At 36.6% G+C, this 57,671-nt stretch carries 61 protein-coding genes and 1 riboswitch (2 of these 62 running past the window's edge); of the genes, 46 read left to right on the forward strand and 15 right to left on the reverse strand.

Annotation, left to right across the window (positions count from 1 at the left end):
• The 7 genes from thiE to BUC25_RS16115 all read left to right on the forward strand — a co-directional run.
• Positions 1-365, forward strand: partial view of a thiamine phosphate synthase gene (gene thiE, locus BUC25_RS16085; protein ID WP_073202910.1) — the 3' portion only. 277 nt of this gene lie to the left of the window's left edge; 365 of the gene's 642 nt are visible here — the last part of the coding sequence; the start codon falls outside the window, past its left edge; it ends in the stop codon at positions 363-365.
• Positions 366-437: 72 nt separating this feature from the next.
• Positions 438-962 carry a type 1 glutamine amidotransferase domain-containing protein gene (locus BUC25_RS16090; RefSeq protein WP_073202911.1) on the forward strand — a complete coding sequence of 175 codons (525 nt, stop codon included), beginning with the start codon at positions 438-440 and terminating at the stop codon, positions 960-962.
• A 111-nt stretch (positions 963-1,073) separates the two neighbouring features.
• Positions 1,074-1,550: a DUF456 domain-containing protein gene (locus BUC25_RS16095; protein WP_073202912.1), complete on the forward strand. Its 477-nt coding sequence runs from the start codon at positions 1,074-1,076 to the stop codon at positions 1,548-1,550.
• A gap of 15 nt (positions 1,551-1,565) precedes the next feature.
• Complete coding sequence (gene thiD, locus BUC25_RS16100; protein ID WP_073202913.1) at positions 1,566-2,372, forward strand: bifunctional hydroxymethylpyrimidine kinase/phosphomethylpyrimidine kinase; 807 nt, start codon at positions 1,566-1,568, stop codon at positions 2,370-2,372.
• 191 nt (positions 2,373-2,563) lie between these two features.
• Positions 2,564-3,481, forward strand: a complete 918-nt coding sequence (locus BUC25_RS16105; RefSeq protein ID WP_073202914.1) for an ABC transporter ATP-binding protein — start codon at positions 2,564-2,566, stop codon at positions 3,479-3,481.
• Positions 3,474-4,421 (forward strand): ABC transporter permease subunit, encoded by a 948-nt coding sequence (locus tag BUC25_RS16110; protein ID WP_073202915.1) that lies wholly within the window; start codon positions 3,474-3,476, stop codon positions 4,419-4,421. The genes BUC25_RS16105 and BUC25_RS16110 overlap by 8 nt, the downstream gene beginning before the upstream one ends.
• A gap of 21 nt (positions 4,422-4,442) precedes the next feature.
• Entirely contained in the window at positions 4,443-4,874 is a 432-nt protein-coding gene (locus tag BUC25_RS16115; protein ID WP_073202916.1) for a DUF4064 domain-containing protein, read from the forward strand.
• Between the two features lie 98 nt (positions 4,875-4,972).
• Here the strand turns inward: BUC25_RS16115 and BUC25_RS16120 are convergent, their stop codons facing one another.
• On the reverse strand, positions 4,973-5,896 hold the full coding sequence (locus BUC25_RS16120; RefSeq protein ID WP_073202917.1) for a DUF4349 domain-containing protein: 924 nt from the start codon (positions 5,894-5,896) through the stop codon (positions 4,973-4,975).
• A gap of 343 nt (positions 5,897-6,239) precedes the next feature.
• Here BUC25_RS16120 and BUC25_RS16125 point away from each other — a divergent pair, with 343 nt between their 5' ends.
• From BUC25_RS16125 to murB, 6 genes are all read left to right on the forward strand, one after another.
• Entirely contained in the window at positions 6,240-7,499 is a 1,260-nt protein-coding gene (locus BUC25_RS16125) for an argininosuccinate synthase (RefSeq protein ID WP_073202918.1), read from the forward strand.
• Positions 7,496-8,917: an argininosuccinate lyase gene (gene argH / locus BUC25_RS16130; protein WP_073202919.1), complete on the forward strand. Its 1,422-nt coding sequence runs from the start codon at positions 7,496-7,498 to the stop codon at positions 8,915-8,917. The genes BUC25_RS16125 and argH overlap by 4 nt, the downstream gene beginning before the upstream one ends.
• Before the next feature lie 758 nt (positions 8,918-9,675).
• A complete protein-coding gene (locus tag BUC25_RS16135) occupies positions 9,676-10,761 on the forward strand; it encodes a carbamoyl phosphate synthase small subunit (RefSeq protein ID WP_073202920.1) in 1,086 nt (361 codons plus the stop codon).
• A complete protein-coding gene (carB, locus tag BUC25_RS16140; RefSeq protein ID WP_073202921.1) occupies positions 10,754-13,990 on the forward strand; it encodes a carbamoyl-phosphate synthase (glutamine-hydrolyzing) large subunit in 3,237 nt (1,078 codons plus the stop codon). Before BUC25_RS16135 ends, carB begins: the two co-directional genes overlap by 8 nt.
• Complete coding sequence (gene argF / locus BUC25_RS16145; protein WP_073202922.1) at positions 13,987-14,922, forward strand: ornithine carbamoyltransferase; 936 nt, start codon at positions 13,987-13,989, stop codon at positions 14,920-14,922. The genes carB and argF overlap by 4 nt, the downstream gene beginning before the upstream one ends.
• A 121-nt stretch (positions 14,923-15,043) precedes the next feature.
• Positions 15,044-16,000 (forward strand): UDP-N-acetylmuramate dehydrogenase, encoded by a 957-nt coding sequence (gene murB, locus BUC25_RS16150; RefSeq protein WP_073202923.1) that lies wholly within the window; start codon positions 15,044-15,046, stop codon positions 15,998-16,000.
• Here murB and BUC25_RS16155 read toward each other — a convergent pair.
• Both BUC25_RS16155 and BUC25_RS16160 read right to left on the reverse strand, forming a co-directional pair.
• Positions 15,978-16,916, reverse strand: coding sequence for a nuclease-related domain-containing protein (locus BUC25_RS16155; RefSeq protein ID WP_073202924.1), 939 nt, complete (start codon positions 16,914-16,916; stop codon positions 15,978-15,980). The two genes, murB and BUC25_RS16155, sit on opposite strands and share 23 nt — an antisense overlap.
• A 17-nt stretch (positions 16,917-16,933) precedes the next feature.
• Complete coding sequence (locus tag BUC25_RS16160) at positions 16,934-17,113, reverse strand: PspC domain-containing protein (RefSeq protein WP_073202925.1); 180 nt, start codon at positions 17,111-17,113, stop codon at positions 16,934-16,936.
• Between the two features lie 120 nt (positions 17,114-17,233).
• Positions 17,234-17,386, forward strand: a riboswitch (FMN riboswitch).
• Between the two features lie 157 nt (positions 17,387-17,543).
• On the opposite strand from BUC25_RS16160, the gene ribD reads away from it, so the two are divergent.
• Genes ribD through ribH form a run of 4 tightly spaced genes read left to right on the forward strand, consistent with a single transcriptional unit; the run spans position 17,544 to position 20,968 of the window.
• Entirely contained in the window at positions 17,544-18,632 is a 1,089-nt protein-coding gene (ribD, locus tag BUC25_RS16165; protein ID WP_425292877.1) for a bifunctional diaminohydroxyphosphoribosylaminopyrimidine deaminase/5-amino-6-(5-phosphoribosylamino)uracil reductase RibD, read from the forward strand.
• Positions 18,632-19,267 (forward strand): riboflavin synthase, encoded by a 636-nt coding sequence (ribE, locus tag BUC25_RS16170; RefSeq protein ID WP_073202926.1) that lies wholly within the window; start codon positions 18,632-18,634, stop codon positions 19,265-19,267. The genes ribD and ribE overlap by 1 nt, the downstream gene beginning before the upstream one ends.
• A gap of 13 nt (positions 19,268-19,280) precedes the next feature.
• Complete coding sequence (locus tag BUC25_RS16175) at positions 19,281-20,498, forward strand: bifunctional 3,4-dihydroxy-2-butanone-4-phosphate synthase/GTP cyclohydrolase II (protein WP_073202927.1); 1,218 nt, start codon at positions 19,281-19,283, stop codon at positions 20,496-20,498.
• A gap of 2 nt (positions 20,499-20,500) precedes the next feature.
• Complete coding sequence (gene ribH, locus BUC25_RS16180; protein WP_073202928.1) at positions 20,501-20,968, forward strand: 6,7-dimethyl-8-ribityllumazine synthase; 468 nt, start codon at positions 20,501-20,503, stop codon at positions 20,966-20,968.
• Positions 20,969-21,010: 42 nt separating this feature from the next.
• Here the strand turns inward: ribH and BUC25_RS16185 are convergent, their stop codons facing one another.
• On the reverse strand, positions 21,011-21,493 hold the full coding sequence (locus tag BUC25_RS16185; RefSeq protein ID WP_073202929.1) for a glutathione peroxidase: 483 nt from the start codon (positions 21,491-21,493) through the stop codon (positions 21,011-21,013).
• 439 nt (positions 21,494-21,932) lie between these two features.
• On the opposite strand from BUC25_RS16185, the gene BUC25_RS16190 reads away from it, so the two are divergent.
• Positions 21,933-22,175 carry a hypothetical protein gene (locus BUC25_RS16190; RefSeq protein ID WP_073202930.1) on the forward strand — a complete coding sequence of 81 codons (243 nt, stop codon included), beginning with the start codon at positions 21,933-21,935 and terminating at the stop codon, positions 22,173-22,175.
• Positions 22,176-22,360: 185 nt separating this feature from the next.
• On the opposite strand, the gene trhO is transcribed toward BUC25_RS16190, so the two are convergent.
• The 3 genes from trhO to BUC25_RS16205 all read right to left on the reverse strand — a co-directional run bounded on the left by trhO (position 22,361) and on the right by BUC25_RS16205 (position 24,784).
• Entirely contained in the window at positions 22,361-23,335 is a 975-nt protein-coding gene (gene trhO / locus BUC25_RS16195) for an oxygen-dependent tRNA uridine(34) hydroxylase TrhO (RefSeq protein WP_073202931.1), read from the reverse strand.
• A gap of 118 nt (positions 23,336-23,453) precedes the next feature.
• Entirely contained in the window at positions 23,454-23,804 is a 351-nt protein-coding gene (locus BUC25_RS16200) for a hypothetical protein (protein WP_073202932.1), read from the reverse strand.
• Between the two features lie 101 nt (positions 23,805-23,905).
• Complete coding sequence (locus tag BUC25_RS16205) at positions 23,906-24,784, reverse strand: NAD(P)-dependent oxidoreductase (protein ID WP_425292878.1); 879 nt, start codon at positions 24,782-24,784, stop codon at positions 23,906-23,908.
• 101 nt (positions 24,785-24,885) lie between these two features.
• Here BUC25_RS16205 and BUC25_RS16210 point away from each other — a divergent pair, with 101 nt between their 5' ends.
• Positions 24,886-25,239: a TraR/DksA C4-type zinc finger protein gene (locus BUC25_RS16210; RefSeq protein WP_073202934.1), complete on the forward strand. Its 354-nt coding sequence runs from the start codon at positions 24,886-24,888 to the stop codon at positions 25,237-25,239.
• A gap of 53 nt (positions 25,240-25,292) precedes the next feature.
• On the opposite strand, the gene BUC25_RS16215 is transcribed toward BUC25_RS16210, so the two are convergent.
• The gene (locus tag BUC25_RS16215) at positions 25,293-26,519 is read right to left on the reverse strand and encodes a S1C family serine protease (RefSeq protein WP_073202935.1); all 1,227 of its coding nucleotides are present in this window, start codon (positions 26,517-26,519) and stop codon (positions 25,293-25,295) included.
• A 293-nt stretch (positions 26,520-26,812) separates the two neighbouring features.
• Between BUC25_RS16215 and BUC25_RS16220 the strand changes: the two genes are divergently transcribed.
• The 4 genes from BUC25_RS16220 to BUC25_RS16235 all read left to right on the forward strand — a co-directional run bounded on the left by BUC25_RS16220 (position 26,813) and on the right by BUC25_RS16235 (position 31,253).
• Positions 26,813-27,505: a response regulator transcription factor gene (locus BUC25_RS16220; protein WP_073202936.1), complete on the forward strand. Its 693-nt coding sequence runs from the start codon at positions 26,813-26,815 to the stop codon at positions 27,503-27,505.
• A complete protein-coding gene (locus BUC25_RS16225; RefSeq protein WP_073202937.1) occupies positions 27,502-28,857 on the forward strand; it encodes a sensor histidine kinase in 1,356 nt (451 codons plus the stop codon). The genes BUC25_RS16220 and BUC25_RS16225 overlap by 4 nt, the downstream gene beginning before the upstream one ends.
• Positions 28,858-28,934: 77 nt before the next feature.
• On the forward strand, positions 28,935-30,764 hold the full coding sequence (gene typA, locus BUC25_RS16230; RefSeq protein ID WP_073202938.1) for a translational GTPase TypA: 1,830 nt from the start codon (positions 28,935-28,937) through the stop codon (positions 30,762-30,764).
• 210 nt (positions 30,765-30,974) lie between these two features.
• Positions 30,975-31,253, forward strand: coding sequence for a YkvA family protein (locus tag BUC25_RS16235; protein ID WP_073202939.1), 279 nt, complete (start codon positions 30,975-30,977; stop codon positions 31,251-31,253).
• 333 nt (positions 31,254-31,586) lie between these two features.
• Here the strand turns inward: BUC25_RS16235 and BUC25_RS16245 are convergent, their stop codons facing one another.
• A complete protein-coding gene (locus BUC25_RS16245) occupies positions 31,587-32,924 on the reverse strand; it encodes an ABC transporter permease (protein ID WP_073202940.1) in 1,338 nt (445 codons plus the stop codon).
• Positions 32,921-33,613, reverse strand: a complete 693-nt coding sequence (locus BUC25_RS16250) for an ABC transporter ATP-binding protein (protein ID WP_073202941.1) — start codon at positions 33,611-33,613, stop codon at positions 32,921-32,923. Before BUC25_RS16250 ends, BUC25_RS16245 begins: the two co-directional genes overlap by 4 nt.
• A gap of 130 nt (positions 33,614-33,743) precedes the next feature.
• Between BUC25_RS16250 and BUC25_RS16255 the strand changes: the two genes are divergently transcribed.
• The 3 genes from BUC25_RS16255 (at position 33,744) to BUC25_RS16265 (ending at position 36,121) form a co-directional block, all read left to right on the forward strand.
• The gene (locus BUC25_RS16255) at positions 33,744-34,898 is read left to right on the forward strand and encodes a CapA family protein (protein ID WP_073202942.1); all 1,155 of its coding nucleotides are present in this window, start codon (positions 33,744-33,746) and stop codon (positions 34,896-34,898) included.
• A 12-nt stretch (positions 34,899-34,910) separates the two neighbouring features.
• The gene (locus BUC25_RS16260; RefSeq protein ID WP_073202943.1) at positions 34,911-35,723 is read left to right on the forward strand and encodes a DUF368 domain-containing protein; all 813 of its coding nucleotides are present in this window, start codon (positions 34,911-34,913) and stop codon (positions 35,721-35,723) included.
• Positions 35,724-35,800: 77 nt separating this feature from the next.
• Positions 35,801-36,121 (forward strand): thioredoxin family protein, encoded by a 321-nt coding sequence (locus BUC25_RS16265; RefSeq protein ID WP_073202944.1) that lies wholly within the window; start codon positions 35,801-35,803, stop codon positions 36,119-36,121.
• A 207-nt stretch (positions 36,122-36,328) separates the two neighbouring features.
• On the opposite strand, the gene BUC25_RS16270 is transcribed toward BUC25_RS16265, so the two are convergent.
• Positions 36,329-37,066, reverse strand: coding sequence for a YqcI/YcgG family protein (locus tag BUC25_RS16270; protein ID WP_073202945.1), 738 nt, complete (start codon positions 37,064-37,066; stop codon positions 36,329-36,331).
• Between the two features lie 65 nt (positions 37,067-37,131).
• The gene (locus BUC25_RS16275; RefSeq protein WP_073202946.1) at positions 37,132-37,341 is read right to left on the reverse strand and encodes a YjzC family protein; all 210 of its coding nucleotides are present in this window, start codon (positions 37,339-37,341) and stop codon (positions 37,132-37,134) included.
• Between the two features lie 610 nt (positions 37,342-37,951).
• Between BUC25_RS16275 and BUC25_RS16280 the strand changes: the two genes are divergently transcribed.
• The 7 genes from BUC25_RS16280 (at position 37,952) to BUC25_RS16310 (ending at position 43,565) form a co-directional block, all read left to right on the forward strand.
• Positions 37,952-39,166 (forward strand): hypothetical protein, encoded by a 1,215-nt coding sequence (locus BUC25_RS16280; protein ID WP_073202947.1) that lies wholly within the window; start codon positions 37,952-37,954, stop codon positions 39,164-39,166.
• Positions 39,167-39,270: 104 nt separating this feature from the next.
• On the forward strand, positions 39,271-39,957 hold the full coding sequence (locus BUC25_RS16285; RefSeq protein WP_073202948.1) for an ABC transporter ATP-binding protein: 687 nt from the start codon (positions 39,271-39,273) through the stop codon (positions 39,955-39,957).
• The gene (locus tag BUC25_RS16290; RefSeq protein WP_073202949.1) at positions 39,954-41,372 is read left to right on the forward strand and encodes a hypothetical protein; all 1,419 of its coding nucleotides are present in this window, start codon (positions 39,954-39,956) and stop codon (positions 41,370-41,372) included. The genes BUC25_RS16285 and BUC25_RS16290 overlap by 4 nt, the downstream gene beginning before the upstream one ends.
• A 61-nt stretch (positions 41,373-41,433) precedes the next feature.
• Positions 41,434-41,907 carry a MarR family winged helix-turn-helix transcriptional regulator gene (locus BUC25_RS16295; protein ID WP_073202981.1) on the forward strand — a complete coding sequence of 158 codons (474 nt, stop codon included), beginning with the start codon at positions 41,434-41,436 and terminating at the stop codon, positions 41,905-41,907.
• 72 nt (positions 41,908-41,979) lie between these two features.
• On the forward strand, positions 41,980-42,216 hold the full coding sequence (locus tag BUC25_RS16300) for a thioredoxin family protein (RefSeq protein ID WP_073202950.1): 237 nt from the start codon (positions 41,980-41,982) through the stop codon (positions 42,214-42,216).
• Between the two features lie 168 nt (positions 42,217-42,384).
• Positions 42,385-42,723 carry a YppG family protein gene (locus BUC25_RS16305; RefSeq protein WP_073202951.1) on the forward strand — a complete coding sequence of 113 codons (339 nt, stop codon included), beginning with the start codon at positions 42,385-42,387 and terminating at the stop codon, positions 42,721-42,723.
• A 116-nt stretch (positions 42,724-42,839) separates the two neighbouring features.
• Positions 42,840-43,565 carry an alpha/beta hydrolase gene (locus BUC25_RS16310; protein ID WP_073202952.1) on the forward strand — a complete coding sequence of 242 codons (726 nt, stop codon included), beginning with the start codon at positions 42,840-42,842 and terminating at the stop codon, positions 43,563-43,565.
• 190 nt (positions 43,566-43,755) lie between these two features.
• Here BUC25_RS16310 and BUC25_RS16315 read toward each other — a convergent pair whose 3' ends face one another.
• Positions 43,756-44,661 carry a DMT family transporter gene (locus tag BUC25_RS16315; protein ID WP_073202953.1) on the reverse strand — a complete coding sequence of 302 codons (906 nt, stop codon included), beginning with the start codon at positions 44,659-44,661 and terminating at the stop codon, positions 43,756-43,758.
• A 404-nt stretch (positions 44,662-45,065) separates the two neighbouring features.
• On the opposite strand from BUC25_RS16315, the gene cshA reads away from it, so the two are divergent.
• On the forward strand, positions 45,066-46,523 hold the full coding sequence (gene cshA / locus BUC25_RS16320; RefSeq protein ID WP_073202954.1) for a degradosome RNA helicase CshA: 1,458 nt from the start codon (positions 45,066-45,068) through the stop codon (positions 46,521-46,523).
• A 642-nt stretch (positions 46,524-47,165) separates the two neighbouring features.
• On the opposite strand, the gene BUC25_RS16325 is transcribed toward cshA, so the two are convergent.
• Both BUC25_RS16325 and BUC25_RS16330 read right to left on the reverse strand, forming a co-directional pair.
• Positions 47,166-47,609, reverse strand: a complete 444-nt coding sequence (locus tag BUC25_RS16325) for a hypothetical protein (RefSeq protein ID WP_073202955.1) — start codon at positions 47,607-47,609, stop codon at positions 47,166-47,168.
• A gap of 18 nt (positions 47,610-47,627) precedes the next feature.
• The gene (locus tag BUC25_RS16330) at positions 47,628-48,392 is read right to left on the reverse strand and encodes a rhomboid family intramembrane serine protease (protein WP_073202956.1); all 765 of its coding nucleotides are present in this window, start codon (positions 48,390-48,392) and stop codon (positions 47,628-47,630) included.
• 127 nt (positions 48,393-48,519) lie between these two features.
• On the opposite strand from BUC25_RS16330, the gene acpS reads away from it, so the two are divergent.
• From acpS to rsbW, 12 genes are all read left to right on the forward strand, one after another.
• Positions 48,520-48,888, forward strand: coding sequence for a holo-ACP synthase (gene acpS, locus BUC25_RS16335; RefSeq protein WP_073202957.1), 369 nt, complete (start codon positions 48,520-48,522; stop codon positions 48,886-48,888).
• A gap of 45 nt (positions 48,889-48,933) precedes the next feature.
• On the forward strand, positions 48,934-50,448 hold the full coding sequence (locus BUC25_RS16340; RefSeq protein ID WP_073202958.1) for a bifunctional ADP-dependent NAD(P)H-hydrate dehydratase/NAD(P)H-hydrate epimerase: 1,515 nt from the start codon (positions 48,934-48,936) through the stop codon (positions 50,446-50,448).
• Between the two features lie 54 nt (positions 50,449-50,502).
• A complete protein-coding gene (locus tag BUC25_RS16345; RefSeq protein ID WP_073202959.1) occupies positions 50,503-51,522 on the forward strand; it encodes a LolA family protein in 1,020 nt (339 codons plus the stop codon).
• 650 nt (positions 51,523-52,172) lie between these two features.
• On the forward strand, positions 52,173-53,303 hold the full coding sequence (alr, locus tag BUC25_RS16350; protein ID WP_073202982.1) for an alanine racemase: 1,131 nt from the start codon (positions 52,173-52,175) through the stop codon (positions 53,301-53,303).
• Positions 53,304-53,552: 249 nt separating this feature from the next.
• On the forward strand, positions 53,553-53,834 hold the full coding sequence (locus BUC25_RS16355) for a CopG family ribbon-helix-helix protein (RefSeq protein WP_058305778.1): 282 nt from the start codon (positions 53,553-53,555) through the stop codon (positions 53,832-53,834).
• Positions 53,835-53,837: 3 nt separating this feature from the next.
• On the forward strand, positions 53,838-54,188 hold the full coding sequence (locus tag BUC25_RS16360; RefSeq protein ID WP_073202960.1) for a type II toxin-antitoxin system PemK/MazF family toxin: 351 nt from the start codon (positions 53,838-53,840) through the stop codon (positions 54,186-54,188).
• Positions 54,189-54,410: 222 nt separating this feature from the next.
• Positions 54,411-55,277 (forward strand): RsbT co-antagonist protein RsbRA, encoded by an 867-nt coding sequence (locus tag BUC25_RS16365; RefSeq protein ID WP_073202961.1) that lies wholly within the window; start codon positions 54,411-54,413, stop codon positions 55,275-55,277.
• 14 nt (positions 55,278-55,291) lie between these two features.
• Positions 55,292-55,648 (forward strand): STAS domain-containing protein, encoded by a 357-nt coding sequence (locus tag BUC25_RS16370; RefSeq protein ID WP_058305775.1) that lies wholly within the window; start codon positions 55,292-55,294, stop codon positions 55,646-55,648.
• 2 nt (positions 55,649-55,650) lie between these two features.
• Positions 55,651-56,052 carry an anti-sigma regulatory factor gene (locus BUC25_RS16375; protein ID WP_073202962.1) on the forward strand — a complete coding sequence of 134 codons (402 nt, stop codon included), beginning with the start codon at positions 55,651-55,653 and terminating at the stop codon, positions 56,050-56,052.
• A 113-nt stretch (positions 56,053-56,165) separates the two neighbouring features.
• On the forward strand, positions 56,166-57,164 hold the full coding sequence (locus BUC25_RS16380; RefSeq protein ID WP_073202963.1) for a PP2C family protein-serine/threonine phosphatase: 999 nt from the start codon (positions 56,166-56,168) through the stop codon (positions 57,162-57,164).
• Between the two features lie 124 nt (positions 57,165-57,288).
• Complete coding sequence (locus BUC25_RS16385) at positions 57,289-57,618, forward strand: STAS domain-containing protein (protein ID WP_073202964.1); 330 nt, start codon at positions 57,289-57,291, stop codon at positions 57,616-57,618.
• A 1-nt stretch (position 57,619) separates the two neighbouring features.
• On the forward strand, positions 57,620-57,671 hold the 5' portion of the coding sequence (gene rsbW / locus BUC25_RS16390; protein WP_073202965.1) for an anti-sigma B factor RsbW. Its footprint extends 425 nt past the window's final position; the window shows 52 of its 477 coding nt (coding positions 1-52); the start codon lies at positions 57,620-57,622; its stop codon lies beyond the right edge, outside the window.

Here is a 57,671-nt window from a genome sequence, read left to right on the forward strand (position 1 = left end):
TGTCTATAGGTGAAGTAAGAGAAATCTGTCCCCCCAACTGGATCATTGGTGTTTCGGCAACAAATAAGGATGAAGCGATACAAGCAAAAAAAGATGGCGCAGATTACATTGGAGTAGGACCTATCTATAGTACGAATACAAAAGAGGATGCGAAACAACCGATTGGTGAAAAGGGACTTCAAGCGATTCGAAAAGAAGTTGGTGCAACACCGCTAGTAGCTATTGGAGGCATACAATTAGCCGATGTAAATCGTTTAATGCAAGCGGGAACGGACGGTGTATCGGTGATTTCTGCTATAAGTCAAGCTGTTGATCCTCAAAAAACAGTACGAAAATTTTTAGAACAAGCGAATTTGCATTCCTAATGGTGATCATTCGAAAATAAGGTGCCCTTTTTGGTACACTAACATTATCAACAAATAAAGGAGGAACTGCTCTTGCGTCTTGAGAATAAAAAAGTTATTGCTTTAGTAGAAGAGGATTTTGAAGACTTAGAATTATGGTATCCTATATTACGTTTGCGTGAAGAGGGTGCAACAGTAGATTTGGTGGCATTAGAAGCAAACAAAAAGTATATCGGAAAATACGGTGTGCCTGCCGAGTCAGACTATGCATTCGGAGACATAGACGCAACCGATTACGATGGAATTTTAGTTCCAGGTGGCTGGGCGCCAGATAAATTAAGAAGATATCCAGAAGTATTGGATATGGTCCGTCACATGGATAAAGCTAAAAAACCGATCGGACAAATTTGCCATGCTGGTTGGGTCTTGATTTCTGCAGGAATTTTACGAGGTAAAAAAGTGACTAGCACACCAGGTATTAAAGATGATATGACAAACGCTGGTAGCTTTTGGAGTAATGAAGCTGTTGTAACAGATGGCCATATCATATCGAGTCGCCGTCCCCCAGATTTACCTCCGTATGTAAAAGCGTATGCAGATTACTTAGCTGAACAATAAAGAAAGCCAGTTTTTATACTGTTGCCGATTCGGGGGCGCGTGATAGAGATACTTGATCTTACAGGTTTTTCCCTGTAAGATCTTTTCATATCATAGGAATGGGGTTTTTAAATGGAAATCGTCTGGTGGGTACTAATTGTAGCCTGTTTTGTGTTAGCTTTTATAGGGATAGTATTTCCTATTATTCCGTCTGTGTTGGTAATTTGGATTGGCTTTTTCCTTTATCAATTTTTGTTGACTGCTGAAAATATCGGTTGGATCTTTTGGATTGCCATGATAATTTGGACATTGATACTAATCTTTGCCGATATCGTTGCTAATAGTTATTTTGTGAAAAAATTTGGTGGCAGTAAGACAGGGGAAAGATTAGCTGCGGTCGGTGTAATTGTTGGTTCATTTATTATCCCGCCCTTTGGTATTATTATTGTACCTTTTGTTTTAGTGGTGGTTGCAGAATTAATACAGAAGAAAACAACCCAAGAGGCTTTTAAAGCAGCGCTCGGATCGTTAATAGGTTTTTTAAGTGGCACTTTTGCGAAAATAATTATTCAATTAATTATGATCATATGGTTTTTTATTGCTATCTAACATCGAGGTGTTTTTATGAGACGTGTCGTAACAATTGCAGGTGCAGCAGCACAAGGGAGTGCTGGGATTCAAGCAGATCTTAAAACTTTCCAGGAACGTGATGTTTATGGAATGAGTGTGATTACAGCTACGGTAGCAAATAATTCACGAACTCAAGAAGGGATTTTTATCCGTGATATTGAGGAAATCGAAGCTCAATATTATGCAATCAGTGAAATGGTTGGCATGGATGCGGTGAAAACAGGGATGCTTTTTTCGAAGGATATTATCTTAAAAGTAAGTGAACTACTTAAGAGGGTTCCCACTGTTCCTAAAATAATTGATCCAGTGATGATTGGTAAAATGGGTTCACAGTTATTGGCGGACGATGCAATAGAAGTATTAAAAAAATACTTAATTCCCCAAGCAACAATTATTACACCTAATCGTTTAGAAGCAGAAAAACTTCTAGCTCGAAATATATTTTCTGAAATAGATGATCTGGAACGTGCGACAAAAGAATTATATGGGCTTAGTGCACAATCTGTATTGCTAAAAGCTGGCGAAGTGGATGGAAAAGCAATCGATTTTTTTTATGATGGTGAAACTTTAGAAAAATTTGAGATGCCATTGATTGATACCATTCATACAAGTGGTGCGGGTTGTACATTTGCGGCATGCCTCACAGCAGAATTGGCAAAAGGTGTAGAAATGATACAAGCAATTCATAGAAGTAAACAATTTGTCCATGCGGCTATCCAGCATTCACTCTCATTCGGAAAAGGCGTAGGTTCGGTAAGGCACGGAGCATTAAGGAAAAAATCAGATTTCAAAAGCCAATGAAAATGGATGCTTGGATTCAGTGTTTAACGATACCATATGAAAAAGCGCGCTAATATCACCTCTTGACGGGATATGACTTATCCCGTCTACAGCAGTCCGAATAAAAATCATTCAAAATTCTTACAAGAAAATATGAAACCATATAATGTTATTAAACGTATATAAGTGGAGAATGAAAAGGAGGTGGCCCAATGGATATTTCAATGGAGTTACAAAATGTCCATAAAACTATTGGCAAAAAAGAAATTATTAAAGGATTAAATTTTTCGATCCGCTCTGGAGAAGTTTTTGGGTTTCTAGGACCCAATGGTGCAGGTAAAACAACAACAATACGAATGATGGTGGGATTAATGAAAATCACATCAGGGGATATTAAAATCAATGGGATTAGTATAAAAGATGATTTTAAAGGTGCGATACAACATGTAGGTGCAATTGTAGAAAACCCTGAAATGTATCCATTTATGTCTGGGTGGAAAAATTTAAAGCATTATGCTCGAATGATTCCAGGGATTACAGATGAACGTATCAAAGAAGTCATAAAGCTAGTCGGTTTAGAAAAAGCCATTCATGAGAAAGTTGGAAGATATTCATTAGGAATGAGACAAAGAATTGGTATTGCACAAGCGTTATTACATAATCCATCTATTCTTATTTTAGATGAACCAACCAATGGACTAGATCCAGCCGGTATACGTGAGATCAGACAGTACATAAGAAATTTAGCAGAGCAAGAAAAAGTATCTGTCATCGTTTCTAGTCATTTGTTATCTGAAATAGAATTAATGTGTGATCGGATCGGAATCATTAAAAATGGAGAATTAGTTACGGTAGAAGAGGTCAATGAAGAACAGGAAAATGACCAACATGTTACAGTGAAATTAGAAGTAAACGACAATGCTCAAGCTATGACTGTGTTGCGCGATCAATTAGGTTTGGAAGTAAGCGAACAACAATCTATTTTAATGTTACAAATAGAAAAGAATGATGTGCCTAATCTAGTGAAAAGAATGGTCGAGGAGAATATAGAAGTATATGAGGTTGCTTTAGAGCGTAGTAGCCTGGAGGATAAATTCTTTGAACTGATTGGAGAGAACACAATTGCTTAATTTTTTATCTTTAATTAAAAATGAACAGATCAAACTTTATACACGTATGGGTACTTGGTCAATGTACATCATTTTATTTGCTATTATGCTGATTGCATCTCTGATTGTAGTCTTCTTTGGTGAAGCGGATGAACAAAAATATGGTGATGATTGGCAAGCACAAGTAACAGCAGAGACAGAAGAATTAAAAGAAGCGCAAGAAGAAATGGAGTTTGCTGCTTTTGATTCTGAAATAGCAAAAAATGAATACTATTTAGAAAATGACATAAAACCGCATCCATATGATGCTTGGCAATTTACGTTGGAAAATGCAGGTTTGGCAATGCTTATCAGCTTATTTACGATTATTATCGCAGCAGGTATTGTCTCAAATGAATTCAAATGGGGCACCATTAAGCTCTTACTTATTCGGCCTATTTCAAGAACGAAAATTCTATTTTCAAAATTTGTAACTGTTTTGTTGTTTTCGATTTCGATGCAAATATTCTTATTTCTCATCAGTTTATTAATTGGCTTAATTTTCTTTGGAATGAATGGTTTGAATCCTAATATTGTTCAGATGGGTACGGAGGGTATAGAAGAGGTTTCTGTTTTTTCAGAAATTATTACCCAATATGGTTTGTATATGGTAAATTTAATTATGATGGCAACTTTTGCTTTTATGATATCCACGATCTTTAGAAATAGTGCGATGGCTATCGGGTTAGCTATTTTCTTAATGTTTACTGGAAATACGATCATCAGTTTCTTGTCAGATTACGATTGGGCAAAATATATTTTGTTTGCAAATACGAACTTAAGGCAATATATTGGGGATGGTAGTCCTGTAATTGACAGTATGACATTAGGGTTTTCTATAACCGTTTTAGCAGTTTATTTTGTCATCTTTTTGCTTGTTTCATGGTTGTCTTTTACAAGACGAGATGTTGCAGGAAATTAATAGATAAGGGGAGAAGAGAAAATGAAGAGAACAGTAGAAATCGTATTAAGTATTATTGGAGCATTTGTGTACTTAATTGGTGCAGTGTTCGGTGGATTATTCCGGATGCTGGATGGAGATAGCGAGATGATGCAGGATATACTTCAACAAGATCCCGCCTTAACAGACAGTGACGTGGCAGATGCTCAAATGGTGCTAAGTGGTGTTGGCTCTATTGGTACCATGCTGTTAGTGGCATCCATTGTTGCGATTATTGCTGGAATTATTGCTGTAATCTTTTTTGTAGGAAATAAGAAACCAAAAGTAGCAGGAATTGTTCTGTTAGTAATAGGTGTTTTAACAACAATCATTACATTTGGTGCGGGGATCTTTGCGGGTATTTTCTATATTATCGCTGGTATTATGGGCTTAGTACGAAAGCCGAAACAAGAAATAAATATGGAACAATATTAACTATTTAAAAAAAGTTGGGAAAAAGAAACATAAGAATATCCAAACGATTATTCGAATACAATTCGAGATCGTTTGGATTTTTTATCTATCAATTTAAATTAAGAATCCTTTTTTGGAATATTCCTTTTAACGGAAAAATATATGATAATTCCAATAACTGATAGCAGAATTAAAACAGGGGCATTACCTACTAAAAATACGAATATAGCAGAAGCAATAGATAGTAATGTTTGTATACTTTTTAAAAACTGTTCTTGTGTTTTTTCCCAAGTTGTTAACGATTCGTCTTGGACAGAAGGCATATCAACTTTTCTTTCGACTAATTCCATGTGAATAGTCGCAAAATCTGATTGGTTTTCTAAATATTTTATTTTCCCTGTTAGTTGTTCAATATCTTCTTGTACATCTGCTAAGTCATTTGAGATTTTTAATAAATCCTCGGTTTTTTCCGCGTCTTCCATAAAAGATAGCAAACGCTCTTCCACTACCTTCTTCGATTTTAATCGCGACGATAAATCAACAAATTGCTCTGTGACATCTTCGCCACTGACAGATTTATCGAGTATTTTCAGATTACCATCTTCAACCATAGCTATAAAGTCCTGAAATCGTTCAGCTGGTATTCGGATAGTTAATGAACCCAAACGTTGCTTCTCTTCCTCATGATTGGAATAATTGGATGTTACGATATATCCTTGATAAGAATCTGTTTGATTTTCAAGAAAGGTGATCATGTCATCAAAGCTTTCTGATTCTAGTTGGAAATTGGCATTATAAATGATTTTTCTGTCCTCTACGCTTTCAACATCTTCAACATTATCTGTTTCAGAAGATTCCTCTTCTATGCTTTCTACTTCTTCCATTTTGCTATCATTCATTTCTGCTTGATTGTTGCTGAGTCCTGGTTGACCACCACTATCTTCCATAACAAGTTCAGCATCAGATGACTCATCACTACCACCGTCACTGGAGCAAGCAGTTAATAATAATACAACTAATAATAAATAAGAAAATTTTTTCAAAAGAACGACCCCCTCTTTTTAAAGGATTAGACGTCTGTTAAAACAGGAGGTTACAATAAAGAGTGATATTCATATTTATTCACAATTATGTATATTTAATTGGTGAATAATTGTAAAGATAAAACAAGTTTTATTTTGAAAGCTTGTAATAAATCAAATGTATACCATGAACAATTCAACAGGAATGTGAGCATAATAGACTTTACACTTTGTTTTTTAGAAAAAAATAAAAAAATTCACGATAAAGGTTGAATTAATATACTAAATAGTGCATAATAATACATAATTAATCAAAACAAATAAATTCACATTTTATAAAATAGACTTAAGGAGAGATTTTGATATGGCAAAAGAAAAAATAGTACTAGCATATTCTGGGGGTCTTGATACTTCCGTTGCGATTAAATGGTTACAAGACAAATACGATTATGATGTAATAGCAGTTGGTTTAGATGTAGGTGAAGGTAAAGATTTAGAATTTGTAAAAAACAAAGCAATTGATGTAGGAGCAATCAAATCTTATTCAGTTGATGCCAAACAACTTTTTGCTGAAGATTTCGTATTACCTGCCCTGCAAGCAAATGTCATGTATGAAGATAAATATCCCTTGGTATCTGCTTTGTCTCGTCCGTTAATTGCAAAAGTATTAGTAGATATTGCAGAAAAAGAAGGCGCAGTAGCAGTTGCGCATGGTTGTACAGGAAAAGGTAACGACCAAGTCCGTTTTGATGTTGCCTTTACGTCATTAAATCCAGAATTGAAGATTGAAGCACCTGTTCGTGAATGGGGTATGACTAGAGACGAAGAAATCGAATATGCACAAGCAAATGGTATTCCAATTCCAATCGATTTAGATAGCCCATATAGTGTCGATCAAAACCTTTGGGGGCGTGCCAATGAATGTGGTGTATTAGAAGACCCATGGGCAGAAGCTCCAGCAGATGCGTTTGAATTAACGGTCGACCCAATCGATGCACCAGAGGAACCGGAAATGATTGAAATTGAATTTAAACAAGGGAAACCTGTTGCATTAAATGGTAAAGAGTATCCTTTACATGAATTAATTTTAGAATTAAATCAAATTGCAGGTAAACATGGTGTCGGTAGAATTGATCACGTTGAAAACCGTCTTGTAGGGATTAAATCACGTGAAATTTATGAAGCGCCTGCTGCGATTACGCTTATTCAAGCACATAGAGAAATTGAAACCATCACACTTCCAAGAGAAGTTTCAAAATTCAAGCCAGTTGTGGAGCAGCAATTAGAGCAAGCAATCTATGATGGTTTATGGTTCACGCAATTAACAGATGCATTAAAAGCATTTATCACAGAAACACAAAAATATGTAAATGGTGTAGCGAGAGTCAAGCTATATAAAGGGCAAGCGTTCGTGGTTGGACGTAAATCAGAGAATTCATTATATGACCTTAACCTTGCAACATACAGTAAAGGTGACGAATTCGATCATGAAGCAGCACTTGGCTTTATTAAGCTTTGGGGCTTACCAACAAAAGTGCATTCAACAGTGAATAATGTTCACGCGGATAAAGCAAAAATTATGGAAAAAACAAAAATTGATATGAAGGAATCAGTGAAACAATGAAACTATGGGGCGGACGATTTACAAAACCAACAAATGAATTAGTGGATGAATATACAGCATCGATCAGCTTTGATCAAAAATTAGCACAATATGATATTCAAGGAAGCTTAGCGCATGTCGAGATGCTCGCAAAATGTGAAATTATCCCTCATGAAGATGCGGAATCGATTAAAAAAGGCTTGAAAACTGTTGCAGCTAAAATTAAAGCAGGAGAAGCAGAATTAACAGAAGCTAATGAAGACATTCATATGAACGTCGAAAAACTTCTAATAGATGAGGTCGGTGCTGTTGGTGGTAAATTACACACTGGGAGAAGTAGAAATGATCAAGTAGCGCTAGATATGCGCCTATATTTACGAGATTCCCTTGTCACGTTGATCGAGTTATTGACAAAATTACAAGAGGCGCTTTTAGAGCAAGCACAGGCAAACCTAGACACCATTTTGCCTGGCTATACTCACCTTCAACGTGCTCAACCAGTGTTGTTCGCCCATCATATGATGGCATATGTATCGATGTTTGAACGCGATGTTGAAAGACTTCGTGATAGCTTTAAGCGGGTGAACCGTTCACCACTGGGCGCCGGTGCATTGGCGGGTACTACTTTTCCAATTGATCGTCACTATGTGGCAGACAAACTTAACTTTGATGGTGTTGTGGAAAATAGTTTAGATGCGGTAAGTGATCGTGACTTTGTTGTCGAGTTTTTATCCAATGCATCACTATCTATTATGCACTTGTCACGATTAAGTGAAGAGTTGGTGCAATGGTCAAGTGCTGAGTTCAATTTTGTTGAATTGGATGATGCTTTTTGTACAGGTAGCAGTATGATGCCGCAAAAGAAAAACCCAGATGTGGCAGAATTAGTAAGAGGAAAATCAGGCCGCGTGTATGGTCACCTTATGGGAATGCTTACGACACTCAAAGGCTTACCAATTGCATATAATAAAGATATGCAAGAAGATAAAGAAGGTATGTTTGATACTGTTGAGACTTTGAAAGGAGCACTTGCTCTTTTTGCACCAATGATTGCTACGATGGATGTAAAAAAAGATAATATGTATGAAGCAGTTGCGAAGGACTTTTCAAATGCAACCGATCTAGCAGATTATTTAGTGAATAAAGACTTACCGTTCCGTGAGGCACATGCGGTTGTTGGTCAGGTTGTATTACACTGTATCCAGGAGAATATATATTTATTAGATTTAAGCATAGAAGATTTTCAAAGCTTCTCCGAGTTAATTGATGAAGACATTTATGATGTATTAGCACCAAAGTCTGTCGTGAATGCTCGTGATGTTGTCGGAGGCACAGCGAAGAACCGTGTCGAAGATCAAATCACACAAGCGACTAGCAGATTAGCGGATAGCAAAGAATGGATCGAAGTTCATGCAGAAAAAGTAAATGTCTTAAAATAAAGAGTAAAACGCAACTGATGGTGATCAGTTGCGTTTTTAATTTTAAGCAAGGAAAATATATAATCCGTAGTATCAACGCATTTTCAATGTAGCCATTTTGAAATATAGTGTATAAGAATCCATCGCTTCGGCTGTCCACTTCCCTTTTACCACGGGCACAAGTGCAACATTTACTCAAGCAAGCTTTCGTAGTGTTTTCTATGCCGTGGCGTTTTCCCTTCAGCTAACTTTTTCGAGCACAAACCGCTCAAAAAAGTGGATCTTCAGGGAAAACGGATGCCACAGGAGTGGAAGCGGACGGCCTACGCTATAAAGCGATTCTACAACGTTTGTGACAGCTAGCTTGTAGAGTTTTATTAACAACTATGAAATAAAAGTCGTCATATCACTGCTTACACCTATTGTAGCGCATTATTTAGCGCAGGCGGCCACTTCAACTCCTAAGGGATCAGCGTGATCTGAAGATCCACTTTTGTAAAGTGAACTTCTTTACAAAAGTTAGCTGAAGACACGCCCCTTGGAAAGCGAAGTGGGCAAGCCGGAGCGGTTGTTATACCTATTTTTCATTTCAAAATTACCACTAAAAGGACCGGTTAGGCTTTCTCGGTTTCTCATATGGTCAGGATTTGATTTTTAAAATTCAAATTTTTTCGCAAAATTAATGCATAAATATAAGTTTTGTAGTATAATTATAAACAATTAATGAAAAATCAAACGAAATCAATATAAATATTGTTAGATACTGGAGGAGAGGCACAATGCAAGGATTTCTTGTTTTAAACACCGGCGATGTATTAGAAGGACAATGGTTAGGTACACCAAAAGAGACAGAAGGAGAACTCGTTTTTAATACCGCAATGACTGGTTATCAAGAGGTAATGACAGATCCTTCCTATGCAGGTCAGATCGTAACCATGACATACCCGTTGATTGGAAATTACGGATGGAACGGAATCGATTATGAAAGCATTAAGCCATCATTAAAAGGCTTTATAGTAGCTACACCAAGTCATAATCCAGAACATTATGAATCAACCAATACATTAGTGGAAATGTTAGATGAGCATGAGATTCCTGCTCTTTCACATATTGATACAAGAGCCTTAACCCGTATTATTCGTGAGCATGGAGAAGTCTACGGGAAAATCACAACAGAGCCTAGTGAAAAACCGGCGAATACTTCAGTAAACTCGGATATTGTTTCAACGGTTTCGGTAACTCAAAAAGAAATGTATAAGACGAAAAACCCGGCAAATTATCCTACCCCACATGTAGTTGTGATGGATTTTGGTTATAAACATTCTATTGCACATTCACTATTAGAATTGGGTTGTGATGTGACAGTGGTTCCATATAATACAACTTTTATTGAAATACAGTCTATCGATCCAGACGGTGTATTATTATCAAATGGACCTGGAGATCCAAAAGCATTATCCCATCTGTCCAGTAATATTAAGAAAATATCGGAAAACTTTCCAACAATGGGTATCTGTTTAGGTCATCAGCTTGTTGCACTAGCACATGGTGCCACAACGAAACGTTTACCTTATGGTCACAGAGGAAGCAATCATCCTGTCAAAGACTTACAGACAGGAAAAGTAATGATTACCTCGCAAAATCATGGCTATGTAGTTGATTATGATTCCGTGAATATGGAAAACTGGTATGTTTCACACGTCAACGTTAATGACAAATCCGTGGAGGGTTTAAAGCATAAAAATCTAGCCTTGATGACGGTGCAGTTTCACCCTGAGGCACATCCAGGTCCGATTGATACCCACCATTTATTCGTAGATTTTATACAGCAGTTTATTACTAAGGGAGAGAAACAGCATGCCTAAGAAAGACGACATAAAGAAAGTATTAGTAATTGGCTCCGGCCCAATCGTTATTGGGCAGGCAGCAGAGTTTGATTACGCTGGAACACAAGCATGTCTTGCCTTAAAAGAGGACGGCGTAGAAGTTATTTTAGTAAATAATAATCCAGCAACAATTATGACAGATGAAAATATAGCAGATAAAGTGTATCTAGAACCACTTACTTGTGAGTCGATTACAAAGATCATCGAAAAAGAACGACCGGATGGGGTCTTACCGACACTTGGAGGTCAAACCGGTTTGAATATGGCTGTTTTATTAGATGAAGCAGGCGTATTGGAGAAATATCATGTTACATTACTTGGAACTCCGCTTGAAACCATTCAAAAAGGGGAAGACCGTGAAATTTTTAAATCAATGATGAAGGATATTGAGGAGCCTGTTGCCGAAAGTTTGTCTACTTCTTCCATCGATGAAGCGGTCGACTTTGCTAGTAAAATCGGTTATCCGATGATCGTTAGACCTGCCTATACACTAGGTGGAGCTGGTGGAGGTATTGCAGATAATGAAGCAGAACTCCGTAAAATTGTAAAAAATGGCCTCCATTATAGTCCAATCAGCCAAGTTTTAATTGAACAAAGTGTAAAAGGCTGGAAGGAACTCGAATATGAAGTAATGCGTGATTCCAATGATACCTGTATTATCGTTTGTAATATGGAGAACTTTGATCCAGTTGGTGTGCATACAGGAGATAGTATTGTTGTTGCACCATCACAAACGTTAACAGATCGTCAGTATCAAATGTTACGTACCTCCTCTGTCAGAGTGATACGTGAATTAGGTGTAATTGGTGGATGTAACATTCAATTTGCGCTTAATCCTGAAAACGATGATTATATTATTATCGAGGTAAACCCACGGGTAAGTCGTTCCAGTGCCTTAGCTTCAAAAGCTACAGGCTATCCAATTGCTCGAATTGCTGCGAAAGTCGCATTAGGCTATCACCTTGATGAAGTAATTAATCCAATCACTGGTGATACATATGCCAGTTTTGAGCCTGCCATTGATTATATCGCAGCTAAAATTCCACGCTGGCCTTTTGATAAATTTACCCAAGCTGATCGCTTATTAGGTACACAGATGAAGGCAACAGGTGAAGTGATGTCTCTAGCTCGTAATTTCCCTACGGCAATCAATAAAGCGATACGCTCATTGGAAATTGGTCTTGATTCGTTACACCTGCCAGGAGTGGAAAAATTAGCAGAACAAGAACTCCATAAAGCTCTGGACCAGGCAACAGATGAACGGTTATTCGTCGTTGCAGAAGCTTTACGAAGAGGAATGACAGTAGATCAGATTCATGATATTACACAAATCAATAACTACTTTTTATATGAATTAGAAGCAATGATTAACAAAGAAAAAGAAATCCAGGCAAAAGAATGGAAAGACATTGGTGCCCAAGATTTAAAGGATGCTAAATCGTTTGGAATTTCCGATATTACTCTATCCAAATTATTATCTGTTGACCTAGCGGATATCCAGAAAAAAATAAAATCAGAACAATTGGCACCATCTTATAAAATGGTCGATACATGTGCGGCAGAATTTTCTGCGGAAACACCTTATTTCTATAGTTCCTGGAATGAATGGGATGAGGTAGAGGCCTTAGAAGGCAACAAGCGAATGGTTGTTTTAGGATCAGGTCCAATCCGAATCGGACAAGGGGTTGAATTTGATTATTGTTCCGTTCATGCTGCGAAATCCTTACAAGGCCAAGGAATTGATGCAGTAGTCATTAATAATAACCCGGAAACAGTGAGTACGGATTTCAATACAGCAGATCACTTATATTTTGAGCCGTTAACTGTTGAAGATGTGTTGCATGTCATCGAAAAAGAGAAAGCACAAGAAGTACTTGTTCAATTTGGCGGACAGACGGCTATTAATCTAGCAGATGGGTTAGAAAGAGCTGGCATCAAAATAGCCGGCACTGATCTTAAAGCGATTGAGGCTGTTGAAGATCGGGATCTATTTTATCAACTATTACAACGATTAAATGTACCACATATTCCTGGTGATACAGTGATGGCGGTGGAAGATGCAAAAACAGTGGCTAAGAAGATCGGTTATCCAATCCTTATGCGTCCTTCTTATGTAATTGGTGGGCAAGGAATGGTGATTTTACACAATGAAAATCAACTTACTGAGTATCTTGCCAATTTAGAAGCAAATGCTCAAGGAAATAGAATCTTCCCATTACTTATCGACCGTTATATTGAAGGATATGAAGTAGAGATTGATGCCATTTGTGATGGCTCCGATATATTAATTCCAGGGATCTTTGAACATGTTGAAAAAGCTGGTGTGCATTCAGGGGATAGTGTTGCTATTTTTCCAGCACCAAATTTAACGAAAGAAATCAAGCAGACAATCGAATTATATGCTCAAAAAATCTCTAAAGCATTGAATGTTAAAGGGATTATGAATATCCAATTTGTACTAAGTGAAGATCGCAAAACGATTTATGTATTAGAAGTCAATCCACGTGCATCTCGTACAGTACCAATTGCTAGCAAGGTAACTGGTGTACCAATGGTAGATCTTGCAACTCGTGTGCAAATGGGAGAAACGCTTGGTAATCAAGATTGGAAACTTGGCTTACATGAAGATGTTCCCTATTATGCAGTGAAAATGCCTGTCTTTTCTACTAATAAATTGCCTGGTGTAGACCCAATATTAGGGCCAGAAATGAAATCAACAGGAGAGGCAATTGGGTTAGGCTCAACGGTAGATCAAGCGATGGCAAAAGCATTCGGCTGGAAAGAGGACAGTTTGAAACGATTAAAAAGCCAAGATAAAATTTTCTTATCCTTAACCAAACTAGATTCTTCACTAATACACCAATTAAAAGCATTGGATGTATCAGTAGTAGCAGATGAGGAAACGACAAAATTATTAGCTGAACATGAAATAACGGTTGCCGAAACAGTCGATTTAGCAACGGCAGAGAAAAACTGTCTCGATGAAAAATATGCATTCATTGTTGATACACATCGTACCGGTGAAAAAGATCACCACGTGACATTGAGAGAAGCAGCATTACGTTCAGATACGATTCACTTTACAGCAAACGATACGTTAACATCTTATTTGACAGCAACAAAAGTTTTATTAGAGTCTCCTTTATCGATTCAGAGTTATCGTAAAGGACAAACCGATTTGAATAAAAAGGAGCATACCATGCCATGAGTTTTAAAGAACAGTTAAAAGGAAGAGATCTATTAACACTTGCAGATTACTCAAAGGCTGAAATAGCATATCTTCTGGGACTTGCAACGAAAATCAAAAAGAAGCGTAAAAACGGTGAAGTGTATCAACCACTTAAAGGTAAAACATTAGGAATGATCTTTGAAAAATCGTCGACTCGTACCCGTGTTTCATTTGAAGCGGGTATCTATCAATTAGGTGGAACTGGATTGTTCTTAAGTTCAAACGATATTCAAATTGGACGCGGTGAGCCGATTTCGGATACCGCAAAGGTGTTGTCAGGATATTTAGATGGTATTATGATTCGTACCTTTTCTCAAAAAGATGTAGAAGATCTGGCCGAAAATGCAACAATCCCAGTCATCAATGGTTTAACAGATGATTATCACCCATGTCAGGTTTTAGCAGATCTCCAGACGATTAAAGAGAAAAAAGGTGAACTAGAAGGTTTAAAGCTTGCTTACATCGGTGACGGGAACAATATGGCACATTCCTTGATGATCGGCTGTGCAAAAATGGGAATCGATGTTGCAATAGCTGCTCCAGACGGGTACCAACCGAAAGGTGAAATTACAGAGCATGCCAAAAGTTTTGCAGATGGAAGCGAAGTTTTGATCACAGATGATCCGATCGAAGCAGTAAAAAATGCCGATGTGATTTACTCTGATGTATGGGCAAGTATGGGGCAAGAGCAAGAACAAAAGTTGCGTGAAAAAGCTTTTGCAATGTATCAAGTGAACACAGAATTATTCTCACATGCTCATGATGACGCGATTTTTATGCATTGTTTGCCGGCACACAGAGGGGAAGAGGTTACAACTGAGATTATAGATGGTCCTCAATCTGTCGTTTTTGAAGAAGCGGAAAACAGATTACACGCACAAAAAGCGCTAATGGTAGCCCTTATGGGTTAACTGGTAACGTTAGATCTCTTGGTAAAAGAGATCTAACTTTTTTTGCGTTTGCAGTTCATATTTTGTTATTGCTATAATAAAGATTAATTGTGTGCCATAAAAATTAAAGGATTGATCTCAAATGAATAAACAACTGATCTTAAAAGAACTACAACAAATTATAAATCCAGAACATATTTTAATAGATGAACATTTAAAAAATCATACGTATACCAAGCTCGGTGGGAAAGCTGATTTTTTTGTAACGCCCGCTAATGTCGAAGAAGTACAAGAGCTGATTCGTTATGCAAATAAAACGGATATTCCTTTTACCTTATTAGGCAATGGCTCGAATGTAATTGTTCGAGATGGTGGAATACGGGGAATAGTTTTGAGTTTGAAACGATTTTTGGATATCCGTAGAGAAGGAAATAAAGTGGTTGCAGAAAGTGGGGCACGAATCATTGATGCCTCTCGCTTTGCTTTGTCAGAAAATTTAACAGGATTAGAATTTGCATGTGGCATTCCAGGAACCGTGGGTGGTGCGCTCTATATGAATGCGGGTGCTTACGGTGGGGAAGTAAAAGACTGTTTAGAAAGTGCGCTTATTGTCGATTCTAGAGGTGATGTGCATCGACTGGCAGCTGAGGACTTTGACTTGGATTACAGAACAAGTAATATTGCCGAAAAAGGCTATATCGTTTTAGAAGCAACCTTTTCCTTAGAAGCGGGAGAGTATGAGGACATTAAGGCGATAATGGATGATCTCACCTATAAACGCGAATCCAAACAACCATTAGAATACCCATCTTGTGGAAGTGTCTTCAAACGACCGCCAGGATATTTTGCAGGGAAACTGATTCAAGATAGTGATTTACAAGGAAAAGGTATTGGTGGAGCAGAAGTATCAACAAAGCACGCCGGTTTCATCGTGAATAAAAGTAACGCCACTGCAACAGAGTATATTTCTGTAATTGAAATGGTTCAAAAGACAGTAAAAGCGAAATTTGATGTTGAATTAGAGCGAGAAGTACGAATTCTAGGTGAGGACGAAACTCTTACGGACAAAAATCGTGTTAATTCTTCAAAGTGTCCGTAAGATTGTTGTAGTCAACATAATGGATCCATTTATGGGAGCCGACTGCTTTGAAATTTTTATCCATAAATCGCTTTATACTCTTTTGTGAATATTCTTTTCCGCACCAGTCATAAACGATATTAGTCGTCACCTTTTCATCAGGAAAGAGAAGCTGAAATTCACGAATATTTCTTAATACTGCTTCATGTACCTGCTCATTGCTATGACACTGCAAGCAAACAGCGTTTCTTCCTTCTATTTTCATAGACAAGCCTCTACATTCATAACATCGCTGTCCTTTTTTTAATTGATCATAATGAAATTTAGGGATCTGTGGATGTGGATAGGCGCCGATATCTAAAGAGATGAGTTGTTGCGCCAATTTTAGCTGTGAAGAGTTTGCTGGCAGTCTTTCATTTAGGGATGAGATAAAACGAGATATTTGAGTGGGAAAAATGAAATGCTGATTAATTGGAGCCTGGTAGAGGGTAAACTCTGGATGGGTAAAAACAGTATAACTTTCTACTGGAAGATTACGGTTGAGTTTTTCCATCAGTTGCCGCATTAAAGTTTCATTTCGCTTTAGTTGTAAAAGGGGATTGCTAATTTCCTTATTCGGCAGCTTAAACCAGCGTTTATCGGAAAGCTTATAATCACCAGGAAAATTTTTAGCATCCAGTAAAATCAATTCTTCTCCAGTAAATAGAAGTGAATCCATTTGAAAGGAAGTAGTACCAATTTCGAAACGCAAGTCACTTAATACATAAAAGGAATCTGATAAACCCGTTTGTAAAGCCTGTTCTAACCTTAACTCTCCTTCATAACCGAGCAGAAGGTTATGATAATACGTTTCTTCTTTCTTTGAAAAACTTATCCTCAAGTGCAAAGCATCTAAAATCGTTAATTCATAAGGTTTCTCTAAATGTTTTACAATCATTGCATTGCTCCTTTTCATTACAAGGTTTCTGGGCTAACAGGTAGGGTATTAGCAAGTATCAGATAGATCAACAGATTGCCAGGCAAAAGAAGAAAAATAATCCGAACAGCTAATGAGCTTATTTCAAAAAAAGCCGCAATCCCCCCACATACTCCAGCTATCGATAGGTCAGCGGAAGATCTCTGTAATTTAGCCATGCATTAATCAACTCCTTTTAATACAAATTTTAACATATACTGATATAAAATCCCAAAACTAATATTTTGCAAATCCAACAAAAATTCTATATACTTTTACATATAATTAAATATCGATATATATTCCTTTGGGGCAGGGTGTAATTCCCGACCGACGGTGATAAAAGCATAGTAGCTTTTTTAGTCCGTGACCCGGATCATTTGTTAAATGTGAAGGTGGATTTGGTGTGAATCCAAAGCCGACAGTGAAAGTCTGGATGGGAAAAGGAATTGGTGGAGTAGTGGCTTTTCTATACAGAAAGGCGTACTTTGTGTATTCGGCATTTTTGACACTACAAAACCAAGTTTTTCACTATGAATTAATTCAACCAAGCCCTAGGTATATGAACCTAGGGCTTTTCTTATTTTAGAGATAAAAGGTGATGATCGTTTGAGAACAAAAGAAGAATGGATGGATCTTGCATTGAATTTGGCGGAGGCGACAATCGGGCAAACGAGTCCAAATCCTTCTGTAGGAGCAGTTGTTGTAAAAAATGGAGAACTGTTAGGCATCGGAACACATCTCAAAGCAGGAGAAGCACATGCAGAGGTGCATGCCATAGCACAAGCGGGTGAAAAAGCCAAGGGTGCGGAAGTATATGTCACACTTGAACCCTGTGCACACTATGGCAAAACACCCCCCTGTGCAGAGCTCCTTGTCAAAAGTAAAGTAAAAAAAGTTTATATTGCCTGTCTTGATCCAAATCCTAAGGTTGCGGGAAAAGGGGTAAAAATATTAACAGAGGCTGGTATCGAAGTGGAGATTGGTATTGGGGAGCTGAGAGCCCAAAGAATTAACCAGCACTTTTTTCATAATCAAAACAAAAAGCGTCCATTTATTACGCTTAAAGCAGCGACAACATTAGATGGTAAAACAGCAACCGTCACGGGCGATAGTAAATGGATCACTTCTGAAAAGGCACGTGAGGATGTTCATAAAGAGCGCCATAAACATGATGCAATCTTAGTAGGACGGCGAACTATCGAAAAAGATAATCCGAGTCTGACAACAAGATTGGCTCAAGGTGGAAAAAGTCCAATTCGGATCATTTTAGATACGGAATTAACAATTCAAGACGATTACAACGTATTAAAAAATGACACCAATACATGGATTATTTGTGGCAAACAAGCAGACAAAGCAAGTTTTCAGGAAAAGTATCCACATATTAAAGTCATTCAAATGGCGACAGCTCAAATAATTCTAAGCGATTTAATGGAAATTTTAGCAGAGGAAAAGATTCAATCGATTTATGTCGAAGGCGGTGCAACCATACATCGGTCCTTTTTAGAAGAAAACCTGGTCGATGAATGCCATTGGTATATTGCGCCAAAACTATTGGGAGGGCAAGATGCACGATCTGTTATAGGTGGTGACTCTCCAACTTGGATGAAGAGTGCGCTAGACCTCACATTTACACAGATTGAACAAATCGGAGAAGATCTTAAGATTACAGCTACTCTAAAGGAGGAAGGCTAATGTTTACCGGAATTGTAGAAGAAAAAGGGAAAATTGAATCGATTAAACAGACAAACCAAGCATTACAATTACGAATACATGGCAAAAAAGTGACCGAAGATGTAGCGGTTGGTGATAGTATTTCGGTGAATGGTGTTTGTCTAACCGTTACAGACTTTGGTGTAAATTGGTTCACAGTCGATGTAATTCCGGAGACCTTTCGTAGCTCATCATTAGCAAAGCTTGTAAGCCAATCATCCGTCAATCTTGAGAGGGCAATGCATGCTAATGGCAGATTCGGAGGCCATTTTGTCTCAGGCCATGTTGATGCAGTTGGAACAATCGAAAGAACATGGCTAGAAGATAATGCTAAATATTATTATATCAGTGTGAACGAAACACGCTATATTTCATTAAAAGGCTCGGTTTCAGTCGATGGTACTTCACTCACTGTATTTGGTGTCGATGATAATGGTTTTACGATTTCGCTGATTCCTGAAACGCAGCAAGCCACTATACTGGGCACCAAGCAACAAGGAGATATTGTGAACGTTGAATTCGATATGCTAGCCAAATATATGGAGCGTCTCCTTCAATCAAGCAATAACCAACCATCAGCTATAACAGAAGAAAAACTAAAACAGTACGGATTTTAAGGAGGTGCTGACAGTGAAAAGAACAGTAGAAGAAGCAATTCAAGCACTAAAACAAGGGGAGATCGTCATTGTCGTTGATGATGAAGATCGGGAAAACGAAGGCGACTTTATCGCTTTAGCTGAACATACTAAGCCAGAAACGATTAATTTTATGGCAAAAGAAGGACGCGGGTTAATTTGTGCTCCAATGACGAAAGCTTATGCGGACCGCTTCCAACTGGGAGAAATGGTAGCTCGCAACACGGATGATCATGGGACTAATTTTACCGTAAGTATTGATTTTCATTCCACACACACGGGAATTAGTGCGCAAGAAAGAGCGTTGACGATTGAAAAGCTGGTAGATGAGACAACGACTGCCAATGATTTCAAACGTCCTGGTCATGTTTTTCCTTTAATCGCCAAAACAGCAGGAGTATTAGAACGAACAGGCCACACCGAAGCTGCAATTGATCTAGCTCGTTTAGCTGGATCGAAGCCGGTTGCTGTTATTTGTGAGATCATGAATGAAGACGGAACAATGGCACGCCAACCCGATTTAGAGAAAATAGCTGAGCAACACGATATGCCGATGGTTACCATTCAAGAGTTGATACAGTATCGCAAGCGTTATGATCAATTAATCGTCAAGGAAACGGAAATCAATTTACCTACTTCTTACGGTGATTTTAAATTGGTAGCCTATACTGAAAAATATACGGGCCAAGAACATATTGCTTTATATAAAGGCGATCTAACACCAGATCAACCGACATTAGTTCGTGTTCATTCCGAATGTTTAACAGGTGATGTATTTGGATCAGAACGATGTGATTGTGGACCACAATTAGAAAAGGCATTAGAAGAGATTCAAACAGCAGGACGCGGTGTCCTCGTATATATGCGGCAAGAAGGACGTGGTATCGGTTTAATTAATAAAATGAAAGCATATAAACTACAGGAAGAAGGCTATGACACGGTAGAGGCCAATCATCAGCTCGGATTTCCAGATGATTTACGGGACTATGCAATTAGTGTCCAAATTTTGCGAGATCTAGGAGTTGGTAAAATTCATTTGTTAACGAATAACCCTCGTAAGCTGTCAAGCGTGGAAGAGTATGGGTTAGAGTTAGTAGGAAGAAAAGCAATTGAAATACCATCCAACAAAAATAACGAAAAATATTTGCAAACGAAAGTAGATAAATTAGATCATTTATTACATGTTAACCATCAAAATGGGGGAGGAATTTAGAAATGACAAAAATGTATGAAGGAAATTTAGTTGGTACAGGTTTAAAAGTAGGGGTAGTCGTAGGAAGGTTTAATGAATTCATTACAGGAAAATTATTGAGTGGTGCAGAAGATGCGTTTCGTCGTCATGGTGTCGCTGTTGAAGATGTAGAGGTGGCATGGGTACCAGGTGCTTTTGAAATACCACTTGTAGCAAAAAAAATGGCAGAGACAAACAAATATGACGCGGTTGTTACACTAGGTACGGTTATTCGTGGTTCTACCCCACACTTTGATTATGTAAGTAGTGAAGTTTCCAAAGGTGTGGCAAGTGTATCGATGGATGCAGGCATTCCAGTGATTTTTGGAGTTCTAACCACTGATACGATTGAACAAGCAATCGAACGTGCAGGAACAAAAGCAGGTAATAAAGGGGCAGAGGCAGCTGTTTCTGCGATTGAAATGGCTAACTTATTGAAAAATATAGGATAATAACAAAAAGTAGCGTGCTATGAACACGCTACTTTTTCAATATTAGCTTTTTTGAAGTAATTTTTTAATATCTTCTTCTATGTCTTTAGGTTCTGTCTTAGGTGCGTAGCGCTTTACTACGTTACCCTCTTTATCAATAAGGAACTTGGTAAAATTCCATTTTATGGATCCAGAAATAATACCTGGTGCTTCTTTTGTTAGGTGTTGAAATAAAGGGTGTGCATTTTTTCCGCGAACTTCTGTTTTTCCAAACATAGGGAAGCTGACTCCATAATTGATACGACAATGTTCTTCCGCTTCTTCACTTGAACCAGGTTCTTGATTCATGAACTGGTTACTTGGAAAACCGAGAATTTGCAAACCTTCATCTTTATATTTTTCATATAGTTCTTGTAGCCCATCAAATTGTGGAGCAAAACCACACTTACTTGCTGTATTTACAATGATCATTGCCTTGGCTTTATAATCATTTACTAATTTTTCTTCGCCTTTAGGTGTCTGGACTTTTAAATCATAGATTGACATAACACCATCACCTCCTTATCAAGAAGGATAGCATAAAGTCAAAGATTGTCAGAAAAATATGCTCAAAAAATACGAAGGTTAAAACCAGTGACTTTCTATGGAGGATAAAGATTTTTAAAAAGATATTAAATTTTTATTTTGGTTTGTAGTTTCTATTTTGTTATTCTTTGTTATAAGGAGCAAGAATATTAACATAATTTAATAATATAAACCCACTTGTGAAAATATTTTCCTTAGCTTCAGTTTCTTAGATGGTTCCAGTTAATTTAGTACGTATTAATATGTAATGATATTCATTGGCACTTTTATTCTTGTTTATTTCCTTGTTTTTTTATCTTCATTTTAAGTTCTGGGTTAAAAGGAAACTTAATGGTGATATAAGGAACACATTAGGTAGATCAAAAAACATTCAACCTTTATTAAGAAAGTTGGGCATAACATGGGAGTGAGAGGTTTGTTAAAAGAAGTGTTTGGAACAAAAAGAGACTTTAGCTGTAAGTATTGCAATAACAATATTCAAACGAATGAAAAGTGCTGGGTTAATTGGAAGCTGCCACCGAGCCATCATAAATCTCAAACATTACCTAGAAAAGAATTTGAGTTGGACAATGTTGAAATGATTTGTATGAGGTGTGCCAACAAAATTAAAGATCAGATTACCGAAAAAGATTTGTTTGGTTAGATTTTGGGAGAAATTTACGTGAAAATGTAAATATTTTAATTTTTGCATCAAGAGGAAATACAACGGGTTGTAACATAGGTTTCCAATCTAAAAAAAGAGCTAGCACTGGGGCTGGCTCTTTCTTTAAATGATCTCCGAAAAAAGTTTTCCTGCTTTTGTAGCGAAGTACCATATATCTATTTTATTTATTGAATTACACCGTCTTCTTCCGCAATGCGATCTAACCTCGCTTGTATCTCTTCTTCAGTTAGACCCTGCTCTTTCACATATAAGTTACGCGGGCTAACACGACATTCGTGTGTACATCCTCGCAAATATTTGTGTTCATTTGCTTCTGAACAAAGGATCTGCTTATTACACTCAGGATTGGCACAATTGGCATAACGTTCACACGGCTCACCGTCAAAATAATCTCTGCCAACCACTACATGTTCTTTACGGTTAACAGGAACAGAGATACGTTCATCAAATACATATAATTGACCATCCCATAGTTCACCTTGTACTTCATCATCTTTTCCATAAGTAACAATACCACCGTGAAGTTGTCCAACATCATCGAAGCCTTTTTCTTTCATCCAACCACCGAATTTTTCGCAACGAATTCCGCCAGTACAATACATTAATACTTTTTTACCTTCTAATTGTTCTCGATTATCTTCGATCCATTCAGGCAGATCACGAAAATTATCAATATCAGGATTGATGGCACCACGGAAATGGCCTAGTTCATATTCATAATCATTTCTAGTATCCAAAATCACTGTGTTCTCATTTTGCATTGCTTCATAAAACTCTTTTGGGTCCAAGAAGTCGGCATTTTTTTCGCGTGGATCGACATCTTCTTCACCTAAACGAAGCGTAACAAGTTCCGGACGATGACGGCAGTGCATCTTTTTAAATGCATGACCATCCGATTCGTCAATTTTAAATACCATGTCCGCAAACTTCGGGTCATTATTCATTTCTTCCATATACTTAGTTGTTTGTTCCACTGTACCAGAAACAGTTCCATTTATGCCTTCTTCTGCAATCAGGATTCGTCCCTTTAGACCTAAGTCTTTACAAAAATCCAAATGCTCTTGGGCAAACGTTTCTGGGTCTTCGATTGTCACAAACTTATAATACAATAATACTTGGTACGTCTCTTTTGTCTCCATTTTTCTACCACCTATCAATTCATATTTGCAAGATATAAATGTTTTTAGGTTGGTTGGTACTTTTATAATCTTGCAAGAAATTATTTTATCATGTTTTTAGGGCAGAAACAACATCACGCTAAGGTATTGAAATCATGTTTTTAAAGATATTTAATAAATCGTCATTAGGATCTTGATTAATATAGCTTTTATTTTTAGTCACGTCTGTAAAAATCATGGTATCATCATCAAATAAATGAATAGCATATGTACCTTTCTGGGGTGTTTCATTTTCTTTTCCCTTGAAAAAAGCTAATGAATAATAACTTTCTGATTGCAATTTGTTAGAAATAGGATCCGTATATTCTTTGAATTGATCGGTGTTTTCTTCAAAAGCATTCAAAATACTTGATATATTAGTTTTATCAGTTACAAATTTCTGAGATGATTCTACTAAAGTAGCTTTTTCTATTTTCTGCACAGCAAGCAAATGAATGGAATTTTTCTCATCTAATGTTAGTAAATCTTCATCACCACTACATGCAACTACGAATAATATAAATATTAACGTTATTAATAGCTGTTTAATAATTACAACTCTCCCTCAAACCATTTAATCAAAGCTTGTGTCCCCTCGTCTTCTAATCCTTTGTCTGCCAATTCTTCATATAATTCAAGTGATAGAGCTAGACCAGGTGTTTGTATTCCCATGTTTTTAGCATTGGTAAGGGCAATTTTCATATCTTTAATAAAATGTTTGATATAAAACCCTGGTTCATAATCGCCATTGATCATACGGGGTGCTAATTTAGATAAAGAAAAACTTCCTGCAGCACCTGTTGATATACTTTTTAGCACTCGTTCAGGGTCTAATCCTGCTTTTTTTGCATACATAATCGACTCTGATACACCGATCATGGTCGAAGCTATATTAATTTGATTCGCCATTTTGGTATGTTGTCCCGCTCCAGCCGGCCCTTGCAATACAATATTTTCGCCCATTATTTCAAAGATAGATAACATCGTATCAAAATCCTGTTGTGTACCACCAACCATAATGGCTAATTTTCCACTTTTGGCTCCAATATCACCACCAGATACAGGGGCATCTAAGCTGTGTAACTTTTTAGTTTCAGCAACTTTTGCTATTTCTTCTGCTAATTGCGGGTCGGATGTTGTCATATCAATTAAATAGGATCCTGGTTTGGCGTTATTAATAATACCGTTTTCTTCAAGGTAAAGGTTTTCAACATCAGAAGGATAACCAACCATGGTAATGATAATATCTGATTTTGCTGCAAGGGAAGCTACTGTAACTTCCCAAATGGCTCCTTGGTTTAAGAGTTCAAGCGCTTTATCCTTCGTTCTGGTGAAAAGATGTACGTGATATCCTGCATCAATTAAATGACTTGCCATACTTTTCCCCATTACACCTGAACCAATAAAACCAATAGTTTTTGTCATCATCATTCTCCTTTTTTCTTATACTGTATCAGAAAAAAGCGATAGAGACTAATGGTTGTTTTTATTGATTAAATAATGGGAATAGGTGGACTAAAAGGAGGATCAACATGAAACAAGAAGTGCTAGAGCAATGTAAAAGTTATTTAAATGAGAGAAAAGAGCAATTAAAGAAGGATAATGCAGAAAGTGTAAATGAAAGTAAACCATTGGATGCAGATGTTGGAGAATTATCAACAAGTTTTGACAATCATCCTGCAGATATGGGAACCGAATTATATGACCGGCAAAAAGATATCACGTTACAAGCACATGAACAGGAAGAATTAGAAGAAGTTGACCATGCATTAAAATCAATTAAAAAAGGTACTTATCATCTTTGTGAGGAGTGTGGAAAAGAAATTTCAGAAGATCGCTTATTAGCTATTCCAACCACTAGATATTGTATTGATCATGGTAAATAAAAAACCTAGGCTAGCGTTAGCCTAGGTTATAATTATCTAGATGAAATCTCACTTTACAAATCTTCCTGTTTATCTAATGTCATCGTTGCAGTTTGTACGTTTCCTTCTCGATAGAAAGTGACAGTAATTTCATCACCGATTTCTGTTTCTCGATATAAATAGGTTTTTAAATCAAGCATAGAACTGATTTCCTTATCATCAATTTTTGTTACAACATCATATTGTTTTAGACCTGCTTCATCTGCTGGAGAATTTGATTCAATATCAGCAACAACAATGCCATCTTCCACACTTTCTTCTAATTTTAACGTTTCTTGAAGGTGACGAGCAGGTACCGTTGATAAGTCGACAGCGCTAATGCCCATGAATGGACGCACAACTTCACCATCTGTTTCTAACTGTTCCATGACAGGTTTTGCATCACTAATAGGAATAGCAAAACCGATACCCTCTACTGCAGCTTGTGCAATTTTCATCGAGTTAATTCCAATTAATTGACCATTCGAGTTAACTAATGCACCACCACTGTTACCAGGGTTAATCGCAGCATCTGTTTGGATGACATTTGTTGTCCAATCTGGTTGACGGTCATTATTTAAATCGACATCGACAGCACGATCTAACCCACTAATAATACCTTGTGTAACCGATCCAGCAAACTCCGTACCAAGAGGATTACCGATCGCAATCGCTGTATCACCTACCGTCAATTCATCAGAAGAACCAAGTTCAGCGACTGTCGTTACTTGATCATTAGGGATTTGTAAAACGGCTAGGTCCGTTAAGGCATCTGTACCTAATACTTCAGCTTGAACATGCTCACCATTTGTTAAAATAACCTCCACTTGTTGAGCACCTTCCACTACGTGATTATTGGTAACGACATATGCGTTTTCACCATCATCTTTATAAATAACACCTGAACCAGTTCCTGCAGCATCTGATTCTTCCCATAGACTAACTTGTTGAACATTCGATATTCCAACTACAGCATCGGATACTTTTTCTACTGCTCCGGAAATAGAGTTTGTATTCTCGGTAGATAGATTCGAAGTGGGTACTGCTTCCTGATCAGTAGATTGCTGACTTTCAGCTGTCTCTTCAGTCTCTACTGTATTTTCTGAAGCAGTGTTTTGATTATCATCTAATTGCGTCAGGAAAATCCCACCTGTAAATAAAGCCGCGATGATACCTCCAGCTACACCACTCATTAACATCGGGAAAGTATTTCTTTCCTTTTTTGGTTTTGGAGTGTGTTCTTGATTAAATTCTTGACTCATATCTATTCACACCTTTTTAAAAAATTTGTTATTAATAACTTCACTTACTATATTACCCACCATTTATGGCATATTAACGGGATAAGTGTATAAAAAATGTGTAAAATCAGCTAATTATATAGCATTACTTAATTTTTTTAGATAAATGTGCGAAAATATGATAAAGCGAAACTTATCAGAAAGTTAGCGTCCGTTACCCCTCACATATATTATTTGTTGAAGAAATCTGTTTTAAGGGTATAACGGACGTATACACCGTGATAAAAGAAAGATACGGAGAGGTGGAAGATAACATGCACCAAAAAATATATATGGTAGAAGATGATCCGAATATTCGAGATATTGTGAATGCATATCTAAAAAAAGAAGGCTATCAGGTGACACTCATGGAAACAGCAGAGGATGCGTGGGAATTAGCAACGACAGGGCAACCAGATATGTGGATTTTAGATATTATGCTTCCTGGAATGGACGGATATGAATTATGCAAAAAAATCCGACAAATAAGTGAAGTTCCGATTATTATCATCTCAGCAAAAGATGAGGAAGTCGATAAAATACTTGGTTTAGAGTTAGGTAGTGATGACTATTTAACGAAACCATTTAGTCCAAGAGAACTAGTGGCAAGGATAAAGCGTCTCTTTAAGCGTGCTGAATCACACCCTGTTAAAAAGAGCGATCAAACCAGTGTTATTGAACTTGGTGGACTTGAAGTCGATAAAGCGGCTCGCATTGTTAAATGGCAACAGCAAGAAATTGATGTCACTTCAAAAGAATTTGAAATGTTAGAAATTTTTGCGAAACAACCCAATCGTGCTTTTTCGAGAGAAGAATTGTTGACATTAGTATGGGGTAACGATTATTTCGGAAGTGATCGAGCAGTAGATGATCTTGTAAAACGATTAAGGAAGAAAATGGCCAATTTACCGATCGAAACCGTGTGGGGACACGGTTACCGCTTAGAATATGACGGAGAACAAACATGAAATTACAATACCAATTAACAATAGCTTTTACGACTTTATTAGTTATTATTATGACGGTCGCAGGTATTACGATCTATTCGCAAATGTTGCAGATGTTAATTAAAGATGAACAACGTCAATTAGAAGATAAAGGGGAATTGATTGTTAATTTTATTTTGTCACAAGACTTAAATAGCACAACAAATGTTCAAAGGTTACTGCAAATGTTAGAACAATATAATTTGCAGGTCTTTGCTTATGATGAAGGTAATGAGCGTGTGATCTTTTCATCGATTCCAGATATGGACAAATTAGATGAGTGGATCGCGGAGCATGATCTGACAAATGAAGACCAACCATTATGGCAAGGGGAAGATGATCGCTATGTTGTTTCTATTATCCCTTTTTATTCACCTGTTGTTACCCAGCAATTAGTGTTGTTAACACCATTGGATGATTTGCAGGAAGTCCAGAGAAGTTTGGTAAATCGTCTATTTATTATCTTTTTAATCGGAATAGCTGTAGCAGTTTTATTAAGTCATTACTTAACAACCAAACTAGTAACGCCATTAACGAAATTGCGCCATCAATTAAAAAAAATTGAAAAACGCCAATTTGATGACATGGAAGAAATCAAAGCAACTGGTGAGATTAAAGAAGTGGAACAAAGTGTCGTCGAAATGGCAAATGAATTAAACAGTTTCATTCAATCCCAGCACCACTTCTTTCAAAATGCCAGCCATGAATTAAAAACGCCTTTAATGACAATCCAAGGTTATGCGGAAGGTATTAAAGATGGAATTTTTGAGGGACAGGAAGCAGATCGTGGCTTAGATGTGATGGTCGCTGAGATCAATCGTCTTAAGAAAATCATTAATGAAATTATTCTCTTAGCTAAACTTGACAGTGAGGCAGATATCTATCAAGCGGAGACTATTAGTATCAAAACATTTCTTGAGAAAGTAATGGAACGAGCTATCCCAATAGCAAATGACCAAAATATTCAAGTGACCTTAACAAAAGTAGAGGATAAAACATTAACTTTTGATGAGGAAAAAATGTTACAAGCTGTAATGAATATTGTGACAAATGCGATACGTCATGCAAGAAATAAGGTGGAGTTAGCTGTGTTCACTGTAAATAATGAGCTGCGATTCGAAGTTATTGATGATGGAGAAGGAATAGATGAGGATGTAATTAAAAAATTATTCCATCGCTTTGTAAAAGGAAATAGTGGAGAAACAGGTCTTGGTCTAGCAATTGCCAGAGCGATCGTGGAGAGGTCTGGTGGTACAATAAAAGCAGAAAATGCCAAAAATGGTGGGGCGAAATTTAGCATAATCTTTCCCAATTATGAAAAAAATAACGATTAATGATAACATTTAATGACTATTATGGTATACTAGATAAGTTGTAAAAAATGAACGTATCATTAAGAGGAGAGAATGAAATGACGCAATTAAGAGAAGACCTTCGCAATATTGCGATAATTGCCCATGTTGACCATGGTAAAACAACGTTAGTTGACCAATTACTCCATTACTCAGGAACATTTCGGGAAAATGAACAAGTAGCAGAACGTGCTATGGATTCCAATGATATCGAAAAAGAGCGTGGAATCACGATTTTAGCGAAGAACACAGCCATTGATTATAAGGATAAACATATAAATATATTAGATACACCTGGCCACGCCGATTTTGGTGGTGAAGTAGAACGTATTATGAAAATGGTAGACGGTGTACTACTTGTTGTTGATGCTTATGAAGGATGTATGCCTCAAACACGTTTTGTATTAAAGAAAGCTTTAGAGCAAAAATTACAGCCTGTTGTTGTGTTGAACAAAATTGACCGTCCTAATGCACGACCGGATGAGGTTGTAGATGAAGTATTAGATTTATTTATCGAATTAGGTGCAGATGATGCACAATTAGAATTTCCAGTTGTTTATGCTTCTGCATTAAATGGAACGTCAAGCTTTCCAGACGAAGAACAGCAGGATACAATGGAACCAATTTTTGAAACGATCATTGACAAAATTCCAGCTCCTGTAGACAATGCAGAAGAACCACTTCAATTCCAGGTAACGATGCTAGATTATAACGACTATTTAGGACGTATCGGTGTTGGTCGTGTATTCCGTGGATCGATTAAAGTTGGACAGCAAGTATCCTTAATGAAGACGGATGGTACGGTTAAAAACTTCCGTGTTAGTAAATTGTTCGGTTTTATTGGTCTTAAGCGAATTGAGATCCAAGAAGCAAAAGCAGGTGATATTATTGCGGTTGCTGGTATGGAAGATATCAACGTTGGCGAAACTGTTTGTCCAACAGAACATCAAGAAGCATTACCAATCTTACGAATTGACGAGCCAACGTTACAGATGACGTTTGTTGTAAATAATAGTCCATTTGCAGGTAGAGAAGGTAAATATATTACTTCACGTCAAATCGATGAGCGACTATTGTCACAATTAGAAACAGATGTGAGTCTTCGTGTAGATCCTACAGATTCTCCAGATGCATGGACTGTTTCTGGGCGTGGTGAATTACACTTATCGATCTTAGTAGAGAATATGCGCCGAGAAGGGTTCGAATTGCAACTTTCGAAACCACAAGTAATCATTAAAGAAATTGATGGCGTAAAATGTGAACCTGTAGAAAGGGTACAAATTGATGTACCGGAAGACTATACAGGTCCTGTGATGGAATCCCTTGGAGCACGTAAAGGGGAAATGATGGACATGGTCAACCATGGAACAGGCCAAGTTCGTATGGAATTTAAAGTCCCTTCACGTGGGTTGATTGGTTATGCAACAGAATTCATGACCCAAACGCGTGGATATGGAATTATCAATCATACATTTGAAGAGTATGCACCATTTGCCAAAGGGCAAGTTGGTGGACGTCGCGAAGGTGTACTTGTTTCCTTAGAAAACGGAAAAGCATCTACTTACGGCATTATGAACTTGGAAGATCGCGGGATAATCTTCGTTGATCCAGGTACAGAAGTATACGCAGGTATGATTGTTGGTCAGCATAACCGAGAAAATGATCTAACCGTTAATATTACAAAAGAGAAGCATCTAACCAACGTACGTTCAGCGAATAAAGACCAAACATCTACCATTCGTAAAACGCGCAGAATGTCATTAGAAGAAGCGATTCAATATTTAGATGATGATGAGTACTGTGAAGTAACGCCAGAATCAATCCGTCTTCGTAAAAAAATATTAAACAAAAGCGAACGAGAAAAAGCATCTAAGAAGAAAAATGCATAAAATTGTGATTAATCCCAGCGAGATTTAACTTGCTGGGATTTTTATCTTGCAAATTTCGTCTTCTTCTTGCAGATGGAGCAGTTTATCTTGCATATTTAAAATATGCAAGTTGGAGGAAAATGTATTCGTAAAGGTAACGTTAGATATGGTTTCTTTTTGTAGTGTAAGGGTATTATGATACTAGATATATTAAAGAGATGAGGTTTTCTTATGAGGTTTTTTAGCAGATTAAAATTTTTATTTCATTTTCGTAAATCGCTGCCATTTTTCAAAGAATTCTTCCTTTCGAAACAAGTGAGGGTCACTGCAAAAATGGCATCGTTGTTATTAATATTTGGCTATATCATTTTCCCGTTTGATTTAATTCCCGATTATTTACTTCTTTTTGGTATATTTGATGATATCATGATTGCCGGTTTAATATTACAGCAAATGGTCAAAATGGCACCTCACTCCTTACGTGAGAAATACGAGATCGAAGATGACTAAATAGTCACTTATAAGAAAAAATAACCTCCACGTAATTGAGAGGTTATTATTCTATTTCAGTATTTTGACTGTCAGGAGCCACATTTTACAGCATCGTCTATTGCATCTTCAGGTATAAGTAGGGTATCACCTTCAACTTTAAAGGGGATATCATTATTTTCTAACCTATCCTTTAATGGCGTATTATCTGATTGAGTAGACCATTCAGTGTATTCGCCTTGATATTCTTTAGGTTGGCAAGCGTTGAAAAATAAAAATAATAAAAGTAAAGTACTTAAAATTATTCTAATATCAATGCCCCCTTCTTCTTTGCAAAAAAATATATACCTTTCTTTATATCTCTCTTCTCATTGCTTTTAGTACATCAATTTGCGTAGCCCTTTTAGCAGGTTTTAAACCAGATACGATCGTTACTAATAAACAAATCGTAACGGAGATTAAAATTAATGATAATGGTATGCTTGAAAATTGAAACCCTTCAGGTAACTGTTCTTCCAATGCGGACTCAATAATTATAGGTAGCGTAATATTGAGTAGAATACTAATGATATATGCAACAGCTGTACCAATTACTGCACCAATCAAACCAATATAGCTGCTTTCTAGTAAAAAGATTTGCTTAATCTTTTTGGGATGTGCTCCAATTGCTTTCATGATACCGATATCTGGTGTTCTTTCGGTTACCGCCATTGTCATCGTATTGTAAATCCCAATCGAGGCAATGATAATCGCGATAGTTCCAATGAAAATCAATCCTATTTTTGCTATTGTAAAGACCAGATTGATATTTTTAATTTCATCTGCAACAGAATATACTAAATAATTTTGTTCTTTTAATATTTCTGATATATTGTTTATTTCATCCATGCTATCTGCAAATCCATACACCGCATCATAGCCTTTTGGAATCGATGCAGGTTGGGACTGATCAGGCATGACAATTTCTCCGCGAGGTGTATTTGTAAAGGATTCAATTTCATTTAAAACTTCCTCTGTCGTATACACTTTTTGATCTTCCATCCATCCTTTCGAAGGAGGCTCAACAATCCCTGTAATCGTTAGTGTAATCGACTCTTTTTGCTCTTTGCCTTCAATGTATTGAGCAACCTCCATTTCGATTTGCTTACCAATTAAATTTTCATCATATTGAAATTTTTCTTTAATCACATTATTTTCATCATATAAATCATCAACTTCCACATCAGTTGGTGCGAGATGATTTAGAAAATGGTGACCGACTACAATTTCGTGTGATCCTTCTGGAAGTCTGCCTTCTGTTAACTCCAATCCCGCTTCAATTTCAGATGGAAAATGAGCAACAACCGTCTGGTTTTGAGAAGAATAGTTATCCAATGTATAATTAGGAGTTTGATAAAGATTTTGCTGCCTTGTCACAGCTTTTACTTCATCTATTGCTTCGATTTCTTTAATTTCCTTGTCTGTAATGGGCTGGACATTACCATCTTGTTCTAAACCGGCAATTTCTATCTTTGTAACGGTTCGATCCTCTAGCAAATCCTGAATAAAGGTGCTATGGAGACCAAACCCCACAGAAGCTAAAACGATTAGAAAAGCCACACTCATTGCAGTTGCCAGCACTGTCATAAAAATACGTGACTTACTTCTTCTCATATTACTTTTCACAAATCTCCATTGATCTTTAAGGTTCATTGAATCGTTTCCTCCTTTACGATACGCCCATCATGGATGTGTATTTGTTTCGTTGCAACACGAGCAACTTCTTCATCGTGGGTGATAATTAAAAAAGTAATGCCCAGCTCTTGATTTAATTCTTTAATTAAATATAATATGTCCGCCTCTGTTTCACTATCTAAGCTTCCAGTAGGCTCATCAGCCAGGATAATAGGAGGTTCCATCACTAATGTTCTAGCGATACTAATTCGTTGTTGTTGACCACCAGACAGTTCACTCGGATAATGACTTTTATAATCCAGTAATCCTACCTTTTGTAATGTTTGTTCCGTTATATGCTTTCTTTCTTTTTCGTTTAGTCCTTTTAAAACTAATGGCAACTCAATATTTTCAAAAGCAGTCATACTAGGGATAAGTTGAAAGTTTTGAAAGATAAATCCGATGTTTTGTAATCGATAATCAGCAAATTCACCTTCACTAAATGTAGTAACATTGGTATTTCCAATATGAACCGTGCCACTCGTTGGTTTCATAAACCCGCCAATAATATTTAACAGTGTAGATTTACCTGATCCACTTTTTCCTGTTATTGCTACAATTTCTCCTTCTTTTATAGATAAAGAAACATCATTTAAAACGTGTAAATGTGTTTCATTTTGCTTTTTTCCTAAGATAAATGTTTGATGAATGTTATTTATTTCAATCATTAAATTCTCCTCCTTTTCTTTTCAATAGTTAATGACGATCAAAAAAAGAAAATCATTTCATTTTTTTTACATTCAGTATGTCAAACTTATGATAGAATAGAGGAAGCTTTTGAAGAGGAGTCGCATTACGATGAAGTATCGCATCTTATGGTTATTAATGATTTTCCCGATGTTGACAGGCTGTTTAATGTCGAATCAACTTGATAGTCAAAACCATCATAATAGTGGAAAGGATCTGTTAATGAAAGAGATAGAGAGTCCGTATCTTAACTCTTTACAGGCAGAGATCACAATCGCTGCAATTGGTGACCTTTTGATTCATTCCAGGGTTTATGATGACGCATGGAATGGGGAAAATTATGACTTTAACCCTATGCTTGAACCAGTAGCGAAATATTTAGAGCAACCAACGATAACGATGGCAAATCAGGAATCCATCATGGGTGGGGAAGAGATCGGTTTATCGAACTACCCTCAATTTAACAGTCCATTTGAATTAGGAGATAATCTTAAAGAAGTGGGAATTGACATTGTAACTATGGCAAACAACCATACATTAGATCGAGGCGAACAAGCCATCCATAACGCGATTGAACATTACGAGAAGATAGATATGATGTATACTGGAAGTTTTAAAAGTGAAGCCGATAAAGATAAGCTACGAGTGATTGAAACAGAAGAGGGGATCTCTGTAGCATTTTTAAGTTATACATATGGAACAAATGGGATTCCCATTCCGAATGGTAAAGATTATCTTGTAAATATGATTGATCGTAAAGTCATTGAAAAGGAAGTAAATAAAGCGCGGAATCTAGCAGACGTTACCATTGTCAGTTATCATTTCGGCCAGGAGTATCAACGGACACCTAATCAAGAGCAGAAAGAATTGGCTCAGTTCACGGCAGATCTTGGAGTGGATGTTATTATTGGACACCATCCTCATGTTCTGCAACCAATGGAGTGGTTGGAAGGTAAGGATGGAAATCAGGTATTAGTGGCCTATTCCTTAGGGAATTTCCTGTCTGGACAGTATGAATTATACCGGAGAATCGGTGGTATTCTTGAATTCAAAGTCTCAAAACAGGATTCGAATATAAAGGTTCATTCACCTTCCTTTTTACCGACATTTGTTTCGTTTGAAAGATCTGGTGAAACGTTAAGAGATATTGAGGTGTTCCCTTTAAAAGACGTGAGTGACGATCAACTTTCAAATGCATTAGTGTATCTTGATGAAATGAAGAAGCACCTCTCACAAAAATTAGACAATTTAAAGTTTATCGAATAAGGAGAATGAGAGATGGAATGGCGAAATATATACCGTGGTATGTTAATGGGAGCAAGTGATGTGGTTCCGGGAGTAAGTGGGGGTACCATAGCAGTAGTTTTAGGGATATATGATCGGTTAATTGAAGCGATCAATGGATTTTTTGGTAAAGAATATAAAAAGCATTTAATGTTTTTGATTCCACTAGGCATAGGAATATTAACTGCCGTTTTCTTATTAGCAGGTTTGATTGAATGGTTATTTGAACATTATCCTCAACAAACGCAATTTGCCTTTTTAGGGTTAATTATCGGTGTGTTACCTTTTCTTTTTCAAAAATCAGAAGCGAAAAAAACGTTTAAAGCAAAGCATTTTTTGTTAGTTATGATTGGGATTGCTATAGTTGGCTCGATGGCATTCTTTCAAACGGGTGAGCCTGCACCGGTAACAAACTTTTCACCAACTACCTACTTTTGGTTATTTGGTTCTGGTTTTATCGCTAGTGCAGCCATGATTCTGCCTGGTATTAGCGGGTCCTTCCTTTTATATGTAATTGGTTCCTATACTACCATCATAAGTGCAATTAAAAACTTAGATATAATAGTTATACTAACAGTTGGTACAGGTATACTGTTAGGTATAGTATTAATGAGTAAAGTGATTCATTATTTTCTTGGAGCATTTCCGATAGCAACTTATGCAGTTGTAATAGGCATGGTAATAGGCTCCGTCTTTGTTATATTCCCAGGCTGGCCCACGAATGTGATGGGGACAATTGTAAGTATCATTACCTTTTCTGGTGGCTTACTTTTTGCTTATTTGTTGGGTAAAATAGAGTATCGTTAAACAGAATAGTTGCGTGTGAAGAGTGTTCATGCTAATTTTGATTCGAAGTGCAAATAGATAAAAAGGGGTTATTTTAAATGAAAGCAATTAAAACAGTAGATCAATTTAATGAAATTATTGCTTCCAAAGAACCAGTCATTATTAAGTTTTATGCGGATTGGTGTCCGGATTGCAAGCGAATGGATATGTTTATTGGTGATATATTAGATAAGTATGAACAATATGATTGGTACCAGGTTAATAGTGATGAAGTTGAGGGGCTGGCAGAAAAATTCGAAGTTATGGGGATACCAAGCTTACTCATATTCCAAAATGGCGAAAAACAGGCACACCGCCACAGTGCCTATACCAAATCGCCCGATGATGTAGAAGAATTCTTACAACAAGAACTAGGATAAGAGACAGTATAAAAGCTGTCTCTTTTTTTATAAGGAAAGAAAGCATAAAACCCGCGGTATTAATGCATTAGTGATCAGAGTAGCCATTTTGAAATATAGCATACAGGAAACCACTGTTGCGGGTGTTACACCTATTTTCCATGTCAAAATTACCACAAAAAGGATCGGGTGAGACTTTGATCCTTCTTGCGGTTCGTAATTGCTGAATTAATTGGACTCTTTATGATGAAAGGGGCATGAGCCTTTTATTGGTTGGATATCATCTCCTATAAAAAATTGCTTCCATTCGTTATGAGTTGGGTCTCCAAAGTGGCTTATATCTGGATGTTTAGGTAAGTTATCCCACTTTTCCACTCTTGCTCTTACTTTTTCTCTTGACATTATCCCGCCTTTTTCGGTGCCTTCCAATCCTTTGAAAATTTTACGTGGCTGGAATCCAATAATAAGACTATTTCCTAAATTTCTTGTTTTTCTTTGTTTATATGCTGGCGCATTACCAAAGGCGAAGATAGGTTCACCACCAAAATGAAAATCCCATAAATAATGTTCAGGATCTTTAGGTGCTCCATGAGGCCATGGCACAGAATCATTAGCATGGAGATATTGTAAAACATTCCAAAAATAAGAGCGATAATATTCAATCGATTTCTCTTCGTTTTCAGGTTCTACGAAAATAAATAATCCATGTCTTTTTGCTTCAGGGGAGTTAAACAATTTCAAAAATTGCTCCACAGCTTTTGGTAGTGTACTCCAATCTGCGTGTGAAATATATGCATACCTTAACTCGCCCTTACGTTGGCCAGTCATGCCAAAAAAACAAGGAAAAGTAGGGTTCGTTACAATTTTCTCAAATGTCTGATACTCGTTATATAACCATGCAGGAAGATGTGTTGTATTTTCCAGTAATTCTTTTGTTAATAAATGTGACCCATCCTCAGCTATCATTATCCAACCTCCTTCATTTATGCACAATAGGATTATTTGCTGCGTAAACAATTCATCTGTTATAGTTATTCGTTCTCAAGCTCTTGATTAACTTCGATCCACCAGGCACTTTTATTTTCGGCAGGTGAGGATGGGAATGTTTCTCCTTCGGCTAACTTGATAATAGTGTCATTATAAAAATCTTCACTCTGATATCCATCTGTTAGTTCCTCAACTTTATAAATCCCAGCATGTGGGGCCTTTTCTCCTGTCTTGAATCGTTTTTCATCACTCATTATTTTTCCTCCTGTTTCTTTGTTGTTTAACTGACGCCACAGCGAAACCATGAGTAGTATCTTTTTATTCAAAGATGCTACTCACAATATTCTCTGAAATTAAGTAAATAAAACATCTTTTTTGTTTGAATTTGGAACTTTCCTTTTTAGTGGGATAGGGAGGCTTGTAGGATTGATGAATCAGCTTCGAAAAATACCGGGTATTTTATTGTAGCAAGATAAGCAAAAATTAAAATAAAAATGGTTTCCTTTTACAATAAAGGGGAATCTATTTATAGTTATTCAAAATTTTAGGTGAATTAATAAAGAAGATCTCAAACATTGGGGGACTTTTGGCACCCAATGATTGTTAACGTTACCTATCAGAAAGGCAGCGTGAGTATTGCCGTTTATTTTATTAGTAAAGAAAGTATATAGGCGGCGTCATGTCTAGCTCCGAGCGCTAGAAACTAGTCGACTTCACGAAATCGCCATACGATAAGTCATCATCGGCTCGCAAGCTCACCGTGATTCCTTTATCTCAGTTGATTCTGAAGTCGCTACGTTCCTAAGCGGGCGCTCTGCGCTTTTCTTATTAGCTTGACTGTTTGAAAGGAGAGACATAGGACGTATGAAGGAAAATGAGTACATCTTAGGCTTAGTGACTCCTCCATGGTATACGGAGCCGATGGAACAAAAATTGAAGAAGACCCTTCCGAATACATTAAATGATTCTATCGATCATAATACGAAATGGAAGGTAGAATTTTTGGCAGATCCATTAACAGGTTTAACAGAAGAGTCAAAAGACGTGATCGATTCTTTGTATGACAAAAAAAAAGAAAAGGGCTGGGATTTCGCTGTTTGTCTCACCGATCTCCCTCTATTTAAAAGTAAAGACTTAGTTGTTGCTTCGGCCAATAAAGAAAAACAGGTTTCAATGGTTAGTATTCCAGGACTGGGTGCTTTCCCGTTGAAAAAACGGATAAGAGAGTCTATTTTACAATTAGTTTTAGAAATGTATGGAGATAATCAACAACTGACGGAACCTTCTGCCGATAATAAAATAAAAAGGAAATTGCAATTCGGACGTTTTTCCCCTATTTTGAAAGAAATTACGGATAAAGATGAATCCAATATCGGGTTGCGCTTTACTGTGAAATCAAGAATAAGAGGGAGCATAAGGATGATAACAGGAATGGTGAGAGCAAACCGACCATGGCTTCTGTTTCCTTCTTTTATGAAAATACTAATTATAGCATTTACAACTGGTGTTTATGCCTTAATATTCCCAACCCTTTGGATGTTAAGCCATAGTTATGATATTAGTCGGATGATCATTGTATCATTAGGGGCTATTACTTCCTTAGTTACTTGGATTATTGTCGCACATAAACTGTGGGAAAAACCAAATGAGGAGTTTAGTGATTATTCACGCAGATTATATAATACTACTACACTTCTAACGTTACTTACAGCTGTAATCTTATACTATTTGTTTTTATTTGTTTGTTTTTTGTCAGCAGTAACCTTATTAATACCTATGGAGATGTTGGAGTCGCAAATAAAAAAACCTGTAGATATTAGTAGTTATTTTATCATCGCCTGGATGGCAACGAGCTTTTCAACCATTATTGGTGCGGTTGGTTCAAGTTTAGAAAAAGAAGAGGTTGTTTTATCTGGTACTTACGGTTATCGTCAACGTCAACGGTATGAATTGATGAAGGAAGCTTCACAAGAAAAGAAGGAAGCAGCTGAAGAGAAAAAAGAAGCTGCAGAAAAGAAGGAAAAAGCAGCAGATAAAAAAGAAGAGGCCGCCGAAAAAAAAGAGCAAGAAGAATCGTAACAGATATTAAAAAGAAAGTCTTATTCTAGTCTCACTTTACCGTTTTGTGAAACCTTTTCTTAACAATTTTCGTATAGTATATATAGAGAGAGGAGTACTGTGTCATGTTAGAGGTAAAGCAATTAACGGTTGAGATAGGTAAAGAAACAATTTTAGACAATATCAATTTTAATGTATCAAAAGGAAGTGTAGTAGGGCTCATTGGTCATAATGGTGCAGGGAAATCTACCGTTATGAAAACCATAATGGGATGGCAGGAGAAAAAAGACGGTTCGGTTATACTAAACCAGGTGAATCAAGACCAGTCTTTTATTAACTTTAAGAAGCAATTGTCCTATATTCCAGAGGAACCGTTTTTATTACCAGAATTAACGACGATGCAACACTTTCAATTATATGGGCAAAGCTATCAACTGGATGAAGACACGTTCACAGCTCGGGCTAAACGGTTAGCAGAGCAATTTGAAATTGCAGATAAAATGAATGAATATCCTGAATCATTGTCAAAAGGAATGCGGCAAAAGGTACAAACGATTTGTGCTCTACTTCCAGATGTTCCACTTTTGCTAATTGATGAACCATTTATGGGTTTAGATATTTATGCTTCACAAGATTTACAAGAGATTCTGCTAGAAAAGGCAAACAAAGGGACTAGTATCTTATTAACATCACATCAACTTGAAAAAATGGAGGAAATGGCAGATTCCTATATTATGCTTCATAAAGGAAAGGTGGAAGAAGAAGGTTCCATAAAGGAATTTCGATCTTTATCAAGGAGAAACGTCACATGAACGATACGATTAAAATGATGAGATTTATTCGTAAAGGGCGATCACGCAAGAAACAAAAATTATATAAACTAGCTTTTGGTGTTGCCTTTGACTGGACGACGACAATTTATACGGGATTCTTTCTTTTTATGCTATTCTTTATTTTATATGATGTGTTGAAACAGATGGAACCTTTCGTTTTAGAATATCAGAAAATCGTCGATCCATTTTTGCCGTTAATGCTTTTTGGTCTAGTATTTGGAATGCTTATACAATCTTTTCACTTACCAGGGATAAAAGTCACAAGTGCGGAGTGGAAATTAACATCGCTGCCTTTTCAAATACATAGTATATGGCGGTATCAGTATTTTAGAGCACATTGCAACCGGTTTGTAGTCATCTCTGCTATAATTCTTTTCATCTTTCTTATTACACCGTTAACCAACCTGTTTATATTAAAATGGTATCTTTTGATTATGGCAGTTTCTTTATTAACTGTTTTGCCTCAATGGTTTTTTTTCCAGATTGAAGGCTTTCGGAAATTATTTATCTACCTTTCTGGTATTTTCTTTTTAGGGATTATTCGTATTTTATTTTTATATTTCGACGATACCTCTATCTTTCTAATCGTTTTTATACTCTTGTTGCTCTTTCTTAATGGCTGGATGTGGCAAAGAAAGTTAAGAGGTGTCAACTGGGGAAAGGTTATTGAAAAAAGTGATGAAAAAGAATGGAATATGTTTTTTATTAATCGGATGAGCAGAATGGATCAGGTGAAAAAACCACGAAATCAATATTTTGTACAAACCCTTTTTCAATCAAAAAAAGCAAGGTTACCTTTTCCATATCTAGAACCAAGCATTCTTATGCGCAAATTATGGTTGCGCAGTATTCGGCAAGAGATTGAGGGACTTGGAAATCTTGCATTTGCTATCATAGCTTGCATCGTTATTCTAAGTTTGCGAGGCCCATTACTGCAAGGGATCGGTATCTCGTTATCCATATTTATGTTTGTTCAAATGATGGTCAGTTATTTTGGCGAGATATTTAAAGATAAGTTGATACATAGCCTGCCCTGGAATATGGGGACGTTGACAAAATCGTTTTGGCAAATAGTAAAGTGGCTCAGTATTGTAGTGTTAGTTGTCATAACAATTGTGATGGTGAGTGTGAAGGGTTTGAGTCTGTTATTACTAGCTCAATTAGCTTTCGTGTATGTGTCTCTATTCTTTTTATTGGATAGGAAAGTAGAAGAGCGGGTACAACGTTTAAATCAAAAGTGGTATACTCCTAAACCCTTCGAACAAGTAATGGATATTATAACCTATTTATCTTTAGCCGTTTGCATATATTATCCTATTGTTATGATCGTTTTAGTGGTAATCATTGCGTATTGGATTATAAAAAAACATAATTTTCCATTATTAATTGACTAGCACCTATTGATTGCCTATAATACGTTTCATACATAATTTATTGGAGAAGAGGGTGGAAGAAATGGATCAGGAAAGAGATCACTATTTAAACAAGAAACAAGATCCTTCCTTAAAGTTATTTGTCGTGCTATCAAAGGCATATCGTTCTGTAGCAGATCAAGTGGCGAAAGATATAAGGAATCATGGCTTAAATACAACTGATTTTGGAGTAATGGAATTATTATATCATCAAGGGGAACAGCCATTACAGAAAATCGGGGATAAGATTTTATTGGCGAGCGGAAGCATTACATATGTTGTTGATAAATTAGAGAAAAAAGAACTTGTCAAAAGGACACCTTGTCCAAATGATAGAAGGATAACATATGCATCTATAACAGAAAGTGGGCAGGAATTATTAAATGATATTTTCCCGGAGCATTGGAAGCAAATTGAGGCTATAACAGCAGGGTTAAATGATACAGAGAAAAGAGAAGCGATACAGCTATTAAAGAAAATGGGCATGTATGCAGATGATTTTTCCATGAAAGAATAAGTGAAAATGTTTGTAAGTTGTTTGGAATGGGTATAAAATACTACAATAGGTTAATTTGTAGGAGGTTTACTCATGAAAAAACAAATAGAACTTTATATTAGTGACAATTGTTCAGAAGCTACGCAATTAATCGAATTTCTAAATAAAATGAAAATTCATTTCTCTATTAAAAATACGACAGATAATAAAGATTATTTATATGAATTACATACTCAGAATATATATATCACACCTGCACTCATTATCGATGAATATTATCAAGTACTTGGTTTTCAACAGAAAAAAATAGAAAAATTATTGAGAGTCTAAGTTACCATTTCCTCCTTTTTGCATAGGCTAATCGTAGATAAAACTTTATCACGGCGTAATCGTCCGTAATAATCGCACTTCAAGATTCGACGATAAGCATTGAATCTACTTGAGACAATCGGACACTAATTAATGGATATGTCTTACTTTGTGTAGAGGAGGAAGAAAATGGATCACAGATATTATGGCTACCAGAATAATCCCTATCCTTATCCGCAAGAAATGTTTCCATATCAACCACCGACATACACATCACCTTTGCCAATGACGCCATTCCAGTATTATAAAAAGCCAGTTGTACCTAATCCTTATGAAGGTTTTCAAACTACTAATCCCTCCAATTTTGGCAAACAGAATAATCCGATGTTACATTATTTCCAAAATAAAAATGGTGAAATGGATTTGGATAAGGTTTTTCAAACTGTAAACCAGTTAGCTAATACGTATCAACAAGTCTCACCATTGGTTAAAAATGTAGGCAATTTTTTAAAAGTCTTTCAAAAATAAGAATCTCTTCTCCTTGTCGGAATAGGCAAGGATTTCTATTTGTAAATAGGTGTAGTTTGTGAAGAAAAAGGTAATATAAAGAGAGAGCAATAAATACAATAGGGGGGCAAACAGCTATGACTGCATGTCTGATTATTCATGGATTTACGGGGGGGCCTTATGAAGTAGAACCACTAGCAATACATTTGAAAGAAGAAACAGATTGGCATGTGGTAACACCAAATTTACCGGGACATGGCCTGGGTGATGACGGGAGAGATTTGGATTTATTAGAGGTTACCTACAAAGATTGGATCGATGAAGCTGAACAAGCCTACTTAAAATTAAAAAAGCAACATCAACAGGAAAATATTTATTTGATTGGTTTTTCAATGGGTGGAATGATTGCGTCCTATTTAGCTGCAAAGTATACATGTGCAAAGTTAGTATTGTTATCTACATCACGGAAGTACATAAGTATACCGAGGATTACGTTGGATTTATTTAATTTTGCTCAGAAAGCAGTACGTAAAAAGTTGAAAGACGATCCGTTATATAATCATTATATTAGAAAATACGGGTCTGTACCCATAAAGGCAACAAGAGAATTTTTAAAATGCATGAAATTCACAAAACCTTATTTAAAAGATATCTATTGTCCTGTTTTTATTGCACAAGGCATCCAGGATGGAATGGTACCTTATAAATCTGCCCACTATCTTGATAAAGAAATACCTGTTGAAGCAGAAATTATATATTATCATGATTCCAAACATTTAATATGTCTGGGAGAAGATAAAGATGTTGTGATCGATGCAGTCTATCAATTTTTAACAAAAGCAAATGCTGTACCAAATACCTAATTGTTCTGTGTCCTTATCACTTAATCTCTTAATAGCACTCTTCACGGGATAACTGCCTCGCTTAACGGGATAACTCATTTGCTTGACAGGATATTATGACATATCCTGTCAAGCGATCACTTTATCCCGTCTACAACACCACATATCCCGTTAAGAGAATCATTAATTTAATTGTCAAAAGCTCAATTTATTAACTGTGGTCGATTGTTATTTTCATCCTTCTTGTTCTTCTGGTGCTGGCGATGAATAGTAATAGGCCAAAAATGACAATCATGCCCCCAAGCCATTGGGACCAAGTAATCCATTCATCAAGAATAAAAAAGGCTAATATCGAAGCACCGATCGGCTCAAACAGGATACCCATGGAAATGACAGAGGTACTTACCCATTTCAAGGACCAATTTAAAAGGTTAAGGCCTAAAATTGTAGGTACGATGGCTAAAGCTATAAAAATTATCCATTGATTTGGTTGGTAACCCACTAGTGAATAATCCATTAATAAATTATAAAAGATGATCACGATTGCCCCTATACCATAAGCAATAAAGGTATAACTCATCACAGAAATTTTTGTCCGCACACCTTGGCCAAGTAAAAAATAAATGGTTATGAAGATTGCGCCTAAAAATGCAAGAAAATCCCCATAAAGCGCTTCGTTTGCAATTTGGAAGTCTCCCCACGCGATAATGATACTTCCAAATATCGCAATTAACATACTAATAATCGTCCCAGCTGAAAATTTTTCATGAAAGAAAAAATAGGTTCCAAGAAAAGCAAAAATAGGCTGAAGTGTGACGATCACGACGGAACTAGCTACAGAGGTATACTGAAAGGATTCAAACCAAACAATAAAGTGTATGGCTAGACTAATTCCAGCTATGATAGTAAGAACCCATTCTCTACCCGCAAGCCTTTTTAATTCGTCTCTTTTCTTAAACCATACATATGGAAGTAACAATAGGCTTGCAAAAAGCAAACGGTAATTAGCTGTTACTGCGGATGGTACGTCTCCAGCCAGCTTAACTAAAACGGCTGCTGTAGAAACGGATAGGACTCCGATGAGGATTGCTATATATGGGATATATTGTTTACTCACGTCATTATCACCTACATTAAGAATTTTCTTCAATCGTTTTCCTTAGTATAACAATTATTTGATTAAATCATAATAATAACTATAGAAACAAATTAAATTGTTTGAAACGATATGAAATATTATATAGAATAATGTGGAAGAGTGTGTTATGATGTAATAATCCATTGAGTGGTCATTTACAAGCCTCTTCCGACTATGGAGGAAGGCTTTTTTCATTGTTATTCGTATGTATCTTAGTTTACAGATCAAGATTTCTACGATAACGCCATATTTAACAGATAGCTTATCCTATCTTTTACACATAATTTTTTTATGTAAATAATGAAACTTGGATACACTGATAATAACGACGAAAAAATGATAATAGATGAGATTTATATAGCAAAAAGGAGTAGAAGTTAATAGTGACAAATTTTAATCAGTTAAGTATTTCAGCGACAATCATGAAGGCATTAGAAAAAATGGGGTTTGAAGAAGCAACTCCGATTCAAGCACAAACTATTCCATTGGGTATGGAAGGGAAAGACGTTATTGGTCAAGCCCAAACAGGTACAGGTAAGACTGCAGCATTTGGTATTCCTATGATCGAGAAAATTAACCCAAAAGAGCGTAAAATACAAGGGTTAATTGTTGCACCGACAAGAGAACTAGCAATTCAAGTATCTGAAGAAATGCATAAGTTGGCAAAATTCAAAGGGTTACGTACACTTCCGGTATATGGTGGACAACATATGGAGCGTCAAATTAGAGCTTTAAAGGATGGGCCACATATTGTTGTGGCAACACCTGGTCGTTTGTTGGACCATTTACGCCGTCGAACAATACGTGTCGATAATGTACACACAGCGGTATTGGATGAAGCAGACGAAATGTTAAATATGGGCTTTATTGATGATATCCGTGATATCTTAAAAGCTATTCCAGAGGATCGCCAAACATTGCTTTTCTCTGCAACCATGCCAAAAGAAATTCGAGATATTGCAGCAACACTTATGAAAAACCCGGAAGAAGTAAAAGTGAAATCAAAGGAAATGACGGTATCCAATATCGATCAATTCTTTGTAGAAGTACATGAAAAACAAAAATTCGATACATTGACGAATTTAATGGACATTCATGTACCTGAATTGGCTATTATTTTTGGTCGTACGAAAAAAAGAGTGGATGAATTAACCGATGGATTACAAGCACGTGGTTTCCGTGCCGAAGGTATTCACGGGGATTTAACACAAGGAAAACGTAGTTCGGTTTTGAAACAATTCAAAAATGGACGTATTGAAATTCTAGTCGCAACAGATGTTGCAGCACGTGGATTAGATATTTCGGGAGTAACCCATGTATATAATTTTGATATCCCACAAGATCCAGAAAGCTATGTACACCGTATTGGACGTACAGGGCGTGCTGGGAAAACTGGTGAAGCTATTTCCTTTATTACACCTAGGGAAGTACCTCACTTACATTTAATTGAAAAAGTAACGAAAAGTAAGATGAAACGAATGACTGCGCCAAGCTATGATGAAGCTAAGCGTGGACAACAACAACTGACCGTACAGAAACTAATTAAGACAATTGAGAAAAAAGAATTGCAGGATTATCGTGAGACAGCTAGCGAAATTTTAGATGAATATGATTCCGCAACTGTTGTGGCAGCAGCATTAAAAATGTTGACGAAAGAAAGAAGACTCACACCTGTGACACTTTCTTCTGTTCAACCGGTTAGTGTGAAAAAAGGCGGAAAAGGCAATAATGGTAAATTCAGAAATGATAAACGTGGTGGTGGATATGGCCGCAAAGGAAAACCACAAGGCGGTAGAAACCGCAAATTCCAAAACAAACGTAACAACAAAGGCAATAGATAAAAAACAAAGCGTCTGAGATAGAAATATTTTATAATTAAAAATCCAAACGATAACGATATCGTTTGGATTTTTATGCTTAGTAGATAAAAACCACAACATAATTTAAGTGGTAATTTTGAGATTTTATATGTGCTTTACAACCGCTTCGGCTTGTCCGTTTCCCTTTACGCGGGTTTTTACCCTAAGCTAACTTTTTAAGCAAAGTTCGCTTGAAAAGTGGATCTTAGGATAAAATATCCCGCAGGAGTGAAAACGGACGCCTGCGCTTTGACATACTCGACAACTTAAGTAAGAGTATTCATATTGGCTTTAAACACTATTATTGTAGCAATTGTTATTAATAATTAACCAAAATATTAGCGTTGGTAAACGTTGTAGAATCTCATTGAGCGTAGGCGGCCACTCCAACTCCTATGGGACTCGTTTTTCCTGAAGATCCACTTTTTCAAGCGGTTTTTGCTTGGAAAAGTTAGCTGAAGGAAAAACCCCATGGAAAGGGGAGTGGCCAAGCCGGAGCGGATACTACACACTTACATCATGTCAAAATTACCACGAGGCTATGTCGCAGTTTCCGTAGATTGCGCAACACCGCTCACTTCATCACTCGTGTTTTCTGTCCAAGGCCCTTATACGAAATAATCACTAAATTAAAAATATCGCGACGATTGCTAGGATTGGGATGCCCAGGATGGTCATATATCCAATTAAAGATAGTGACCTTACATAACTTTGTTCCTGAGGATTTAATTTATCTGCTTCTGCCATTACTTCTGCTTTAGATTTTTGGATTTGCATCAAACTATAGATAATTACAGAAAGTATTATTAGTAATGGAAATATTAATGAGATAATCGAGGTATCCGTTTCTCCCATAAACGTGAAACCTAGTATAATTAAAAAAATTGGGATAGCTTCAATTAAAGCAATTTGAATAAAAAAACGAATTTGGTCTTTTTGTAAACCTTTATAATGAAATTCATTCCGTTTGATTCGATAGTTTAAACCTCTCATCAATCGTTTAAATGCAAATAAAATTCCTAAACCAGCAACTACTGCGGATAGTGTAAATAACCATACTGCAATCATTTTCTTTCCTCCATTTCATTAAAAAAAGTTAGATAGTAAGCCAAGTAAAACCAGGATAATAAATGCTCCTAATATGATCGGTCTTAAATAAGGCTTATAACGATACCTTTTTTTATTCCAACGATTGGGGTCAAATCCGATATTGTTATCATATGTTTTTTTTCGCCGTTTATTTTTCCATGGTGAAAAAGGTTCGACATTTTTTAACAGTACAGGTCCAAGTGCGAAGCCAGCAATAAAACCAAACAAATGACCAGCGATATTAATATTTCCTCTGAAAAACGTCATAACCAAACTTATCACAGAAATAATAAGGATTAATTTAGCGTTTTGTGGATCAATTAAGCGTTTCTCAAAAAATACCATAAATAAATATAACCCGAACAAGCCAAATATAGCACCAGATGCACCAACATGTGTATACATAGGATCAGGTTCGACAATATAGGTTAAAATATTTGCTGTAATTCCTGCAAAAAAATAAACAACTAAAAATCTTATTTTGCCTAGCATTTGTTCCAAAGCGGGGGCAAATAATACTAAGGCAAAGGAATTAAATACAATATGCCCTATCCCTGCATGTAAGAAAATAGGTGTAACCAGACGCCAGTATTCTCCTCGGCTAATACCTAAATTCCATCCAATTCCTAACGAATAAATCACTTCGTATAAATCAGGTATTAAAGCCGTCAGGAGCCAGATACCAATTTGTACGGCAACTATAATTGATACAAGCGGATAAAATTGCAGGAAATCTTTAAAGCTTTCAGTTCGTATAAACATAAGATTCTCCCTTTAAATGTTAATTGGTTATAGTTTAGCATAAGACAAATATAGAAGGACAGTAAAAGTATCCGTTTCAATTATGGTGAAAGTTAAGATATACTTTTTATTAATGGGAGTTGATTACATGATAAAGGGAATAGGTATTGATATAGTGGAATTAGATCGAATAAAAGAAATACTGGAACGACATCCCAAAATGCTGGATCGTTTGTTGACGGAAACAGAAAAAGAAAGTTTACATAAATTAACTGCACCTCAAAGAAAAATAGAGTATGTAGCAGGAAGGTTTGCTGCAAAAGAGGCTTTTTCAAAAGCGTGGGGCACTGGAATTGGGAAATTACGTTTTGTCGATATAGAAATTACCAACAATTATGCAGGTGCTCCTGTCTTGAAAACAAAAGTTTTAAAAAATGAAAAATGCTTTATATCAATCTCTCATAGTCAGCAGTATGCAGTTGCTCAAGTAATAATTGAAAGCGAATCTGCATATTAAGAGAGGTTGTCTCATACTATTTTAGTGCGGGTAGGAGGGAACAAGATGTACATCGTAACCGCGGAAGAAATGTACGAAATAGATCGTTATGCGATAGAAAAAGGGGGTATAGCTGGGAAGTTATTAATGGAAAATGCCGGATCACAAGTAGCGCACCAAATAAAAAAAGCTTATGATATAAACCAAAGGATAGCGATTGTTGTTGGTAGTGGTAATAATGGGGGAGATGGCTTTGTTATCGCCAGGTATTTAGTGGATTATGGCTTTGATGTAACTCTTTTTCAATTGGTGGCTGATGAGAAAATTAAAGGTGATGCTGCCTATCATAAAGAGTTGTGGCTGAATCAATCAGACAAGCTCGAGCTTGTGACAGAGTCCAATCAATTGAAGGATAGATTAATAGCCTATCACCTCGTGGTAGATGCTATTCTGGGAATTGGTGTATCAGGCGAAATCCGCGAACCAATTCGGGGTATGATCGAGGTAATAAATCAATTAGATCTGACAAGAATTTCAGTAGATATTCCAAGTGGTTTACCTGCAAATGATGGAGAAGATGTGGATATTGCAGTTAAGGCAGATCAAACGTATATTATTGAGGCGCCAAAAGTATCTACCTTTTGTGAACCTACCAGTAACTATTACGGAAACTGGGATATAGTGAAAATCGGGATCCCCACTTCAGCCTATTTGGATGTTGCCTCGAGAAGATGGAGGACGACATCAGATGTGCAAGCCTCTTTTCCGAACAGAGGAACGTATGCTCATAAAGGTTCTAATGGAAGAGGAGTGATCATTGGTGCCCAACCAACAATGCCTGGATCGGTATTGTTATCTAGTAGAGCTGCACTTCGTTCTGGAGCGGGTTTAATCACAGTTGCCACATTAAAAGAAAATATATCGATCATCGCTAATGGCTGTGTCGAAGCCACTTATCACGTATTACCGAATTTAATCGATCGACTATCTGATAAGGATTTAAAAGCTTTTGATCAATTTGATGCTATCGCGGTAGGAATGGGAATGGGGAGAGCTAAGTCTGAGCTGCTTTCCTCACTTATCGAGAACTTAGACAAGCCGGTAGTAATTGATGCAGATGGCTTATATCACCTGAAAACCTTTTTAGATCAAAAAGCAGAGAAACGAGCAAACCTCATCATCACACCACATTATGGTGAAATGGCGATGTTGTCGAATTTGCCTGTTTCTGAAATCAAAAAAGCACCCTTTGAAGTTTCTAAACAATTTGCGATCAAACATAACTTATATATTGTCTTAAAAGGTAAAAATACCATTATAACCACTCCGAACGGGACGCAAATGGTAAGTAATCAAGGTAATCCGGGGCTTGCAAAAGGTGGAACAGGTGATGTGTTGTCTGGGATTTTGCTAACGATGATCATGCAACATCCATCTATTCTGGAAGCATTAGCGAATGGATCTTATATTCATGGCATGGCGGCTGACTTATTAATTGATCTAAAACAACATACCGAAATCGATTTATTAGCTACCGATGTGATTGAAGGGCTATCGCAAGTATTTCGTACATTGTCTTAACGTGTGATCGTGTTCCCTTTGTCCAGTCATATGAGACAAAGGAGAGATGTCGCGATGAAAAAATATACAGTTATTTTACTAAGTGTTTTTTTGATTTTTGTTTTGTCAGCTTGTGGTGAAAAGTCGAAAGAAGATGTAGTAGAAAAATTAGAAAGTAATGCTGAAAATATGAGTGCCTATCAATCTCAGGCAATGATGACTTTAAAGACAGGAAATGAAGATCAAATCTATCGAATTGAAGTTGCACATAAGAAAAAAGATTATTACCGAGTATTACTAAAAAATGATCAGGATGAAGAAAGCAGTCAAATCATCTTACGGAATGACGAAGGTGTTTTTGTGTTAACACCAGCATTAAATAAAAGTTTTAAATTTCAAAGCGAATGGCCAAACAATAATAGTCAGCCTTATTTATTTCAATCTTTAATTCAAGATCTTGCGGATGACAGTGATGCTACATTTACTACCACTGATAATTATTTCGTGTTTGAAACGAAGACAAGTTATGAAAGTAATAGCAATCTACCGTATCAAACGATTTATTTTGATAAGAAAACGTATGCTCCTGCATTAGTACAAGTGATGGATCATGATAAGAATGTTATGGTAGAGGTAGAATATACAGCATTTGAGATTGATCCAGAGCTTCCTGAAAATACATTTGACATGGAAACCAATATGACAAGTAGTATTTTCGGTGTACCGGTAATGGCGCAAGAAGATTTGCCAAAACAGTTAACGGTTTTGTATCCGTCCGAATTGTTTGGTGCCGAATTAGTGGAAGAGGATCAAATGGAGACGGACACTGGAAAACGAGTGATGTTGTCCTATGAGGGAAATAAGAATTTTACGATTGTTCAAGAAACAATGGATGTATACCCGACAAGCACTGCATCGCCTGAAATGGTCAACGGTGAACCTGTAGATTTAGGATTTACAATGGGTGCCCAAACGAATAGTTCATTAGAGTGGCATTATCAAGGTGTCGATTATTATTTAGCTAGCGAGCAATTAACGAAGGAAGAAATGAAAGAAGTAGCACAATCTCTCTCAACAGAACAAGCAATGAAATAACAGAAAAAGCAGACTTGATTCAGAAGTCTGCTTTTTTGCGTTGTAGAACATTGACTGAATGGTGTAAGGAGCTAATTAGTAAAACTATAGTGGTAATTTTGAAAGTTTTTAAGTGCTTAATACCCGCTCCGGCTGCCCACTTCCCTTTTACCACGGGCACAAGTGCAACATCTACTCAAGCAAGCTTTCGTAGTGTTTTCTATGCAGTGGTTTTTTCCCTTCAGCTAACTTTTCCAAGCAAAGATCGCTTGAAAAATTGGATATTCAGGTAAAAAGTTACCACAGGAGTGAAAGTAGGCGGCCTCCGCTAATATATTGGTTTTACATTTACTTCGACAGGTTGCATTTTGAGCTTTTACTCCAAATAATGAATTTATCAAATGACAGAAATACCAATAAGCCTCCTTATGATAAGCGTTGTAGAATACCAAATTAGCGCAGGCGTCCACTTCGACTCCTGAGGGATTAGCATACTCTTCGGAAAGCGAAGTGGACAAGCCGAAGCGGTTGTTACGCTCATATTTACTGTCATAATGACCACTACATTATTTATTGCAATTTGCTTTTTTTGTACTATGGGTTATTTTTGTAGTATGGTTTATAATGAATGGATGGAGTAGATGGATTTGAAGAGGTGAGGGAGTATGAACATGGATGATAAATTTTACCGTGATTCTTGGGTAGAAGTGAATTTAGATCATATTATATATAATATAGGACAAATAAAAAATAAATTGAAAAATCATACAGAAGTATACGCAGTAGTGAAGGCAAATGGGTATGGGCATGGAGATGTGGAGGTTGCACAAGCAGCCTTAGAAGGAGGAGCTGCAAGGCTTGCAGTGGCCGTCTTGGATGAAGCGTTACGCCTGAGAAAGGCAGGTATTACAGCACCTATACTTGTAATGGGGTGGATACGACCAGAGGATGTTGTAGTAGCGGTTGAATATGATATTACGGTCACTTGTTATCAAAAGAAATGGTTAGAAGATGTGCAGAAATTGTCGTTGTCAAACCCCGTAAAGGTACATCTTAAGTGGGATACAGGGATGGGGCGCATCGGAGTTCGAACCGAAAAGGAATTATTAGAAATAATGCCTCTATTTTCACATGCGAATGTGTATCTAGAAGCAATTTTTACCCATTTTGCTACAGCAGATGAAGAAGACCAAGGACAGCTTACAGAACAGTTTAATCAATTTGAGCGATTGTGGACTACTTTCAAAAAGGCATGGAAGCGTCATGAAATTTTATTGCATACCGGAAACAGTGCAGCAAGCATGCGTTTTCCTGAGAAAATGTTTGATTTCGTTCGGTTTGGAATTAGTATGTATGGACTTTATCCGTCGCCGGTGGTAAAAAAGGAGAAACCGATCGATCTAAAGCCAGCATTATCCTTGCACAGTCGACTCATTCATGTGAAAAAGGTGGAGGCAGGTACCCCTATTAGTTACGGTGCAACGTATAAGTCGAAAGAAGAAGAATGGATAGGTACAGTTCCTTTAGGTTATGCTGATGGAATTCGTAGAGCCTTGCAAGGAACAGAAGTATTAGTGAATGGTGATCGTTGTGAAATAGTCGGACGGATTTGTATGGATCAATTAATGGTACGTCTCAATAAACCGGCGAAAACAGGCGATAAAGTAACTTTAATCGGTTCCCAACAGAACGAGGTTGTGGAGATGGATGAATGGGCAGATAAGTTAGATACTATCAATTATGAGATTGCTTGTATGATTAGTTATCGAGTACCTCGAATTTACCGTGGTGTAACTTCCTAATAAAAAGTAGGAATATAAAACTGCTAAGGATTTTAAGTTTGACAATATCATTCTAAAAATCAAAAATACATTAAATTGAGTGTTAATTCTTCGTTACCAGAAACATAAAACTGTAAACAACTGGTAATAATGAGGAAATAATGTAGAAAAATATGATAAATTATCAAAAACCCCTTTGCAATGCCTGTTTGAGAATGGTATGATTGTATTGGATTATCATTATAGGCTTGTCAATGTTGGTGGAGGTGTATGGTTTTGTCTGAAGACTTACAGGAAGTTGCCGTGAGATTACCTAGAAACCTACTGAATGAGGTGGATGGCTTGATGAAAAGTGAAGATAGTAACTTAAGTGATTTTATTTGCCAGGCTACAAAAACGTATCTGCGTGAAACAAAGAAACGTCATATCCAGGAATCGATGCAAAGAGGTTATATGGAGATGGCAAAAATCAATTTGAATATTGCTTCAGAAGCTTTTCAAGCGGAAGAGGAGGCTGAAACCACCCTTGAGCGCTTAGTGAGTGGGGTGTAGGTTTTGATTGTTAAAAGAGGCGACGTATACTTCGCCGATCTTTCCCCTGTTGTGGGATCCGAACAGGGCGGTGTGCGTCCTGTATTAGTTCTGCAAAACGATATTGGAAATCGTTTTAGTCCCACTGTTATTGTCGCAGCTATAACAGCTCAAATCCAGAAAGCAAAATTACCAACACACGTTGAAATAGATGCTGAGAAATATGGGTTTGAACGCAACTCAGTTATTTTATTAGAACAGATTCGTACAATTGATAAACAAAGGTTAACCGATAAGATAACACATTTAGACAGTAACATGATGGAATTGATAGATAAAGGGCTGGAAATTAGCTTAGGGTTAACTGATTTCTAATGCTTTATCTTAAAAATAACCTTGCTTTTTAATAAAAGGCAAGGTTATTTTTATAGATTTGCCCACGAAAAAGCATCCTTGCATTTTTTTATATAAATTGCAAAAAACGACATTTTCCTATTGGAAAATATTTTTTTATCGTAATATGTAATGTTTTATTGTAAAATTATTATATTGTAAACTAACATTTAGTGACTAGAAAATATAGCGGAGGTTGAAAAAATGCCAGAAGCATTAAGAAGAATTGTAGTAGAAAATAGTGATGTGATTTCAAAGAGTTGGTTAGACGAAGTAACAGAGAAGAGAAAATCTGATTATACGTCAAATATTTCTGATGCTTTATATCACTCTACCAATCAAGAGTTTATCAATGTCATTTTTTCGAGTATTAACCGTCGTGGTGATACAGCTGAAATGGACGACTTTGCAGAGCGTCTGATTAATTTAGGTTGGCCATTAAGCTACATAACAGATGGTTTGCAAACATTTAGACGAGTGACGATAGAATTTATTTTAAGTCAATCAGACAAAGTAGATACGTATGAATTTTCGCGCATCTTAAAAATTGTAGAAGATTGGGTTGAACCGATTATAAATCAACTAGTCAATCAATATTCGGGAAGTTGGGAACATACCGTTTCCTTACAACGTTTGGCCTTACAAGAATTATCTGCACCACTTATCCCAGTAATGGATAATATTACAGTAATGCCTTTAATAGGAACGATTGACACAGAACGAGCGAAGTTAATAATGGAAAATCTATTAGAAGGTGTAATGAAACATAATTCAGAAGTAGTTTTGATAGATATTACGGGAGTTCCTGTTGTGGACACGATGGTAGCACATCATATCATTCAAGCTGCAGAAGCGGTTCGTTTAATAGGCTCTACCTGTATTTTAGTGGGGATTCGTCCTGAAATTGCACAGACAATTGTAAATCTCGGTATTGACTTAAGTAAATTCCCAACAAAGAGTTCATTGCGTAAAGGATTTAAGAAAGCTCTAACTATAACCAATAGGGAAATAGTAGATCTAAATGATGCAAAAGATGAAGATATTACGAAAATGCTTGATTCACTAAAATAAGGAGGTGCTTTTAAATGAGAATACCGATACTCAAATTACACAATTATTTATTGGTATCCATCCAAATCGATCTCGATGATCAAACGGCAATTGATTTTCAAGAAGACTTGCTCAGTAAGATTCACAAAAGTGGCTCATCAGGAGTGGTCATCGATTTAACCTCTGTTGATATTATCGATTCCTTTATTGCAAAAGTACTAGGTGACGTTGTATCAATGTCCGATTTAATGGGCGCAAAAGTGGTGTTAACTGGTATTCAGCCTGCCGTTGCGATGACCTTGATCGATTTAGGTATCCATATGCAAAACGTTCCAACTGCACTTGATCTGGAACAAGGCCTGATTAAACTTCGCCAGGAACTGGAGGAGTGAGAATGAAAACAAAATCACAAGTACAAATTAATAAAGAATGGGATATCGTGGGTGCAAGGCAAATGGGGAGAGAATTAGCAAAAGAAATGGGATTTGGTACAGTTGATCAAGCGAGAATTGCTACAGCGATATCTGAATTAGCTCGGAATATTTATTTGTATGCGGACAAAGGTGCCGTAACTTTTGAAATAGAAGAGGATTTGAATAAAAAAGGATTGAAAATTATTGCTTCAGATCAAGGTCCTGGTATAGCTGACCTAAGTAAAGTGATGGAAGACGGTTACTCAACTTCTGGAGGACTTGGTGCTGGTTTACCTGGGGTCAAAAGATTAATGGATTATTTTGATATTGTGTCAGAACCGGAGAGCGGTACGACAATCACAACGATAAAATGGGTTCGTTAGTCAATAGAAATGAAGCAATTTTGATAAAAACTTGTTTTCATAATACTCCTATAATTACAATAATATTTTTTGACCAAAGAATTTAGTAGCTAACACAGTTAGGAGGTATTGATATGGAACCCTTAGATGTTAAAAATTACCGAAGTTTATTAAAAAAATATATTGATTCAGAGGACGAAACGTCTCTATATCAAGCAGATCAATTTAGTAAATTATCGATTCAACAAAATATATCCCCGGAAGAAATTATTAATGTGCATATTCAGGCATTACAAGAGTTATATCCTAATTTACCTAAGGAAATCGATCTCTCCATGAACTTTTTATTAGAGACGATGATTTCTTACGGTTTAGCATATCAGGAATTTCAGTCATTAAGAGAAAAGCAAGGGGAAATTGAATCAGAACTCTCCGTAGCAGCGAATATGCAGGATACTTTATTGTCCACGACAAAACCTGAAATTTCAGGTTTCGATATTGGTGCGATTAGTGTACCAGCACATCAAATGAACGGTGACTATCATCACTTCGTTATAGACTCATCAAAAAATTTAGGAATTGCTATTGCAGATGTGATCGGAAAGGGAGTCCCAGCAGCATTAGCAATGTCTATGATAAAGTATTCGTTGGACAGTTTTCCAGATTCATTAAGAACTCCTGATGTTATTTTAGAGAATTTAAATCGCGTAGTGGAAAGAAATGTAGATACAAGTATGTTTATCACTATGTTCTATGGTTTACTTAATCCGGAGTCCGGCTTATTACAATTCTCATCAGCAGGACATGAGCCGGGATTTTATTATTGTGCAAAAAGTGATGAATTTCATGAGATCAAAACTAAAGGAATTGTATTAGGTGTTTCAGAATCAGCGACCTATGAGCAATTTGATATTCAGATGGAAGTAGGGGACATGGTTGTTTTACTAACGGACGGTGTCACCGAGTGTAGGGTTGGCGATCGTTTTATCGAGCCTGATGAAATGCTGGATGTGATTCGTAAGTATATGCATTTGCCTGCACAAGAAGCCGTTGACTTAGTTTATCGTCATTTTGAACGTCTGCAGGATTTTCATTTAAGAGATGATTTTACACTTATCTTTTTGAAAAAATAAGTTTACACTCTCAAAAAACAGGGTAATAGCTTTGGAGAGCACTACAATTTTTTGTTTTGTAAGGCCCCAAATATGAATGACATAGACGGACAAATAGATAGTAAATGACGAGGAGGTAACAATCTTGAACCTAGAAATTGAAGTGATGGAGAACGATGAAAAACAGCAAGTTAAATTAACGGGTGAAATAGACGCTTATACTGCGCCAAAGTTAAAGGAAGCTCTATTACCTTTAACAAAAATGGGAAATACAACTGTGGTAGTTGATTTAGAACAGGTGAATTATATGGATAGTACAGGACTTGGTGTATTTATAAGTGCATTGAAATCAACTAAAGAATATGGCAGTGAATTACGATTAGTAGCTTTACAAGGTCGAGTGCAACGGCTGTTTGAAATTACAGGGTTAGATAGTGTGCTAAATATCGATTCAACGGTACGAGGTGGAAAATAATATGGAACCTTTTGACTTCATTGAAATGAGAGTACCAGCAAAAGCAGAATATG

Source organism: Gracilibacillus kekensis, from assembly GCF_900143085.1.
Lineage (GTDB): Bacteria > Bacillota > Bacilli > Bacillales > Amphibacillaceae > Gracilibacillus > Gracilibacillus kekensis.

Coding starts and splice junctions, on each gene's coding strand:
- BUC25_RS16095 (WP_073202912.1), top strand. CDS start 1,074: ATGGAAATCGTCTGGTGGGTACTAATTGTAGCCTGTTTTGTGTTAGCT.
- thiD (WP_073202913.1), top strand. CDS start 1,566: ATGAGACGTGTCGTAACAATTGCAGGTGCAGCAGCACAAGGGAGTGCT.
- BUC25_RS16105 (WP_073202914.1), top strand. CDS start 2,564: ATGGATATTTCAATGGAGTTACAAAATGTCCATAAAACTATTGGCAAA.
- BUC25_RS16115 (WP_073202916.1), top strand. CDS start 4,443: ATGAAGAGAACAGTAGAAATCGTATTAAGTATTATTGGAGCATTTGTG.
- BUC25_RS16125 (WP_073202918.1), top strand. CDS start 6,240: ATGGCAAAAGAAAAAATAGTACTAGCATATTCTGGGGGTCTTGATACT.
- argH (WP_073202919.1), top strand. CDS start 7,496: ATGAAACTATGGGGCGGACGATTTACAAAACCAACAAATGAATTAGTG.
- BUC25_RS16135 (WP_073202920.1), top strand. CDS start 9,676: ATGCAAGGATTTCTTGTTTTAAACACCGGCGATGTATTAGAAGGACAA.
- carB (WP_073202921.1), top strand. CDS start 10,754: ATGCCTAAGAAAGACGACATAAAGAAAGTATTAGTAATTGGCTCCGGC.
- argF (WP_073202922.1), top strand. CDS start 13,987: ATGAGTTTTAAAGAACAGTTAAAAGGAAGAGATCTATTAACACTTGCA.
- murB (WP_073202923.1), top strand. CDS start 15,044: ATGAATAAACAACTGATCTTAAAAGAACTACAACAAATTATAAATCCA.
- BUC25_RS16155 (WP_073202924.1), bottom strand. CDS start 16,916: ATGATTGTAAAACATTTAGAGAAACCTTATGAATTAACGATTTTAGAT.
- BUC25_RS16160 (WP_073202925.1), bottom strand. CDS start 17,113: ATGGCTAAATTACAGAGATCTTCCGCTGACCTATCGATAGCTGGAGTA.
- ribE (WP_073202926.1), top strand. CDS start 18,632: ATGTTTACCGGAATTGTAGAAGAAAAAGGGAAAATTGAATCGATTAAA.
- ribH (WP_073202928.1), top strand. CDS start 20,501: ATGACAAAAATGTATGAAGGAAATTTAGTTGGTACAGGTTTAAAAGTA.
- BUC25_RS16185 (WP_073202929.1), bottom strand. CDS start 21,493: ATGTCAATCTATGATTTAAAAGTCCAGACACCTAAAGGCGAAGAAAAA.
- BUC25_RS16190 (WP_073202930.1), top strand. CDS start 21,933: ATGGGAGTGAGAGGTTTGTTAAAAGAAGTGTTTGGAACAAAAAGAGAC.
- trhO (WP_073202931.1), bottom strand. CDS start 23,335: ATGGAGACAAAAGAGACGTACCAAGTATTATTGTATTATAAGTTTGTG.
- BUC25_RS16205 (WP_425292878.1), bottom strand. CDS start 24,784: ATGATGATGACAAAAACTATTGGTTTTATTGGTTCAGGTGTAATGGGG.
- BUC25_RS16210 (WP_073202934.1), top strand. CDS start 24,886: ATGAAACAAGAAGTGCTAGAGCAATGTAAAAGTTATTTAAATGAGAGA.
- BUC25_RS16215 (WP_073202935.1), bottom strand. CDS start 26,519: ATGAGTCAAGAATTTAATCAAGAACACACTCCAAAACCAAAAAAGGAA.
- BUC25_RS16220 (WP_073202936.1), top strand. CDS start 26,813: ATGCACCAAAAAATATATATGGTAGAAGATGATCCGAATATTCGAGAT.
- BUC25_RS16225 (WP_073202937.1), top strand. CDS start 27,502: ATGAAATTACAATACCAATTAACAATAGCTTTTACGACTTTATTAGTT.
- typA (WP_073202938.1), top strand. CDS start 28,935: ATGACGCAATTAAGAGAAGACCTTCGCAATATTGCGATAATTGCCCAT.
- BUC25_RS16235 (WP_073202939.1), top strand. CDS start 30,975: ATGAGGTTTTTTAGCAGATTAAAATTTTTATTTCATTTTCGTAAATCG.
- BUC25_RS16245 (WP_073202940.1), bottom strand. CDS start 32,924: ATGAACCTTAAAGATCAATGGAGATTTGTGAAAAGTAATATGAGAAGA.
- BUC25_RS16250 (WP_073202941.1), bottom strand. CDS start 33,613: ATGATTGAAATAAATAACATTCATCAAACATTTATCTTAGGAAAAAAG.
- BUC25_RS16255 (WP_073202942.1), top strand. CDS start 33,744: ATGAAGTATCGCATCTTATGGTTATTAATGATTTTCCCGATGTTGACA.
- BUC25_RS16260 (WP_073202943.1), top strand. CDS start 34,911: ATGGAATGGCGAAATATATACCGTGGTATGTTAATGGGAGCAAGTGAT.
- BUC25_RS16265 (WP_073202944.1), top strand. CDS start 35,801: ATGAAAGCAATTAAAACAGTAGATCAATTTAATGAAATTATTGCTTCC.
- BUC25_RS16270 (WP_073202945.1), bottom strand. CDS start 37,066: ATGATAGCTGAGGATGGGTCACATTTATTAACAAAAGAATTACTGGAA.
- BUC25_RS16275 (WP_073202946.1), bottom strand. CDS start 37,341: ATGAGTGATGAAAAACGATTCAAGACAGGAGAAAAGGCCCCACATGCT.
- BUC25_RS16280 (WP_073202947.1), top strand. CDS start 37,952: ATGAAGGAAAATGAGTACATCTTAGGCTTAGTGACTCCTCCATGGTAT.
- BUC25_RS16285 (WP_073202948.1), top strand. CDS start 39,271: ATGTTAGAGGTAAAGCAATTAACGGTTGAGATAGGTAAAGAAACAATT.
- BUC25_RS16290 (WP_073202949.1), top strand. CDS start 39,954: ATGAACGATACGATTAAAATGATGAGATTTATTCGTAAAGGGCGATCA.
- BUC25_RS16295 (WP_073202981.1), top strand. CDS start 41,434: ATGGATCAGGAAAGAGATCACTATTTAAACAAGAAACAAGATCCTTCC.
- BUC25_RS16300 (WP_073202950.1), top strand. CDS start 41,980: ATGAAAAAACAAATAGAACTTTATATTAGTGACAATTGTTCAGAAGCT.
- BUC25_RS16305 (WP_073202951.1), top strand. CDS start 42,385: ATGGATCACAGATATTATGGCTACCAGAATAATCCCTATCCTTATCCG.
- BUC25_RS16310 (WP_073202952.1), top strand. CDS start 42,840: ATGACTGCATGTCTGATTATTCATGGATTTACGGGGGGGCCTTATGAA.
- BUC25_RS16325 (WP_073202955.1), bottom strand. CDS start 47,609: ATGATTGCAGTATGGTTATTTACACTATCCGCAGTAGTTGCTGGTTTA.
- BUC25_RS16330 (WP_073202956.1), bottom strand. CDS start 48,392: ATGTTTATACGAACTGAAAGCTTTAAAGATTTCCTGCAATTTTATCCG.
- acpS (WP_073202957.1), top strand. CDS start 48,520: ATGATAAAGGGAATAGGTATTGATATAGTGGAATTAGATCGAATAAAA.
- BUC25_RS16340 (WP_073202958.1), top strand. CDS start 48,934: ATGTACATCGTAACCGCGGAAGAAATGTACGAAATAGATCGTTATGCG.
- BUC25_RS16345 (WP_073202959.1), top strand. CDS start 50,503: ATGAAAAAATATACAGTTATTTTACTAAGTGTTTTTTTGATTTTTGTT.
- alr (WP_073202982.1), top strand. CDS start 52,173: ATGGATGATAAATTTTACCGTGATTCTTGGGTAGAAGTGAATTTAGAT.
- BUC25_RS16355 (WP_058305778.1), top strand. CDS start 53,553: ATGGTTTTGTCTGAAGACTTACAGGAAGTTGCCGTGAGATTACCTAGA.
- BUC25_RS16365 (WP_073202961.1), top strand. CDS start 54,411: ATGCCAGAAGCATTAAGAAGAATTGTAGTAGAAAATAGTGATGTGATT.
- BUC25_RS16370 (WP_058305775.1), top strand. CDS start 55,292: ATGAGAATACCGATACTCAAATTACACAATTATTTATTGGTATCCATC.
- BUC25_RS16375 (WP_073202962.1), top strand. CDS start 55,651: ATGAAAACAAAATCACAAGTACAAATTAATAAAGAATGGGATATCGTG.
- BUC25_RS16380 (WP_073202963.1), top strand. CDS start 56,166: ATGGAACCCTTAGATGTTAAAAATTACCGAAGTTTATTAAAAAAATAT.